General features: G+C 42.8%; 51 protein-coding genes, 1 tRNA gene and 2 riboswitches (2 of these 54 cut by a window edge). Of the genes, 45 read left to right on the top strand and 7 right to left on the bottom strand.

Going from position 1 to position 57,671, the window contains the following annotated elements; all coding sequences use genetic code 11:
* The 17 genes from BLO53_RS03990 to BLO53_RS03910 all read left to right on the top strand — a co-directional run.
* A protein-coding gene (locus BLO53_RS03990; RefSeq protein WP_092059219.1) for a phage tail protein crosses the window boundary here: on the top strand, positions 1-2,869 show its 3' portion. 125 nt of this gene lie to the left of the window's left edge; only the last 2,869 of its 2,994 coding nucleotides appear in the window; the start codon falls outside the window, past its left edge; it ends in the stop codon at positions 2,867-2,869.
* 13 nt (positions 2,870-2,882) lie between these two features.
* Entirely contained in the window at positions 2,883-3,251 is a 369-nt protein-coding gene (locus tag BLO53_RS03985; protein WP_092059218.1) for a DUF6711 family protein, read from the top strand.
* 8 nt (positions 3,252-3,259) lie between these two features.
* Positions 3,260-5,485: a hypothetical protein gene (locus BLO53_RS03980; RefSeq protein ID WP_092059217.1), complete on the top strand. Its 2,226-nt coding sequence runs from the start codon at positions 3,260-3,262 to the stop codon at positions 5,483-5,485.
* Entirely contained in the window at positions 5,482-5,901 is a 420-nt protein-coding gene (locus BLO53_RS03975) for a hypothetical protein (RefSeq protein WP_176757154.1), read from the top strand. The genes BLO53_RS03980 and BLO53_RS03975 overlap by 4 nt, the downstream gene beginning before the upstream one ends.
* Positions 5,898-6,287, top strand: a complete 390-nt coding sequence (locus tag BLO53_RS03970) for a hypothetical protein (RefSeq protein WP_092059216.1) — start codon at positions 5,898-5,900, stop codon at positions 6,285-6,287. Before BLO53_RS03975 ends, BLO53_RS03970 begins: the two co-directional genes overlap by 4 nt.
* Entirely contained in the window at positions 6,284-7,837 is a 1,554-nt protein-coding gene (locus tag BLO53_RS03965; protein ID WP_092059215.1) for a hypothetical protein, read from the top strand. Before BLO53_RS03970 ends, BLO53_RS03965 begins: the two co-directional genes overlap by 4 nt.
* Positions 7,838-8,216: 379 nt before the next feature.
* Positions 8,217-9,545 carry an RNA-directed DNA polymerase gene (locus BLO53_RS03960; RefSeq protein WP_092059214.1) on the top strand — a complete coding sequence of 443 codons (1,329 nt, stop codon included), beginning with the start codon at positions 8,217-8,219 and terminating at the stop codon, positions 9,543-9,545.
* The gene (locus BLO53_RS03955; protein WP_092059213.1) at positions 9,493-9,825 is read left to right on the top strand and encodes a hypothetical protein; all 333 of its coding nucleotides are present in this window, start codon (positions 9,493-9,495) and stop codon (positions 9,823-9,825) included. Before BLO53_RS03960 ends, BLO53_RS03955 begins: the two co-directional genes overlap by 53 nt.
* Before the next feature lie 17 nt (positions 9,826-9,842).
* Positions 9,843-10,040, top strand: a complete 198-nt coding sequence (locus BLO53_RS03950) for a hypothetical protein (RefSeq protein WP_092059212.1) — start codon at positions 9,843-9,845, stop codon at positions 10,038-10,040.
* Positions 10,041-10,226: 186 nt separating this feature from the next.
* A complete protein-coding gene (locus BLO53_RS03945; RefSeq protein ID WP_092059211.1) occupies positions 10,227-10,751 on the top strand; it encodes a hypothetical protein in 525 nt (174 codons plus the stop codon).
* Between the two features lie 43 nt (positions 10,752-10,794).
* Positions 10,795-11,085, top strand: coding sequence for a hypothetical protein (locus BLO53_RS03940; RefSeq protein WP_207648460.1), 291 nt, complete (start codon positions 10,795-10,797; stop codon positions 11,083-11,085).
* A 12-nt stretch (positions 11,086-11,097) separates the two neighbouring features.
* Positions 11,098-11,436, top strand: a complete 339-nt coding sequence (locus BLO53_RS03935) for a hypothetical protein (RefSeq protein WP_092059209.1) — start codon at positions 11,098-11,100, stop codon at positions 11,434-11,436.
* A gap of 5 nt (positions 11,437-11,441) precedes the next feature.
* Positions 11,442-12,776, top strand: coding sequence for a phage tail tip lysozyme (locus tag BLO53_RS03930; protein ID WP_092059208.1), 1,335 nt, complete (start codon positions 11,442-11,444; stop codon positions 12,774-12,776).
* A gap of 10 nt (positions 12,777-12,786) precedes the next feature.
* Positions 12,787-13,068: an SPOR domain-containing protein gene (locus BLO53_RS03925; protein ID WP_092059207.1), complete on the top strand. Its 282-nt coding sequence runs from the start codon at positions 12,787-12,789 to the stop codon at positions 13,066-13,068.
* 125 nt (positions 13,069-13,193) lie between these two features.
* Positions 13,194-13,273 (top strand) — tRNA-Leu (locus tag BLO53_RS03920).
* A gap of 147 nt (positions 13,274-13,420) precedes the next feature.
* Entirely contained in the window at positions 13,421-14,818 is a 1,398-nt protein-coding gene (locus BLO53_RS03915) for an MATE family efflux transporter (RefSeq protein WP_092059325.1), read from the top strand.
* Complete coding sequence (locus tag BLO53_RS03910) at positions 14,808-15,728, top strand: radical SAM protein (protein WP_092059206.1); 921 nt, start codon at positions 14,808-14,810, stop codon at positions 15,726-15,728. The genes BLO53_RS03915 and BLO53_RS03910 overlap by 11 nt, the downstream gene beginning before the upstream one ends.
* 109 nt (positions 15,729-15,837) lie before the next feature.
* On the opposite strand, the gene BLO53_RS03905 is transcribed toward BLO53_RS03910, so the two are convergent.
* From BLO53_RS03905 to typA, 3 genes are all read right to left on the bottom strand, one after another.
* Entirely contained in the window at positions 15,838-18,579 is a 2,742-nt protein-coding gene (locus BLO53_RS03905) for a transglycosylase domain-containing protein (protein ID WP_092059205.1), read from the bottom strand.
* A gap of 839 nt (positions 18,580-19,418) precedes the next feature.
* Entirely contained in the window at positions 19,419-20,051 is a 633-nt protein-coding gene (locus tag BLO53_RS03900) for a YigZ family protein (RefSeq protein ID WP_092059204.1), read from the bottom strand.
* Between the two features lie 131 nt (positions 20,052-20,182).
* Positions 20,183-22,012: a translational GTPase TypA gene (gene typA, locus BLO53_RS03895; RefSeq protein ID WP_092059203.1), complete on the bottom strand. Its 1,830-nt coding sequence runs from the start codon at positions 22,010-22,012 to the stop codon at positions 20,183-20,185.
* A 185-nt stretch (positions 22,013-22,197) separates the two neighbouring features.
* Positions 22,198-22,369: riboswitch (Lysine riboswitch) on the top strand.
* A 113-nt stretch (positions 22,370-22,482) separates the two neighbouring features.
* Here typA and dapA point away from each other — a divergent pair.
* The 3 genes from dapA to hisA all read left to right on the top strand — a co-directional run bounded on the left by dapA (position 22,483) and on the right by hisA (position 25,056).
* Positions 22,483-23,367 carry a 4-hydroxy-tetrahydrodipicolinate synthase gene (gene dapA, locus BLO53_RS03890; RefSeq protein ID WP_026488896.1) on the top strand — a complete coding sequence of 295 codons (885 nt, stop codon included), beginning with the start codon at positions 22,483-22,485 and terminating at the stop codon, positions 23,365-23,367.
* Between the two features lie 70 nt (positions 23,368-23,437).
* On the top strand, positions 23,438-24,193 hold the full coding sequence (gene dapB / locus BLO53_RS03885) for a 4-hydroxy-tetrahydrodipicolinate reductase (protein ID WP_092059202.1): 756 nt from the start codon (positions 23,438-23,440) through the stop codon (positions 24,191-24,193).
* 32 nt (positions 24,194-24,225) lie between these two features.
* On the top strand, positions 24,226-25,056 hold the full coding sequence (hisA, locus tag BLO53_RS03880) for a phosphoribosylformimino-5-aminoimidazole carboxamide ribotide isomerase (protein WP_092059201.1): 831 nt from the start codon (positions 24,226-24,228) through the stop codon (positions 25,054-25,056).
* Positions 25,057-25,215: 159 nt separating this feature from the next.
* Here hisA and BLO53_RS03875 read toward each other — a convergent pair whose 3' ends face one another.
* Positions 25,216-25,416, bottom strand: a complete 201-nt coding sequence (locus tag BLO53_RS03875) for a cold-shock protein (protein ID WP_013281837.1) — start codon at positions 25,414-25,416, stop codon at positions 25,216-25,218.
* A gap of 204 nt (positions 25,417-25,620) precedes the next feature.
* Here BLO53_RS03875 and BLO53_RS03870 point away from each other — a divergent pair, with 204 nt between their 5' ends.
* The gene (locus BLO53_RS03870) at positions 25,621-25,908 is read left to right on the top strand and encodes a YerC/YecD family TrpR-related protein (RefSeq protein WP_026488893.1); all 288 of its coding nucleotides are present in this window, start codon (positions 25,621-25,623) and stop codon (positions 25,906-25,908) included.
* Positions 25,909-26,001: 93 nt separating this feature from the next.
* Here BLO53_RS03870 and BLO53_RS03865 read toward each other — a convergent pair whose 3' ends face one another.
* Together BLO53_RS03865 and BLO53_RS03860 are read right to left on the bottom strand one after the other, a co-directional pair.
* Positions 26,002-26,463 carry a bactofilin family protein gene (locus tag BLO53_RS03865; RefSeq protein WP_092059200.1) on the bottom strand — a complete coding sequence of 154 codons (462 nt, stop codon included), beginning with the start codon at positions 26,461-26,463 and terminating at the stop codon, positions 26,002-26,004.
* A 15-nt stretch (positions 26,464-26,478) separates the two neighbouring features.
* Positions 26,479-27,261 carry a murein hydrolase activator EnvC family protein gene (locus BLO53_RS03860; protein ID WP_092059199.1) on the bottom strand — a complete coding sequence of 261 codons (783 nt, stop codon included), beginning with the start codon at positions 27,259-27,261 and terminating at the stop codon, positions 26,479-26,481.
* Positions 27,262-27,429: 168 nt separating this feature from the next.
* Positions 27,430-27,656: riboswitch (cobalamin riboswitch) on the top strand.
* Positions 27,657-28,300: 644 nt separating this feature from the next.
* Here BLO53_RS03860 and BLO53_RS03855 point away from each other — a divergent pair.
* Genes BLO53_RS03855 through BLO53_RS03775 form a run of 17 tightly spaced genes read left to right on the top strand, consistent with a single transcriptional unit; the run spans position 28,301 to position 46,871 of the window.
* Positions 28,301-29,467 carry a sirohydrochlorin cobaltochelatase gene (locus BLO53_RS03855; protein WP_442857211.1) on the top strand — a complete coding sequence of 389 codons (1,167 nt, stop codon included), beginning with the start codon at positions 28,301-28,303 and terminating at the stop codon, positions 29,465-29,467.
* On the top strand, positions 29,454-30,965 hold the full coding sequence (locus tag BLO53_RS03850; protein ID WP_092059198.1) for an ABC transporter substrate-binding protein: 1,512 nt from the start codon (positions 29,454-29,456) through the stop codon (positions 30,963-30,965). Before BLO53_RS03855 ends, BLO53_RS03850 begins: the two co-directional genes overlap by 14 nt.
* 12 nt (positions 30,966-30,977) lie before the next feature.
* Positions 30,978-32,447 (top strand): cobyric acid synthase, encoded by a 1,470-nt coding sequence (locus tag BLO53_RS03845; protein WP_092059197.1) that lies wholly within the window; start codon positions 30,978-30,980, stop codon positions 32,445-32,447.
* Positions 32,448-32,459: 12 nt separating this feature from the next.
* Positions 32,460-33,086, top strand: coding sequence for a precorrin-8X methylmutase (locus tag BLO53_RS03840; RefSeq protein ID WP_092059196.1), 627 nt, complete (start codon positions 32,460-32,462; stop codon positions 33,084-33,086).
* Between the two features lie 6 nt (positions 33,087-33,092).
* A complete protein-coding gene (gene cbiD / locus BLO53_RS03835; protein WP_092059195.1) occupies positions 33,093-34,241 on the top strand; it encodes a cobalt-precorrin-5B (C(1))-methyltransferase CbiD in 1,149 nt (382 codons plus the stop codon).
* A 31-nt stretch (positions 34,242-34,272) separates the two neighbouring features.
* Entirely contained in the window at positions 34,273-35,028 is a 756-nt protein-coding gene (gene cobM, locus BLO53_RS03830; protein WP_092059194.1) for a precorrin-4 C(11)-methyltransferase, read from the top strand.
* A 14-nt stretch (positions 35,029-35,042) separates the two neighbouring features.
* Positions 35,043-36,074, top strand: a complete 1,032-nt coding sequence (locus BLO53_RS03825) for a FecCD family ABC transporter permease (protein WP_092059193.1) — start codon at positions 35,043-35,045, stop codon at positions 36,072-36,074.
* The gene (locus tag BLO53_RS03820) at positions 36,064-37,056 is read left to right on the top strand and encodes an ATP-binding cassette domain-containing protein (protein WP_176757153.1); all 993 of its coding nucleotides are present in this window, start codon (positions 36,064-36,066) and stop codon (positions 37,054-37,056) included. The genes BLO53_RS03825 and BLO53_RS03820 overlap by 11 nt, the downstream gene beginning before the upstream one ends.
* 39 nt (positions 37,057-37,095) lie before the next feature.
* A complete protein-coding gene (locus BLO53_RS03815) occupies positions 37,096-38,139 on the top strand; it encodes a cobalt-precorrin 5A hydrolase (protein ID WP_092059191.1) in 1,044 nt (347 codons plus the stop codon).
* Between the two features lies 1 nt (position 38,140).
* On the top strand, positions 38,141-38,875 hold the full coding sequence (gene cobJ, locus BLO53_RS03810; protein WP_092059190.1) for a precorrin-3B C(17)-methyltransferase: 735 nt from the start codon (positions 38,141-38,143) through the stop codon (positions 38,873-38,875).
* Positions 38,865-40,892: a precorrin-6A reductase gene (gene cobK, locus BLO53_RS03805; protein WP_092059189.1), complete on the top strand. Its 2,028-nt coding sequence runs from the start codon at positions 38,865-38,867 to the stop codon at positions 40,890-40,892. The genes cobJ and cobK overlap by 11 nt, the downstream gene beginning before the upstream one ends.
* A 3-nt stretch (positions 40,893-40,895) precedes the next feature.
* On the top strand, positions 40,896-42,260 hold the full coding sequence (locus tag BLO53_RS03800; protein ID WP_242875293.1) for a cobyrinate a,c-diamide synthase: 1,365 nt from the start codon (positions 40,896-40,898) through the stop codon (positions 42,258-42,260).
* Between the two features lie 21 nt (positions 42,261-42,281).
* Entirely contained in the window at positions 42,282-43,364 is a 1,083-nt protein-coding gene (gene cobT / locus BLO53_RS03795) for a nicotinate-nucleotide--dimethylbenzimidazole phosphoribosyltransferase (RefSeq protein ID WP_092059188.1), read from the top strand.
* Positions 43,364-43,918: a bifunctional adenosylcobinamide kinase/adenosylcobinamide-phosphate guanylyltransferase gene (locus BLO53_RS03790; protein ID WP_092059187.1), complete on the top strand. Its 555-nt coding sequence runs from the start codon at positions 43,364-43,366 to the stop codon at positions 43,916-43,918. The genes cobT and BLO53_RS03790 overlap by 1 nt, the downstream gene beginning before the upstream one ends.
* A complete protein-coding gene (gene cobS, locus BLO53_RS03785) occupies positions 43,915-44,718 on the top strand; it encodes an adenosylcobinamide-GDP ribazoletransferase (protein WP_092059186.1) in 804 nt (267 codons plus the stop codon). The genes BLO53_RS03790 and cobS overlap by 4 nt, the downstream gene beginning before the upstream one ends.
* Positions 44,719-44,751: 33 nt before the next feature.
* Entirely contained in the window at positions 44,752-45,768 is a 1,017-nt protein-coding gene (gene cbiB / locus BLO53_RS03780) for an adenosylcobinamide-phosphate synthase CbiB (protein ID WP_092059185.1), read from the top strand.
* A 20-nt stretch (positions 45,769-45,788) separates the two neighbouring features.
* A complete protein-coding gene (locus BLO53_RS03775) occupies positions 45,789-46,871 on the top strand; it encodes a pyridoxal phosphate-dependent aminotransferase (protein WP_092059184.1) in 1,083 nt (360 codons plus the stop codon).
* Between the two features lie 60 nt (positions 46,872-46,931).
* Here the strand turns inward: BLO53_RS03775 and BLO53_RS03770 are convergent, their stop codons facing one another.
* Positions 46,932-49,385 carry a GH36-type glycosyl hydrolase domain-containing protein gene (locus BLO53_RS03770; protein WP_092059183.1) on the bottom strand — a complete coding sequence of 818 codons (2,454 nt, stop codon included), beginning with the start codon at positions 49,383-49,385 and terminating at the stop codon, positions 46,932-46,934.
* Between the two features lie 410 nt (positions 49,386-49,795).
* On the opposite strand from BLO53_RS03770, the gene BLO53_RS03765 reads away from it, so the two are divergent.
* The 7 genes from BLO53_RS03765 to BLO53_RS03735 all read left to right on the top strand — a co-directional run.
* Entirely contained in the window at positions 49,796-50,821 is a 1,026-nt protein-coding gene (locus BLO53_RS03765) for a LacI family DNA-binding transcriptional regulator (RefSeq protein ID WP_092059182.1), read from the top strand.
* Between the two features lie 23 nt (positions 50,822-50,844).
* Positions 50,845-51,750, top strand: coding sequence for an ABC transporter permease subunit (locus BLO53_RS03760; RefSeq protein ID WP_092059181.1), 906 nt, complete (start codon positions 50,845-50,847; stop codon positions 51,748-51,750).
* 16 nt (positions 51,751-51,766) lie between these two features.
* Complete coding sequence (locus BLO53_RS03755; protein WP_092059180.1) at positions 51,767-52,693, top strand: carbohydrate ABC transporter permease; 927 nt, start codon at positions 51,767-51,769, stop codon at positions 52,691-52,693.
* A gap of 180 nt (positions 52,694-52,873) precedes the next feature.
* Positions 52,874-54,436 carry an ABC transporter substrate-binding protein gene (locus tag BLO53_RS03750; RefSeq protein ID WP_092059179.1) on the top strand — a complete coding sequence of 521 codons (1,563 nt, stop codon included), beginning with the start codon at positions 52,874-52,876 and terminating at the stop codon, positions 54,434-54,436.
* Positions 54,437-54,962: 526 nt separating this feature from the next.
* Positions 54,963-55,418, top strand: a complete 456-nt coding sequence (locus tag BLO53_RS03745) for an ACT domain-containing protein (RefSeq protein WP_092059178.1) — start codon at positions 54,963-54,965, stop codon at positions 55,416-55,418.
* An 89-nt stretch (positions 55,419-55,507) separates the two neighbouring features.
* Positions 55,508-56,716 (top strand): homoserine dehydrogenase, encoded by a 1,209-nt coding sequence (locus BLO53_RS03740; RefSeq protein ID WP_176757151.1) that lies wholly within the window; start codon positions 55,508-55,510, stop codon positions 56,714-56,716.
* 77 nt (positions 56,717-56,793) lie between these two features.
* Positions 56,794-57,671 carry the 5' portion of an aspartate kinase gene (locus BLO53_RS03735; protein ID WP_092059176.1) on the top strand. Its footprint extends 442 nt past the window's final position, so 878 of the gene's 1,320 nt are visible here — the first part of the coding sequence; the start codon lies at positions 56,794-56,796; its stop codon lies off the right edge, out of view.

Below are 57,671 nucleotides of genomic sequence, written 5' to 3'. Positions count from 1 at the left end.
TAAGGGAGTGCTTGGAGCTATCGGAAAAGTGGTTGGTATCGCATTTTCTGTTGCTGCCCTGGTGAATTTTGGAAAAGCCTGCATCAATTTGGGATCAGACCTTGAGGAGGTTCAGAATGTTGTTGATGTAACCTTTGGAGCCGGGAATAAAACCATAGAGGATTTTGCAAAGAATGCAGCGGAGCAGTTTGGATTGTCTGAATTGGCCGCCAAGCAGTACACATCCACAATGGGTGCCATGCTTAAGAGTATGGGCATCACAGGAAACAAGCTGGAGGAGATGAGCACACAGCTGGCAGGGCTTGCCGGTGATATGGCATCATTCTACAACCTGGATTCAGATACAGCCTTTGCAAAGCTCAGATCAGGAATATCCGGAGAAACAGAACCGCTCAAGCAGTTAGGTATAAATCTCTCTGTGGCCAACCTGGAGGCATATGCATTATCCCAGGGAATCACAAAGAGCTACAATTCCATGACACAGCAGGAGCAGGCACTCCTCAGATATAACTATCTGCTCAAGGTAACAGCTGATGCCCAGGGAGACTTTGCAAGAACATCAGACAGCTGGGCAAACCAAACAAGGATCCTCCAGCTCCGCTTTGAATCCCTCAAGGCAACCATTGGCCAGGGGCTTATAAATGTATTTACACCGGTGATCAGAGTGCTGAATATGCTTATTGCAAAATTGCAGGTGGCAGCGGATGCATTCAAGAGATTCACCGAGATCATAACCGGAAAGAGCGGCAAATCTGCCAGCACATCAACCGGAAACATTCAAACATCACTGGGAGGAGCAGCTGATAATGCAAATGCACTCACAGGAGCCACAAAGGCAGCAGGCGGTGCCGCTAAGAAAGCAGAGGAGGCATTCCACGGCCTTGGCAAGTTTGATGAGATCAATTCACTGACAAAGGCAGCAGATAGCTCCGGAGGCGGTGGAGGAGAAGATCTTGGAGGTGCTGGAGATATCCCCGGATTGGTGGATGAAACCGCAACCGAAACAGATGATGAACTCAATCCGGTATTGCAGAAACTGATTGATAGGCTCAAAGAGCTCAGAGATCTGTTCATGAAAGGCTTTAAGGCCGGAATGGGAGATGTAACCCTTGAGCCTCTTAAGAATGCCATAGCAAGCATCAAAAAGAGCCTGATCGATATATGGACGGATCCCGGAGTATTAAAAGCTGCAAATGATTGCATGGATAAATGGGCATATGCGCTGGGGCAGATCACCGGAGCCATTGCAGCAATAGGTATCACGATTGCAATCAACCTGGTGGGCGGTGTGGCCAAGTATTTGGAACAGAACACCGACAGGATAAAGCAGCATCTCATCACAATGTTTGATATCTCCGGATCGATCGCAGAAATCTCCGGAAACTTTGCCCAGGCTGCTGCCAACATATTCTCAGTGTTCGGTAGTGACACCGGGCAGCAGGTAACAGCCAACCTCATTGGCATATTTGCTGATGCATACATGGGTGTGCAGGAGATCACAGGAAAGGCAACCAGGGATATCCTGGATGTGTTCACAAGGCCTTTCATTGATAACCAGGAGGAGATCAAAACAGCCCTTGAGGGCATCCTGAGTGTATTTGAAACTGTTACCGGATCCATAAAGGATGTTGTGGATCAGTTCGTGGATGGATTCAATGCAGTATATGATGAGCATTTTGCTCCGCTGTTTGATTCAATAGCCGGAGGATTATCCGACACGGCGGCCAAGTTCCTTGAATTTTGGAATGGCAGTGTGCAGCCGGTTCTTGCTGAGCTGGGAGCACAGTTCCAGGAGGTTATGCAGCAGCATGTGAGCCCTCTTGTGGATAGGATTCTTGAATTTGCAGCTGTTGTGGGTGATGCACTGAAAGCCCTTTGGGAGGGTGTACTAAAGCCTCTCATTGATTGGATCATAGCAAATGTACTGCCTAAGGTATTGCCGGTATTAGAGACCATATGGAGCACAGTGCAGGCGGTATTTGGCTTTATCTGTGACCTGATAGGCGGCCTCATTGAGGTTATAACCGGCATTATCAATTTCATTGTGGGAATATTCACAGGAGATTGGGAGAGGGCATGGAAAGGCATTGAGCAGATTGTAGAGGGCATCCTAAGTGCCATATCTGCATTTATCAGCCTGATCCTGCAAACCATCTCCGGAATAGTGGTAGCTGCATTGCAGGCAATATATGGATTTTTCTCCACAATATTCAATGCAATCAAATCCGTGGTGATAACCATATTCAATGCCATTAAAACAGCCATCACCACAGTGATGCAGGGCATTAAGAACGGACTTTCAACAGCTCTTAGCTCCATAAAGACAATATGGAGTAACACATGGACCAGCCTGAAAAATACTGTTGTAACCATATTCAATTCAATGTGGAGCTCAATAAAGAGTGTGATCAACTCCATTATCGGAGGCATTGAGAGTATGGCCAATGCAGTGGTTGGCGGTGTGAATAAGGTAATTGATGCACTGAATGGCCTGAGCTTTGATATCCCGGATTGGGTACCGGAGTTTGGTGGCAAAACATTTGGATTCTCAATACCAAAGCTCTCAACAGTATCCCTGCCAAGATTGGCAACAGGCGGTATTGTAGACGGAGCAACACCTCTCATTGCAGGAGAGGCAGGAAAAGAGGCTATTGTGCCGCTTGAGAGAAATACCGGATGGATTGATGCCATTGCATCCAAACTGGCTGAGATTCTATCAATCAATATTATTGGTGCGATAGAGAACACCCAGGGAGGAGAGACCGAGCACACCACAGTGGTTGAGCTGGACGGAAAGACACTTGTAACACAGATCGATAAGTACAAAAAGCGTACCGGTTACGATATGAAACCGGTACCTGCAACATAAGGAGGGAGAATCCATGGCCAAGATATCAAACATATTGGTGGTTGAGGGAGTATCCCTCCCTGAACCATCAAAGATGGATCAATCGGATTATGATATCTCTGATTCAGAGAGAAATGCCAAAGGAAAGATGGTGGCACAGATGATCAGAGAGGATGTGCACAAGCTGGAGTGCTCTTGGAATTTGCTCCGGCCGGACCAGTATATGATCATCAGAAATGCCATCAAAAAGAAATTTGATCTGAATGTATCCTATTTCATTGCTGACACCGGAGGCAGAGGATCTCTTTCCATGTATGCCGGTGACAGAAACACACCGGTGTACTGCTATGAGAATGGGCAGCCGGTATATAAGAATTTCAAGGTAAATTTCATTGAGATGTAGGAGGGCATATGCAGTATGTAAGTACAGAATACAGAGAACAGATGCAAAAGCCTGCCCGGAATAAGTCTTATATGAGATTAAGCATGGGCCTGATCAACCAGGCTGCACAAAGAGGAGCTGAGGTTCAGGAGGGTGATTTTGCACCATACTCTGATATCAAAGCTCCTCTGAGTGATGATAAAGTATCCAAAATCTATGCAACTTATGAGGAAAATTGGAACTCTCTTGATGGCAGCGTGTATTTCCTGCCTAAAAATGGAACGTATTTCCAGCAGGGAGCTGTTACCAATGCCCTTGTGAGTGAGCATCCATCCATCACAGTGAGATTCAACACAGAGGATACAGTAAGCCTTAAGGGCATAACCCTGAAATTTGGCAAATCATGGCCCACAAGGCTCATGATCACAACCGAACAAGGGCAGGCAGAATATGAGAATAACAGCAAAGAATTTGCAACAGAGGATACCTTTGATGAGATCACATATATGACCATCACAGCCCTGGAAATGAGCAGAGGAGAAACAAGGTTCCGCTTGGAGCAGTTCACCTGTGGTATAGGCCTTGAATTTGATGATAACAAGATCATCAGTGCAAAGCTATCAAGCACCATTTCACCGATTGCAGAGAATCTGCCAACCATAGATTTCACAGTAACCATTGAAAACATGGATAAATACTACAATGTTGACAATGAGGATAGTGCAATCAACTATGTGGAGACCGGGCAGGAGCTGAAAGTATATTGGGGATATGGCCTGGATGATGGAACTATTGAATGGTTCAAGGGAGCCACACTGTATATGCAGGAGTGGAGCGCAGATGATACCACAGCCAAGTTCTCAGCTGTTGATAAGTTTGAATACATGGATGATGAGTACAAGAGAGGGGAATACCGGCCTGAGGGCATATCCCTCTATGATTTGGCCGTGGATGTGTTTGAGGATGCCAATATCTCAGCAGATGAGTATTGGATAGATCCATACCTCAAGAACATCACAGTGCAGAATCCTCTCCCGGCAGTATCTCACAAGCAGTGCCTCCAGCTGATAGCAAATGCAGGCAGGAGCGTACTGATGCAGAGTGCAGATGGAATCCTGATGATAAAATCATCATTCTTGCCGGATATTGAGGCCAGTGCCAATGCAGAAACCGAATACTCAGATGCAACAAAGCTCCTGGAGAATGAGAGCAGGCATGAATATGCTGCATATGAAACGAATTTTGCCAGGACAAACGGAGCACAGTATTTCCTGCCACGGCAGCAGGCGCAATATGTGCAGTGTGGATTTATCAGCCAGGCCATATCCGGAGAGGATGGAACATTCCCGGAGAATCCGGTTGTTACACTCTCCATGGAATCTGCATACACTTTTCACAATATTACATTGTATTTTGGCCATGCCATACCTAAAAAGTTTGTACTCCGTACATACCGGGATGGAGAAAGGGTGGCCACATATAAGAGCAAGAGCATCTCAGCTGTTACCATAGTCAAATATGATTTTGTGGATGTGGACCGGATAGAGATAGAGTTCACAGAGGCAAAGCCGCTCAACAGGATCCATCTTATGAGGGTGGAATTTGGAGAGGCAACGGATTACACGATCACATATGATGATCTGTTTTCACCACCAACCGGAAAGAGGCTGGAAAAGGTGAAAGAGATGAGGGTAACAAGGACCATATACACACCGGGAACAGAGCTCAAGGATCTCACCCAGGAGGAGATAGATACTCCGCTGGTACCAACAGATTATGAGTTTTCATTCTCAAATGCAGTGCATGGGCTCACAGTGGCCTGTGTAGTGGATGGTGAGGAGGTTGATGTAGGAGCTGAGGTGATCGAGCAGAGAACATACTGGTGCAAGGTAAGGATATCCAATCCTCCGGCGGTACCAATCAAGGTAACACTCACAGTGAGAGGCTATGAATTTGGCATATCAACGGCAATCAAGGCAGTAACCCTGAACAATAAGGGCAAGATACAATCCTGGGATAATCCGCTGATAAGCTCTGAGACAGATGCACAGAACCTGGTTGAGTGGGTTGGAGAGTATTATGCAGCAGGCAATGAGTATGAGCTTAAGTTCAGAGGAGATCCTGCACTGGAGGTGAATGATCTCACATACCTTGAGAGCCAATATGTCGAAAGCCTCATGATCAGGCTTGAGGATGTGGAAACCAGCTACAACGGATCTATATCCGGAAAGATAACGGCAAGGAGGAAAATGTGATGTGGCAGACACCAAAAACAGATTGGGCTTGGCGCAGCGAAACAGAGGGTGATTTCTTTGAATACACGGATTACAACCGGATCAAAGGAAACATTGAGTATCTGAAAGAGCTGGCCAAAGAGGTATATCTGCCATTCTCCATTATCGATATGGGGAATGATAAAACAAGGAGTGATTACCCATATGCAGATGAGATCAACACCCTTGCAGATAACCTGGAGATCATTGTGGAAAACACATACCCTGTGAGCATTGGTACCAAAACAGTGTATGAGGACAATGGTAAGTTTATAGGCTATGCAGATCTCAACAGAATTGAGAGCGCAACCTTAAATATTTACAACAATTTGAACAGGATAAAGGCCGGAAAGTTCCGGCTTTCATTCCGGTTCGGAGCAAGGAGGATGAGGATATGATGGTATTACCCATGAACGCTGTGGATGATGATTTTGATGGGCAGAGAAAATTCTCCGTATCCATCAATGGAGATGGCACTCAATCATTCCAGGATGAAACCGAATACCGGCAGCAGGGCACAGATTTTGGAGCACTTGAGTACAACCAGCTGTGTGCAGCTATCCAGGGATTCACGGCATCCACAACAGTATTCTCAGCTGATCACAGCACAGTGGCAGAAACAGATGCCAATAACAGGCAGAAAGTAACTGTATTCAGCAGAGATGCAAACGGAAACAGAGTGGTAACAGAAACACTTAAGAATGCTGATAATTCGGTAATCGGCACCAAAACAACAACATTCAACAATGCAAACAGAACAATTACAGAGGAGGTACAGTTATGAGTTGGCCTGAGGCGCAATATGTAATCGATAATATCCAGGCAGGCATTGCACCGGATAACATGGCAGCATTTTCCTGCCAGGTAGGAGATGGGCAGGTAAAGATCACATTCACGGAGCCCAATGATACCAAGGTATTGAATCCGGAAACGAACACAGCCCAAACAATCAGCTCTGTTAAGGGTGTAAAGCTGGTGATGAAAGCAGGAGAGGATCCTATTGAGGATGAGAATGATGGCACACTCCTTTTGGATTGCACCACACCGGGGCAGTATTCATCCACTCCTTTTGTGGTTGATAACCTCACCAATGATCAGCCTTATACATTCGCATGTTTCCCTTATTCAGATCAGGGAGCTGTGAACCGCAACAGGGCAAATCAGAGAACGGCCACACCAAAGGCATATGTTCTCCTTGGATTCAAGATCGATAAGAACGATTCAAACCCGGCCACAAGGGTAACATACACGGAGCAGGCAGTGGGGCTCACTCCTGCAAAGGTAAACCTTTCAACCGGCGCATTTGATTATGGCTCATTTGCCAATTTTTGGTTTGTGACAGAAAACAAGCCATATATGGTGAAATCTGATGGTACAGCTGATTATGAGCTTGATCCTAACGATTACACCAAGAAACTGGATGGCACAGCATCAGATGTATCAAATCTCTCATATGATGGCAATGCAATGGCCAAGATCCCTCTTGTATACCTCAAGCAGTGGGAGGATTCCAATTATGAATACTGCAATATCTGCAATATTCAGCTGGATGAGGATTACAAGGCATATGCTCACATGAGATCTGATGGCACTGTAATGGATTATATTTGGCTCTCATGCTTTGAGAGTGCATTGAACAGCAGCAAAGCAAGATCCATTAAGGGATTAACCCCTATGGTGAGCCAAACCGGAACAAATGAGATCACATACTCAAGAGCAAATGGCTCTCTGTGGTATACAAGATCCTGGAGCCAGCGCAATCTGATCAATATGCTCCTGATCCTCATGAGCAGATCAGACAATTTCCAGGAATCCTTTGGATATGGATATCATACAGGCGGCTCATCAAGTTCACCCAATTACCTTGCAACCGGATATGGTTCCGCAAAAGGCCAGTTCTATGGAACCAATGCAAACAGGGATGTGGTAAAGGTATTCCACATTGAGAACTGGTGGGGCAATATTTGGGAGAGAATCGCAGGCCTGATGTATGTATCCGGCACGATCAGAACAAAGATGTATCCCACATATAACACAGATGGCAGCGGATACACCAATACCGGTGTGAGCATGAGCGGCACAAATGGTGGATATGTCAATCAAACCAAAATGACGGAAAACGGCAGATTGCCTGTTGTATGCTCCGGATCAGATTCCACTTATACCTGTGATGGTGGTTGGTATAATGCCAGCCAGGTGGATTATGCGTTTGTCGGCGGCAGCTGCGACGCTGGTTTGCGTGTCGGTGGTTCTGCTGTGGCTTTGAACGCTCTTGTGTCGGATACCAACTGGGCCGTCGGGGCTGCCCTTTCTTGTGAACAGCCTGCCGCATAGCGGCCGGGGGATCCGGGGCACTCCCCGGTAATACTTGAAAGGTAACAGGAAAGTAAATCATTTGAAATAATTTTATAGGGGAGATGGTGGGTGCCTTAGGCCTTGGCCGGTGTTCCCGGTGCGATTGTCGGCGGCAACTGCAACAATGGTTTGCATGTCGGTGGTTCTGCTGTGAATTTGAACAATCTTGTGTCGAATACCAACTGGAACATCGGGGCTGCCCCATTCTTATCAATAATGGAAGATTTAACCAAACCCACCATTTTCCTACACCTCAGGATGTTGAAACACATCTAACCAGTGGAAATCATGCCGATAAAGGCAGGGCTCAGTAAGTGAAAACCCACCAGCCCTGAGGCGATAAGAAAGAAGAACCTGAATGAAAAGTTTTAGAATAGCGGATGATGAGGCAATCTCTCATGACAGAGTACAAGCGGCCATTCTGAAACCATCCAAAGGAAAGAGGAATAGAGCAGATGTGGCCAGGGTGCTCTCCGATATGGAGAAAAGCATTGAGCAGATCACCAAGTATGAGCAGGATATGGTGCACGGCAAAATCAAGCCGAGAAAGCACAGCTCATGCATCATAAATGAGAGAGGGCCACACAAACAGAGAGAAATACTGAAACCTGATTACATGCCGGAGCAGATCATACATCACATTGCAGTGGATGCAATAAAGGATGCAGTTCTGCACGGCATGTATATTTATGTGCTTGGATCTGTACCTGGCAGAGGAGCACATATGGGAAAGAAAGTGATTGAGAAATGGATCCGGACAGATGAAAAGAACACCCGGATCATAGGAAAGATGGATATCCGGCATTTCTTTCAATCCGTTGATCATGAGATCTTAAGGAGCTGGATCCGGAAAAAGATCCGGCCGGGAGAGATCAGAGATCTTTTGGAAATACTGATTGATGCATGTGAGATGGGCTTGCCGCTGGGATTCTACACATCACAGTGGTTTGCAAACTTTCTCCTGCAACCTCTTGATCATTACATCAAAGAGGAGCTGCACATCAAATATATGACCAGGTACATGGATGATATCGTGATTTTCGGCGCAAGCAAGAAAGAGATCCATAAAGCGGTGAGGGCAATACAAGATTACCTGATAGGTAATTTCAATCTGCACATGAAAGGAAATTGGCAGGTATTCAGGCTTGAATATGAAAGCAGGGAGGCGGCCATAATGTGCAGCACATTGAGAGAACTGCAACAGCTGGATGGGGATCTGAGTGCTATGAAAATCAAGCATAAATGCAAGATGCACAAGAAAAAGAGAAAGATTTTCATTGCAGAGCAGGTTCTGATCCGGAAAGAGCATCAGATAAATGCCCTCCTGGAGAAATACCATGGAACCATAGAAATGGAAACCATGCTGCACGGCAGGCCGCTTGATTATATGGGCTTTGAATTTCACCGAAACAGAACGATCATCCGGGAGAGCATAATGCTCAGAGCAACCAGAAAAGCTGCTCAGATATCAAAACAGGAGAAAGTGTGCTGGAAAGATGCCAGCTCACTGCTCTCATATATGGGCTGGTTTAAGCACACCGATACATACAACACATTTCAGGAGCGGATCAAGCCCAAAGCATCAATCAAGAAAATGAGAAAAATAGTGAGCAAACACCAAAGGAGGTTGAACAATGCAGATCATATGGAAGAATGTAACAGGATGCCAGCCAAACAAGCCGGATGAGGTTGATACCACATCAAGCCCCACCACAGTGTATCTCAGGAGAAACATCACTCAGAAAGAGATCACACAGAATGAGGAAACAATCACAGTGTGGGCCTATGAGGAGGCGCAGCTGACCAAAGAAGAATATGAGGAATATTTGGAACTGGCACAGATCTTTTCCACACCTGAGATGGAAAAGATGAAAGAGAGGCTTGAGGCTCAGGATACCGTCATTGCAGCATTAGCATCAGATGCTGAATATACAACCTGCATGTTAGAGATGGCAGGCATCATTTAAGAGAGGAGGTGGCACATATGGCATATTCATCCATGAAAAAGATCATCAATGCAAAGAATGCAGAATATGATCGTGGAGCGGTAACAGCTCAGAGATATCTCATTTGGCAGGAACAGCAGATGAAAAAGCTGGATGTATTCCTTGCCTGTGACAGAATCACAGATGATGAGTACACAGAGCTTGTAGGGATGTTCAGAAATGTTGAGGCAGAATAATTTTATCTGCCAGCATGAGGCATTAAAACACTGCAAGCGAACATTAGAGGAATGCAGCACTGCATGCAAGCACTATGGAGAATGTGGGGAATGTAAAGATTATTACATCCCATATTCCCAGGAGCCATGCAGCAGCTGCATTTATCTAAATGTGGGGATACCTACAACACAGGAAAGGAGTAAAAGATGAGCATAGGACAGATTACCGGCTGGGCAATCGGTATCATTGGATTCCTCTCTCTGTTTATCGAGGTATCCAAAATCAAGATCAATCCAATCAGTGCACTGCTCAAATGGATAGGATCCAAGGCAAGTGCACAGCTGATTGAAAAGATCGACAGCAACCAAAAGGAAACAAATAAGCGGCTTGATGGGATCGAAAGAAAACAGGAGGAGCTTGAGAAAAAAATAGAGGAGCTCTCCCTCCAGGAGGCTATTGATGTGGCCGATTCAATCAAAACACAGATTTTCTCATTCTATCACGAACTGCAAAAGCCGGGCATCCGGCATTCAGAGGCTGAGTTCAATCAGATCATAGCCCTGAATGAAAAATATGAGAGATTGGTGGAGCGAACAAAGCAGCCAAATGGAGTATATGAGGCAGAGTTCAAGTACATCATGCAGGTTTTTCATCAGTGCCAGGAAACAAATGATTTTGATTTAAGAGGGAAAAACAATGGCAGTAATGGAAAGGGAAAGGATCCGGCATAAATACCGGATGAAAGAAATTCAAAGGCAGGGAGAGCTTAAGCAGATGAAACAGGAGGAAAGAGAGCTCAAGAGATCTTTCCGGAAAAAGAAAAAGCTCAGCACCTCAAAAGCCGGATTGTGGTACATGATGATCATGTGCACAATCATTCAGATATATTCAATGCTTGCTATGTGGCACTTTATGGACCTCTCACCACTCACTGCTCTTATTGGGGCAACAGTAGGAGAGGTTTTTGCATACTGGGCATACAGCCTGAAAGCAGGCAGAGAAAACTGTGAGGGTGGCATCACATATGAGATGGCCATCAAAAACAATGATAATGCAGCAGGATAGGAGGATAAGTATATGGATGCAATGCAGATCATGGCAATAGGAGCAGCAACAGTGGTTCTGCTGGTAGCACTCACCAATGTGATTTCACAGGTGATCAAGAAGATAGTAAACAGAGAGAACTGCCCGGCACAGGTAGTGGTGCTCATCATTGCAGAGGTTCTCACAATCCTCACAATGGTGATCATATGCAGCATCATGCACTGGCACATCTTTTGGTATTATTGGCCGGTTGCAATCCTTGTGGGCATCCTGGTGTGCTATGGAGCTATATTTGGGTACGATAATTTATATAAACAGCTCTCCACAGCCATCAAGGCTCTCATTGAGGCGATATTTAAGAAAGAGGGGTGATCCTCATGATGAATGTAAAAGAGTTTATATCAAAGCTGAAAGATGCCCAGGCACATGAAACATATTATGTGATGGGATGCTTTGGAGCTCTTATCAGTGAAAAGAACATCAAAAGGTACACCACCAACAACAATTACAACATACAGCATGCAGCTCAGATCAGATCCGGAGCCATGGGAAAGTTTGGATTTGATTGTGTATGCCTTATAAAAGGCATCCTGTGGGGCTGGAATGGAAACAAGAATGCCACATACGGAGGAGCCACATACACATCCAATGGTGTTCCGGATATCGGAGCAGATCAGATGATACAGAAATGTAAGGATGTGAGCACGGATTTCTCCAATATCATTCCGGGAGAGGCTGTATGGCTCCCTGGGCATATCGGTGTATATATCGGTGATGGCCTTGTGATCGAATGCACACCCAAGTGGGAGAATAAGGTGCAGATCACAGCTCTTGGCAATATAGGAGCAAAAGCCGGATACAATGCACGAACATGGCAAAAGCACGGCAAGCTCCCATATGTGCAGTATGCTGAAAACGCAGCTCCGGCCACAACCGGAGAGAAAGCCATTTGGGATTATCTTGTATCCCTCATTGGAAACAAGTATGGGGCAGCAGGCCTCATGGGAAATCTGTATGCAGAAAGCGGATTGAGATCTAACAATTTGCAGAACACATATGAGAGATCCTTGGGCATGAGTGATGAGCAGTACACCCAGGCGGTAGATTCCGGAGCATATACCAATTTTGTAAAGGATGCAGCAGGATATGGCCTGGCACAATGGACCTACTGGAGCAGAAAGCAGAACCTTTTGAACCATGCAAAGGCAGCAGGCGCATCAATCGGAGATCTGAACATGCAGCTCAATTTCCTTGGGCTGGAGCTGAAAGGATATCCCGGAGTGATGAGAGCTCTGCAAAGTGCAAGCTCAGTGAGGGAGGCATCAGATGCAGTTCTCACCGGATATGAGCGGCCAAAGGATCAGAGTGAGGCTGTGAAAGCCAAGAGAGCATCATTTGGGCAGGTTTATTTTGATAAGTATGTCGGAGGAGCACCTATCGCTCCGGCCACACCGGCAAAAGTAAAGGCATCAGAGGCTGCACAGCTGATGGATAAGGATATGGCCGGAACATACACAGCAACAGCTGATCTCCACCTAAGGGATGGAGCCGGTACCGACAAAAAGAGCCTTGTGGTAATGCCAAAGGGTACCAGGGTACAAAATTATGGATATTACACCAGGGTGGGCTCTACCAGGTGGCTATATATTCAATTCACCCTGAATGGAGTACAGTACACCGGATTCAGTTCCGGAGAATACCTGAGAAGATAAGGAGGAAACCATGAAAAAGGATGCAAAGTATATGATCATGCTGGGGATGTTTGCAAAGAACACTCCGGAATATGCTGCAAAGAGAAAGGATGAGGCAGCAGAGCATTGCGCTAAGGTTAATATCACTGAGGGTGATTACCTGGTTGTGAATGCAGGACCTTTTAGCAAGGTGGATGCTGAGGATAATTTGGCCAAATTAAAAGAAAACGGCCTTGAGGGGTATATTTATACCTCTGAAAAAGAAAAGGCCGCAGAGGAGCCCACAGAGGATCCTATGCAGCCGGAGAATTGACAATCAGCACAAATATGTTATACTCATTTAGGATTGAGAGGTTCGGATATAGAACTCCGTCCCTCATTGTTAATCCCTAGACTTCGTTTGAAGAGTAGGGATTTTTATTTTATAATTTTCACTATGCGGATATGGCGGAATTGGCAGACGCGCTGGATTTAGGTTCCAGTGGGCGACCGTGCAGGTTCAAGTCCTGTTATCCGCAGGATTAGAGGGTGTTTCATGTTTATACATGGAACACCTTTTACTTTTTGTTTTGTATTTTAAAGAAAATGTTTTTTGCAAATCATGTATCATGTATATAAGGGATAAATTTTCTTTGAATCATAAGTTTAGAAACAGGTGCAGACAAATGTTTGGAATAAAAAAGACTACTTCAGATAATTTAATTACAGAAGGCTCTATTTGGAAGGGCATGATCTCATATTTTTGGGCTCTTCTTTTGGGAGCGTTTTTTCAGCAGTTTTATAATACTGTAGACGCAGTTATTGTGGGTAAAGCGGTTGGAAGTGAAGGACTTGCTGCTGTTGGCGGATCTGCCGCAATGGTGGTTAATCTTTTTGTGGGCTTTTTTATGGGGCTTTCTTCTGGAGCAACCGTAGTAATTGCGCAGTTTTACGGCGCTGGCAGGAAGAAAGAGGTTAAAAAGGCCGTGCACACAGCAATTGCCATGGCTATCTCTGGTGGCGTTCTGATAACCATTATAGGCTTTTTAATCTCTTCCTGGGTCATTGATATTATGAAGACACCTCCCGAGGTAATAGAGGCCTCTACGGCTTATTTGAGGATATACTTTATCGGGATGGTCGCAAACCTCGTTTATAATATGGGAGCTGGTATCTTGAGAGCAGTAGGAGATTCCAGAAGACCGTTGATAGTTCTTGTCATCAGCTGTTTTGCTAATATTTTTCTGGATATATTCTTTGTTCTGGGATTAGGCCTTGGCAAGATGGGAATAACAGAGGGCGTTATTGGTGTTGCTGTAGCTACTGTTATATGCCAGATAATAAGCGCTGCTATTGTGGTCTATATGCTTGCTAAGAGTAATGATTCATTCAAACTTTATCTTTCTCAGATTGGTATTGATAAAGAAATGCTCTTAAGGATCATCAGGATTGGTTTTCCTGCCGGAATCCAGACTACAATGTATACTCTTTCAAATATGCTGATCCAGGCTTCTATAAATAGCTTTGGAAAAGATGCAACAGCGGCCTGGGCTGCTTATGGAAAGATAGATGTCCTATTTTGGATGACTATAAGTTCGCTTGGAACTGCTGTTACTACTTTTGCTGGACAGAACTATGGTGCTGGCAAGTATGACAGGGTGAGAAACAGCACTAAACAGGCATTTATAATTGCGGCTATGATTACAATCCCTCTTAGCATTGTGTTGTATTTCTTCGGCAAGGGCTTTTTATACATCTTTGTAGATGATATGTCAGTTATAAATATAGGAATACAGATGATAAAATTTTTGGCTCCATTTTATGTGACCTATGTGGGAGTTGAGATATTTTCAGGAGTTTTGCGAGGAATGGGTTCTGCACTGGTTCCGATGCTGATTACTTTAAGCGGCATTTGCCTTCTAAGGGTTGTGTGGATTCTGGTAGCCTTTCCTTATAACAAGACAATTGAAATGGTTGAGGTAAGTTACCCTATTACCTGGATAACAACCTCAGTGCTATTTTTCTTTTACTATGTCTATTATGTGAAAAAGAATAGAATTAGTGGTGCGGCCGGTGAGAGATGATCATGCAGAATATCATAATTGCATATTGTGCCCCAGAAAATGTGGCGTCGACAGATGCCTGACTACTGGATTCTGCAGGGTAAAAAGTGATCTTTGTGTTTCCAGGGCTGCTCTTCACATGTGGGAGGAACCTTGTATTTCAGGTACATCAGGCTCTGGAACGGTTTTCTTTTCCGGCTGTAATATGGGCTGTGTCTTTTGCCAGAACAAGGCTATCAGTCGCGGACAGACCTATAAGGTCATAAGTACTGACAGACTTGTGGATATTTTCTTTGAGCTTGAGGATAAGGGCGCCAATAATATCAATCTCGTTACAGGTGATATGTTTATCCCAACTATCAGAACTGCTGTAGAAAGGGCCAAAAACAGGGGAATCAAGATTCCATTTCTTTTTAATACTTCATCCTATCTGGAACTTGAAACTGTAAAGAGTCTGGATGGCCTTGTTGATATATATCTTCCGGATTTTAAGTATATAAGGGAAGCGGACTCTGTTAGATATAGCAGAGCTCCGGGCTATGTAGACGCTGCCAAGGCGGCAATAGAAGAGATGGTAAGGCAAAGGCCTGTACCTGTCTTTGTGGAAAAAGAGATATCTGGTGAAAGGATCATGACTAATGGCGTTGTGGTAAGACATCTCTTGATGCCTGGAATGCTGATACAAGGCAAACTTATTGTGAAATATCTTTATGATAAATATGGAGATAATATATATATTAGTCTCATGAATCAATACACCCCTAACGGAGAACTTTCCAGATACCCTGAAATTGACCGAAAGGTAACAAAAGGGGAATATGATAGCCTTGTGGATTATGCGGCCCAAATTGGCGTTGTAAATGGCTTTATGCAGGTAGGTGAAACTGCAACAGAGAGCTTCATTCCACAATTTGATCTTGAGGGCGTATGACCCTCATCACTGACAAATGCAGATTTACTACAATAAAAAAGCTACATCAATCTCTCAAGTATACTTGAAGATGTTGATGTAGCTTTTCTTAATGTGCGCAAGAGTGGGCTTAGTTGCCGGCAGATACATCTGCTGGAACTTCATTGACTACTGAGTCGGTTGCTGGTTGTTCAGGAGCAGGAGCTTCTGGATTGGCTGCCTGAGCTGCGGCTTGAGCTGCCTGAGCCGCTGCAATTGCTTGAGCCTGTTCTGCAGCAATTATAGCGTCAATTCCTTCCTGAGTCATGAACTCTCCAGTGTGATGGCAGGTATTAAGAACACGGACCTCATTGCCATTCTCATCAGTCACTGTGGTATAAGCCGAATTGGTCGGTGTGTAATTTACGAAGCCGGACTGCAGAGCTGCTGGGACTTCGGGGGTGAGCTCAAATACGCCTGCCGTCTTGAATGGACAGAACTCTGTAGCTGGACGACCGTCGATAGCACACATGGTTCCCGCATAGTGGACATCACAGCTTTCTGTTGGAACTGTTCCCTCTTCAAAGTATTCACTCATAAGAGTTCCATTACACAAGCCTTCTATAGGAGCCTTGCCGGATCTTGAACATACAGTAGCTGTTACAATTCCGGATGGAACAGAAAAGCCAGAGTATGGAAGATCTTCGTGAATCTTGGACATGACCTTTCTCCACATTGTCTTGGAGAGATTTTTCTCAGCAGGATCACTCATGTGAGCGTTGTTGTCATAGCCAGTCCAGGTAGTTGCTGTGTAGTAGTTGGTATAACCTGCAAACCATACGTCAACATAGTTTGTAGTTGTACCAGTCTTACCTGCAATAGCAGTTGTGCCAAAGTTTACTGATCCACCGGTGCCGCTTGTAACAACGTCTGACATAGCGCTTGTTAAAAGAAACGCAGTTGTCTCTTTTAAAACTCTCTTAGACTTGGGTTCAGTATTATCAATGATCACATTGCCATCGTGGTCAACAATTTTAGTATATAGCTTAGGCTCAATGTATACACCACCATTAGCAATTGCTGCGTACGCGGCATTGAGCTCAATATTTTTTACACCAAAGGTAAGTCCACCAAGAGCAGTTGACTGCTGGATATCGGAGTAAACTTTACCGTTTATGACCACTCCATCAGTTATGGTAGTAAAGCCGAAATTCTTGAGGTAGTCGTATCCGAGCTGAGGAGTGATAAGTGTAAATGCCTCAACTGCAATGACGTTCATAGAATCTCTGATGGCTGTTCTTACAGTATTAAGACCTCTATATTCAGATCCCCACCAGTTTTTTACAAGAGTACCATTATCATAGGCAAATGGGGCATCGTTAAATACAGTAGCAAGCGTGAGGCCGGCACTGTCAATACCAGGAGCGTAGGTTGAAAGAACCTTGAAGGTTGAACCTGGCTGACGATATGCATCTGTTGCTCTGTTAAGTGTTCTGCTGGCAGTTTTCTGACCACGGCCACCTACCATGGCAACCACATATCCTGTGCTGTGATCCTCTACAGTAATAGAAACCTGAGGCTGTGGAGTAAGTGTTATCTTCTCACCAAGAACTGTGTCGCCCTCGCCCATAACATCGGCCTTGTAAGCGTCAATTGCTTCCTGGGCTGCTTCCTCAGAGGAGTAGAGCAGGTTAAAGCCTTTTATACGTTCTTTGTAATAGGACTGGTACATTTCTGTGCTATGGTTAGTCACGGTACCATCTGGGGACTGAACAGACAATTCATAGCTCAGAAGCCACTTAGTCCCTGCTGGATAATTTTCCTCGTTTTGATAAACTTCATCACATATAGCCTGGATCTTGGAATCCTGCGTTGAATAGATCTTAAGACCACCGCTGTATAAAAGTGTATAGGCCTGAGTCTCGTTGTATCCAGCTGCTATGAGGTCATCAAGTACATCGTTAGTCAGAGCGTCTACAAAGTAAGAATTGACAGTAGAATCTCCGCCTGTCTCCTGATTGACATTCTGAATCCTGGAATATACGTCATCCTCAAGTGCTGAATCACGCTCAACTTCTGTAATGAAGCCGTACTTACACATGTCATTCAGAACCTTTTTACGTCTCTCGGCATTCTTCTCAGGATGAGTAATAGGATTGTATCTACTAGGATTCTGAGTAATAGCAGCTATACATGCGCTCTCTGAAAGAGTAAGTTCGCTACAGGATTTATTAAAGTAACGAAGAGAAGCTGCCTGAACGCCAAGTGTATTTGATCCAAGGTTGATAGTGTTCAGATAGTTGAGGAGTATTTCCTGTTTGGACATAGTCTTCTCAAGCTGAACAGCCAAGTACTGCTCCTGAATCTTACGTTTAATCTTCTGCATGGTAGCTTCATTGGTCCATCCAGAAAAGACGTTATTCTTGATGAGCTGCTGGGTTATAGTACTGGCACCCTGCGAAAAATCACCACCAGATTTAATGCCTTCAACTCCAGCTCTTATGATACCCTGGATATCGATTCCGTTATGCTCATAGAATCTGTTATCCTCAATGGCAACAAATGCATTGGCCAGATTTTCAGGAATCATATCCCAGGTTACAGGAATACGGTTGGAATCTGTAGAAACGAGCTTGGCAATCTGATTGCCATCTGTATCATATACAAATGTTGAAAAGCCTTTTGGAGTAACGCTGATATTTGTGATATCAGGCGATGTGTCTCTAATGCCATTAAACACACCAAGTCCTGCACTGGAACCAATGATAACTGTTCCAATCATCAGGGAAAGAGCTGCATAAAGGCCAAAAAGAGAAATCTTTTTACCCCATTTATCTGTACCGGAGTTAAGGGCTCTCGCCTGCGCTACGATACCTCTTTTTCCATAATTCATAAATTATCCTCGCTAAGCTTGATGCAGTTCATAGGAAGAAAGCTGCATCTGATTATAATGTCGCACACTACAACACCTTATTATAACCCCTGCGCCTGTGAAAGACAAATTTTAGGTCCACCTCCCATTTACAGTTGCGGGGAGAATCCTCTGCTCCTCCGATTAAGTGTGATCACTCATTCAGAAAGTTTTTTTCGTCGGCTTCAGTTCGGATATTCATGGACTTCTGGAAGAGACATAAGAATTCTACGGTTCAAAACTCGCGCCAGGGCAGCGCTTGCGAATCGACCAGTTTCCTATGCGAGTCTTAGATGGCAAATGCAATTTTCTAATGTTTCCACAGCAGTTTTTCCCGCGCATGCGAAGCGTTGTCTGAAGCAGGACGGGGATATTTATCTTTATAAGAAAATGCCATTTGGCGCTTTGCGCCTAAAAGAAATACGACATCAATCTTCCAAGCTCGCTTGAAGAAGTTGATGTCGTATTTCTTTTATAGGCCCGTATCACGGGCGATGGCATTTTCTATTGTAATATTACTTCCCGTCCTGCAAGTTTTAGCTGCAGCATGCGCATTAAAAGAAAAACTGCGGAAACATCTAAGAAAATCAGCATTTGTCAGTGACGAGCACTACGGAAACTGGCGTGAGTAAAAAGCTGCCCATTGGCGCTCGGACATGTTGAACCGAAGCAGAATTCTTATGACCTTCCAGAAGTCTCATGAATACACCCTCCTTACACAGACGAAAAAAAACTCTCATGAATATCGTTCCACACTTAATCGGAGGAGCAGGGGGGACCAACTGACCAGCTGTAAATGGGAGGAGCGGCAGTGAGGTGGGTTAGAGGATGTAGTAGCCCTTATTGCCTTCTGTGATCTGAATCTGGCCTTCACATTTCTGGGTGAGACCTTCTGTGATGTGGGAAACATCAGACTCTTTTACGCATATATCGAACTGAACATCAGCTTCGTAGCGGGAGTCTGCAATAGGAATCTCGTTCTGAGACAGATAATATTGAACATTGTTGATCATGTTGTAACCAACTGTAAGAGTTAGCTTCTGAGCGTAGGTCATGACACCAATCTCAGAGGCTGCTAGCCCTGCCTGGGCAGACTGAGTGTAGGCGCGAACAAGGCCGCCAGTTCCTAAAAGAACGCCGCCAAAGTATCTTGTGACTATGATCAGGGTATTGGTAAGCCCTGCACCATTTATTACTTCCAAAATAGGTTTGCCTGCAGTACCCGAGGGTTCGCCGTTATCACTGCACTTAGTGTTCTCGCCGTTTGGGCCAATGACATAGGCATAGCAGTTGTGCTTGGCATCCCAGTATTTCTTGGAAATTTCAGCAATTTTGGACTCTGCGTCCTGCTGACTGTCTACTGAAAAGACATTGGCAATAAAGCGGGATTTCTTTTCCACAATCTCGCCTGTTCCTTCTGAAGTTATTATCTTGTAGGATTCTCTTTCACTCATGGGCTTAATTATACAGACTTAAAAGCAAAATTCAAGGATTATGAGAACAGGGAAAAGTAATAACGAAAAAGGCTGCCGCACTAAAAAGTACGACAGCCTGAGATATATCTTATTGAGCCATATTCTGGCAATTACTTCTTGAAGCTTGCTCTCTTACGAAGTGTAGGATCAAGAATTCTCTTACGGATACGAAGGCTTGTAGGTGTTACCTCAAGGAGCTCGTCGTTGTCGATGAACTCGATACACTGTTCAAGAGACATAACGCGAGGTGGAACAAGTCTAAGAGCTTCATCAGATGAAGAAGTTCTTGTGTTTGTGAGGTGCTTGGTCTTACATACGTTAACCTCAACGTCCTCACTCTTTCCACTGGTTCCTATAACCATACCTGAGTATACCTTGTCACCAGTCTTGATAAAGAGAGTACCACGGTCCTGGGCATTGAAAAGACCATAAGCTGTAGCCTCACCAGTCTCAAAGGCGATAACAGAACCAGTCTTACGATAGTTCATATCTCCCTTGTATGGAGCATATCCGTCAAAAATAGTATTGATGATACCATTACCCTTTGTGTCTGTCATGAACTCGCCTCTGTAACCGATAAGTCCACGTGAAGGAATGTTGAACTCAAGACGAGTGTAGCCACCGTTTCCGGCACCCATGTTCACGAGTTCGCCCTTTCTCTCACCAAGCTTCTGGATAACGCTTCCTGAGAATTCATCAGGAACATCAATGTAGCATTTCTCCATAGGCTCAAGCTTGTGACCAGCTTCATCTGTGTGGTAGATAACCTCAGCCTTGCTGATTGCAAACTCAAAGCCCTCACGACGCATAGTCTCGATAAGAACAGAGAGATGAAGCTCACCACGGCCGGAAACCTTGAAGGTCTCAGTTGTATCGGTATCTTCTACACGAAGAGATACGTCTGTATTAAGCTCTCTGTATAATCTGTCACGAAGGTGACGGCTTGTTACGAACTTACCTTCCTGACCAGCAAGAGGAGAGTCATTAACAATGAAGTTCATTGAAATTGTAGGCTCAGAAATCTTCTGGAATGAGATAGCAACCTGATTGTCAACTGAGCAGATCGTGTCACCAATCTTAAGATCCTCGATACCAGAAATAGCAACGATAGAACCAATCTTGGCCTCCTGAACTTCTACTCTTCCAAGTCCGTCATATTCATAGAGCTTGCTGATCTTGGTCTTGATACGTCTCTCAGGCTCATGGTGGTTAACAACAACAACTTCCTGGTTAACCTTAACAACACCGTTATCAACCTTACCTACACCGATTCGACCAACATACTCGTTGTAATCGATTGTGCTGATAAGTACCTGTGTGCTGGCATCTGGATCACCAACAGGAGCTGGGATGTAGTTGATTATAGTATCAAGAAGAGGCTTCATATCTGTGCCATGCTCATCCATTGAGAGGGAAGATGTTCCTGCCTTGGCTGATGCAAATACAAATGGGCAATCAAGCTGATTGTCATCTGCGCCAAGATCCATGAGAAGCTCAAGGACTTCGTCAATAACTTCCTTAGGTCTTGCCTCTGGTCTGTCAATCTTGTTGATACAAACGATAACTGGAAGACCAAGATCCATAGCCTTACCAAGAACGAACTTAGTCTGTGGCATAGGGCCTTCAAAAGCGTCAACAACAAGGATAACGCCATTTACCATCTTGAGTACTCGCTCAACCTCACCACCGAAATCAGCATGGCCTGGAGTGTCAATAACGTTGATCTTGATGTCTTTGTATGTGATAGCAGTATTCTTGGACATGATGGTGATTCCACGCTCTTTCTCGATATCGCCGGAATCCATTACACGTTCAACAACTTCCTGACCAGCGCGGAAAACACCGCTCTGACGAAGGAGCCCATCTACAAGAGTTGTCTTACCATGGTCAACGTGGGCAATGATAGCTACGTTTCTTACATCATTTCTAGTCTGCTTCATAAATCTTTTTATCTCCTTAATATAGAAAAAACCCATTACATTTCAAACTAGTGAATTGTAGCACGCGTCTATATATTGGTCAACCAAAAAAATTATAAACTCATAATGACATCTTTATAGGAAAAAATGCCACTGTATTGACAAAAACTTGACAGCGGTTGTACTATTTAAAAAACAAACATAAGACTTTAGATAGAGGTTGCGTATTTAATGAGTAACTACGTGGATGTGTCAGGCACAGTAGAAGCGTAGCAAAAGGTAAATATGCCGAAAGGTCTGATTCCTGCAGATCAGATGCTTGGGCATGCAGTAAATAGCTGCATGACTGTCATCGCAAGATGGGGCGCTATCAAATTCATTCTTATATTAGTTATTGGGAATAGGATTTTGTAATGGCTCATCAGATATATCTGCTGAGCCATTTTTACGGTTTTAAACTATGCTAAAGTCTGTATTCTAAGGAGGATAACATGGCAATTTTTAAGGGAGCTGGAGTAGCTATCGCAACTCCATTTAAGGAAAACGGAGAAGTTAATTATGATGAGTTTGCAAGACTCATTGAATTTCAGATTGAGAATGGAACAGACGCTATTATCGTGTGCGGAACTACTGGCGAAGCTGCAACAATGTCAGAGAAAGAGCATATGGATGTAGTTAAATTCTGTATAGATAAGGTTAATAAGAGAATTCCTGTTATTGCAGGAACTGGCTCTAATTGCACACAGACAGCTATAGAGCTCTCGCAGCTTGCACAGGAGTACGGAGCAGATGGAGTTCTCTGCGTAACTCCTTATTACAATAAGGCTACTCAGAAGGGCCTTATCCAGCATTTCACAGCCATTGCCAATGCTATCAGTATTCCAATGATCCTGTACAATGTACCTAGCAGAACAGGCTGCAACATTCTTCCTGAGACAGTAGTAGAACTGTGCAGAACTTGCAAGAACATTGTTGGTATCAAGGACGCTACAGGTAATATCGCTCAGACATCACTTATGATGCAGCTTGCAGAAGGCAGCGTGGATCTTTACTCAGGCAATGATGATGAAATCGTACCTATTATGTCTGTTGGAGGACTTGGTGTTATCTCTGTCCTTTCAAATGTAGCTCCCAGACAAACACATGAAATATGTCAGAAGTGCCTTGAGGGTGATTTTGCATCAGCAAGACAGCTTCAGTTCAAGGCTCTTCCTCTTGTGAAGGCTCTTTTCTCTGAGGTTAACCCAATTCCAGTAAAGAGCGCACTTAAGATGATTGGCTTTGAGGCTGGCCCACTTCGCCTTCCTCTTACAGAGATGGAGGAGACACATAGATCAGCACTTGAGGCTGAGATGAAGAAATTCGGGCTTATCTGATAATGACAAGAACAAAGTGGACAACGCTTAGCAGAAAAAAGCTAATACGATAGAAGAGAGGGAATAAGCGATGACTAAAATGATCATGCACGGCTGCAATGGCCGTATGGGACATGTTATTGTTGATCTGGTAAAAGAGGATGAGGATATTCAGATAGTTGCCGGAGTAGATGCTTTTGGCGAGAATAATTATGAATTTCCTGTTTTTAAAAGCCTTTCTGAGTGCAATGTTGAGGCTGATGTAATTGTTGATTTTTCAAATGCTTCTGCTGTTGACGGACTTCTTGACCATGCAGTATCTAAAAATATTCCTGTAGTATTATGCTCTACAGGCTTGTCAAAAGAGCAGCTGGATAAGGTCAGTGAGGCATCATCCAAGGTAGCAATCCTTAGATCTGCAAATATGTCAGTTGGAGTCAATGCCCTTTTAAAGGTACTTAAAGAAGTTTCACCTCTTTTTGCAGAGGCTGGCTTTGATATCGAAATTGTTGAAAAGCATCATAATCAGAAGCTTGATGCGCCTTCAGGAACAGCTATTGCCCTTGCAGATGCTATCAATGATTCTTTTGATGACAAATACGAATATACCTATGACAGGAGCCAGAGAAGAGAAAAACGCCGTCCCAAGGAAATTGGTATTTCCGCGGTTAGAGGTGGTACAATCGTAGGTGACCACGATGTTATCTTCGCTGGACACGATGAAGTTGTGACATTTTCACACAGAGCCTATTCCAGAGCAATCTTTGGAAAAGGAGCCATCACAGCAGCCAAGTTCCTTGCTGGAAAGCCAGCTGGAATGTATGATATGGCTGATGCACTTGCATAATAAGTTAAATAACAGCGGGGGAGGAGTCAAAAGTGAGATTTAGACCTTGCATTGACATACATAATGGTAGAGTTAAGCAGATTGTTGGCAGTAGCCTTCAGGATGCAGGAGATAAGGCAACTGAAAACTTCTCTTCCTTGAAGGGAGCTGACTTTTATGCCCGAATGTATCGCGAGTTGGGACTTTCCGGTGGACATATCATAATGCTAAATCCGGTGGAGAGCCCCTACTATGAGAGTACAAAGAGGCAGGCACTGGCAGCACTTTCGGCTACACCTGGCCTTCTGCAGATTGGTGGAGGGATAAATAGCGACAATGCTCAGGATTTTTTGGATGCGGGTGCTTCTCACGTCATTGTTACTTCCTATGCTTTTAAAAATGGAAAGATAAACAAGACCAATCTTAAAAGACTTGTAAAAGCAGTAGGCAAGGAGCATATTGTTCTGGACCTTTCCTGTAAAGCTGCTTTTGTGGATAAAGATGGAAATCCTGTAGAAAGAGAAAGTATAGATAAAGCTGATAATAGCAGAAAATATTTTGTTGTTACAGACCGCTGGCAGAAGCTTACAAGTGTTGAGCTAAATAAGGAAACTCTTGATGATCTTTCTCAGTACTGCGACGAATTTCTGATCCATGCTGCAGACGTTGAGGGCAGACAAAATGGAGTAGAAGAGAATGTTGTGAGAATACTTGGAGACTGGGGTAAAATTCCTGTGACTTATGCAGGCGGAGTACATACAATAGAGGATATCGGAATAGTCAGGAAACTTGGGAAAAACAGGGTGGATATTACTGTTGGAAGTGCACTTGATATTTTCGGTGGAAGTTTAAAACTTGATGAAGTGATAAAGAATTGTATTTAAAGAAAAAAGTTTCCAAATTCATTCGGTCAAAAAAGCCATCCGGTTTACACCAGATGGCTTTTGTTGATTAATCATTGTTACAATCTTGCGAATTCAATATATATATATTAGAATAAGGCACTTTGTAGTCTGATTAAATTAGCTCTGAATTACTTTGGATCAAAGCTTGTTAACGTTTACGGCCTGAGGTCCCTTTTCGCCCTGGATTACATCATACTCTACAGAAGCACCCTCTTCGAGAGACTTGAAACCTTCCATGTTGAGTCCTGAATAGTGTACGAATACATCATTTCCAGCCTCGTCAGAGATGAAACCGTAACCCTTCTGGTTGTTGAACCACTTAACAGTACCTTTGTTCATTGTAATACCTCCACTAAAAATAAAAAAATAATCGTTCTGTTGTACTATGACAACAAAACTAGATTATCACATATAAGTGCAAAAGTAAAGGCGAAAAAACACTTTACTTTACTGGTTCAGAGTGATAAAATGTTTAAGCACGAAAGTATTTTATACGGAATACAGAGAAAATTATGGCGAAAATAAAATCAAGGAGACTTACGTATGAATAAGAAAATCAGAACAGATGCAGTTGATCACCTGTTTAGCGCAATACTATGCCTTCAGAATAAAGAAGAGTGTTATAGTTTTTTTGAAGATCTTTGTACAGTAAATGAGCTTTTATCTTTGTCACAGAGATTTGAGGTTGCATCAATGCTTAGGGATCACAAGACTTATCTTGAGATTGCTGAGAAGACCGGTGCGTCAACAGCTACTATTAGTAGAGTTAACCGTTCTCTTAATTACGGAGATGACGGTTATGAGCTTGTGTTCGAGAGAATGCAGGATTGATTATTGTTATGTTTGAAGTTAATATCATGTAGAATAAAAAAGTCGACTGCCAAACAGGCACTCGACTTTTTTCTATCTAATTATTTTATTTCTTTATTTCTTTTCTTCGTTTTTATTGTCGTCTTTTTGGGTTTCTTCGCTTTTGTCAGAAGCGGCTCTTTCCTTGGCAATTGCTGCAGAGTTCTTGTCAAGATTTGTCATCTCGCATTTACCCTGGAATACAGCATTTTCATCAATGATGATGCCTTTGCAGGTAACATCTCCGAAAACCTTGCCTGTGTCACTGATCTCAACCTTGCCCTGAGGAGAAGATATATTACCGTTTATCACTCCTGCAACATAGACGTTCATGGCTGAAACTGTTCCATCAATTCTGGCTTCCTGACCAACAATAAGTGCACCACTGATTGTGACGTTGCCCTTTACAGTACCATCAATTCGTGTGGAATCCTTGGTGGTAAGAGGACCGTCAATAACCGCACCTGGACCGATTATGGTTCCAACCTGCTCCAGAGCTGATTCGATAGTCGCAGCTTCTTTCTTGTTTCCAAACATTTTTTTTCCTCCGTTTTATCCGTTAATCTCAATTAACTCTTCTGGATCAATATATTTGCCGTCCTGCTGGAGCTGATAGCCGAGGGAAGTATTATGTTCACCCACAACAAAAATGATGTCGCCCTTGTCTATGGAGCTTCCCTCTGTTACCAGAGGATCGCCGGCATTTCTATAAATGGAAATGTAACCATTGCCGTGGTCGATTGAAACCATATTGCCAAACTTGGCATCAGTAGTAACACTAAGAACTGTGCCTGTTCCGGAAGCTATAACGTTGCTGCCTTCCCCGGCTGTGAACATGACAATCGGGTTGCCAGTAGCAGAATCCTTGTTGTCATCTGTAAGCTCAGTAATAGTAGTGGAGTTGGTGTCGTCAACTGCGCTTGTCATAGAAGCTGTTCCTGAAAGAGGAAAACCTGTAGGCATAGCAAGAGCCTGTGCCTCCTCCGCAGAAATCAGCTCATCTTCAAGTCTCTTATTGATAGCAGCAGAGAGCTGTTCTACCTCTGTCTCTAACTTATCATTATCCGCAGACAAAGAACTGTTCTCCTCTGTAAGCGCCTGAATCTCCGAGTTCTGCCTTGATTGTATATCCCTAAGTGTATTTATTGTTATAGCGGAATAGATAATGTAGCATACGATTACCAGGGCTATAACAAAACAAGAGTATGCAAGCAGCTGAGTCTTGAAATGGTTGAGGTGTAAACGCTTGGTACTGCCGTCAGAATCTCCGGATATGATCATAAAGGTATAATGACGTTTGTGCCTATGTTTTTTAGGCTTGATATCTTTGCTCATATAAACCTCCGACTAACATCTCATTTTACCATAACAACCGTCATTCATGCAACAATTTACGCTTAGACGTACAACCCATGCCCGCAAAAGCCCACTGGCGTTTGCTTGCAAAGACATAATGATCTAGCGGTCTATTTTTATTTGAGGTTATGTGTTATTATGACTTTATAATTTAATAAGGCGGAAGGTGTCTGCAGTCAGAATTTATCTGATGTGCAGGTGAAAAGGGAAGCGGGTGTAAATCCTGCACGATCTCGTCACCGTGATTCGTTGGCTTTTGCCGGCAGCTCTTTATAACCACTGGGAATATGTGATCATTGTCCTGGGAAGGGAAGATGCTGCGTCTTAATTGACAAACGATCAGCCGGGAGACCTGCCTGTCGCTGTACAAAGGGTGCTGTCTTAGGAGAGCAGCCAAGGTCACGAGGAATTGACTGTACGAAGCCATTTAGCAAAAGATGTATGTCTTTTGCTGTTAATGTTGTGCATTAAAAATGTGCATTTCATATGGACGCTTTGTAGGAGAATCTCGTGATGAGGTTCTCTTTTTTTCTGAAAATAAAGGCACCCCAAAAGGAGGCAAAATTTTATGAAAAAAAATCTAGTAGCAGTAATATTGACAGCCACGCTTGCATTTGGCTTGTGTGCATGTAATGGCTCACAGCCAGCAGAAAGTGTGGATAGCTGCACAGTTGCAGAAAGTAGTGTAGAAGAGGCAAGCGTTTCAGAGACTAAACCAGCAGAAGATGCAGAGCAGGCAGCTCTTGAAGATGGAGTATACGATGCAAGCTTTACAACAGATGGATCGATGTTCCATATAAATGAAGCATATGGAGATCAGGGGCTTCTTACTGTTGCAAACGGAGAGATGACTATTCACATCACACTTCCTTCCAAGAACATCGTTAATCTTTTCCCTGGAACAGCGGAAGATGCACAGAAGGAGGGCGCTGTTCTTCTTGAGCCTACTACTGATACAGTAAAATATGCAGATGGAACAACAGAGGAAGTATATGGCTTTGATGTTCCGGTTCCAGCAATTGACCAGGAATTCGATCTTGCACTGATCGGCACAAAAGAAAAATGGTATGACCATAAGGTAAAGGTTTCTAATGTTAAACCACATGAGGGAGATGACAATCAGGCTATGGCAGACCATGTAGCAGAACTTATTGATGCAATCTACGTACAGGAATGGACTGAAGATACAGAAAAGCAGTGCAAAGAGGCAAAAGAGGCATGGGATGCACTTACAGATGAGCAAAAAGAGCTTGTCGAGGGAGAAAGTGCTGATCCTGACTACTTTGGAAGAGATACAGGAGATGCATCCAAGGATGATCCTCTTAATGCTGATGATATTGGAGAAAAAGAGATACTTGTAGTAAGCTTTGGTACTTCTTTTAACGACAGCAGAGCTAATGATATTGGCGGCATTGAGAAGGCAATAGCCAAGGCATATCCTGACTGGTCAGTGAGAAGAGCATTTACAGCGCAGATCATTATCAATCACGTACTTGCAAGAGACGGCGAGAAGATCGATAACGTAGATCAGGCTCTTCAGAGAGCAGTGGACAACGGTGTAAAGACACTTGTTATCCAGCCAACTCACCTTATGCACGGAGCAGAGTATGATGAGCTTTGTGAAACACTTAAGAATTATGAAGACAAGATTGAGACAGTTGTTATTGCGCAGCCACTTCTTGGCGAGGTTGGAAAAGATGCGACTGTGATCAATGAGGATAAAGAGACAGTTGCTAAGGCTATTACTGATGCAGCAGTAAAGGATGCTGGTTTTGCAAGCCTTAAGGACGCTGCTGATGCTGGAACAGCCTTTGTATTTATGGGACATGGAACATCACACACAGCTAAGATTACTTATTCACAGATGCAGACTCAGATGGACAAACTTGGCTATGAGAATGTATTTATCGGAACAGTTGAGGGAGAACCGGAAGAGACAGAACTTTCAAAGGTTATAGATAAGGTTAAGGAAGCAGGCTACAAGAAGGTAGTTCTTCGTCCTCTTATGGTAGTTGCAGGTGATCATGCTAATAATGATATGGCAGGAGATGAGGAAGATTCATGGAAGAGCGGCTTTGAAGCAGATGGATCTTTTGAAAGTGTAGATTGTCAGATTTCAGGACTTGGAAGAATTGACGAAGTTCAGAAATTATATGTGGAGCATACAGGAAGTGTACTTAAATAAAAAAAGCTATAAGTTCATCTTATTGTTTTTGACCATGTTTGTTTGCTTGTGGGGATGCGGCAGAATTCCAGATGGGGAATATGCCGCATCTGTTACTCTTACGGGAGGAAGCGGAAAGGCTTATGTTGAAAGCCCCTGCAAGCTAGTGGCCAGAAACGGACAAATGACTGCGGACATTGTTTTTAGCAGTTCAAATTATGATTATATGATCGTAAGCGGCCAGACCTACTATCCCGTCAATGAGGAGGGAAACTCGGAATTCATTATTCCAGTGATCCTTGATAAAGAGATGCAGGTTCAGGCAGATACTACTGCTATGAGCACACCGCACCTTATTGATTACACACTTACTTTTTCTCTGCTGGAAGAGAACAAAACCAGTGAAGATAGTGAAAGCGCCAGCTCATTTCAGATAAATGTGTCAGAAAAAGAGAAACTTGAAAGCCTGAATGCTCCTGAACTTGAAGGGTATTCACTTTTATCGAGTGATGAAAATGACTACGCTCAGGGCTTTAGGATCCACAGGTATGAAAAAGATATAGCCCTGATAGCTGTGGATGATGGCAGAAAATATCTGATACTTCCAGAGGACGTAAAGTGCCCGGACAAGCTGCCGGCTGGCACTACAGTGATAAAAAGGCCACTTTCTGAAATATATCTGGCTGCCACTGGGGCAATGTGTCATTTCGACAGCCTTGGTGCAGTGGACCTTATAAGCCTTTCAAGTCTAGAGGAAAAGGATTGGTACATTGCTTCTGCAAAAGAGGCAATGAAGAAGGGAAGCCTTATTTATGGAGGCAAGTATAATGCTCCTGACTATGAAATGATCCTGGAAAAGAAAATACAGCTGGCTATAGAAAATACAATGCTTCTTCATGCCCCTAAGGTTTTAGAGAGACTTGAAAATCTGGACATACCAGTATTTATAGACAGGTCAAGTTACGAAAATGAACCTTTAGGAAGGCTTGAGTGGATCAGGATATATGGATTACTTGCGGATAAAGAAAAAGAGGCTGAGGAGTTTTTTGACCAGCAAAAAAGCCTGGTGGAGAGCCTTGATAAAAGCGGCGTTTCAGGGAAAAAGGTCGCGGTCTTTTCCGTTAATTCAAATCATCAGATAGTTACAAGAAAAGGAAATGACTACTTATCAAAAATGATAGAGCAGGCAGGCGGCGTGTATTTGTCACCTGTGGAAAGTCAGGAAGACATGTCATCTACGCAGATGACAATAAGTGTGGAAGCCTTTTTAGCCTATGCCAAAGAAGCAGATATTCTCATATACAATGGAACTATACAAAATGCACCCAAGACAATTGACGAGCTTATTGAAATCGATCAGCTTTTTTGGCAGTTTGAGGCTGTAAGAGATGGAAACGTGTGGTACACGGATAAAGCTTTGTATCAATTTGCAGGTAAGACAGGAACTATTATCGAGAATTTGAATGAAGTTATCATGAGTCAGGAAAAAGAGACAGAGTTTTTCCATGGACTTGATTAAGGAGATACTTAATTGGCGAGAAATCTAATGATACAAGGAACCATGTCAGGAGCTGGAAAGAGCATTCTGACGGCGGGGATACTAAGGGTATTATATCAGGATGGCTATAAGGTTGCCCCCTTTAAATCCCAGAACATGGCCCTTAATTCATATGTGACTATAGATGGAAAAGAGATAGGAAGAGCTCAGGCGCTTCAGGCTTTTGCTTCCCATAAAAAGCCAAGTGCCGACATGAATCCAATCCTGCTAAAGCCAATGGGAGATACAAGGTCCCAGGTTATTGTAGCAGGAAAGCCTGTCAGCAACATGAGAGCGGCAGATTATTTTAAGATAAAAAAGGATTTTATACCGGATATTTTAAAGGCTTATGACAGGCTTGCTGATGAAAATGACATAATTGTGATAGAAGGCGCAGGGAGCCCTGTTGAGATAAATTTGCGGGCAAATGATATTGTGAACATGGGCCTTGCAGAACTTGTTGATGCTCCGGTCCTTCTTGCGGGCAATATAGATCCTGGAGGAGTTTTTGCCCAGCTCCTTGGAACAGTAAGCCTTATGCCCCAGAAGGAGCGAGATAGAATAAAGGGACTTATCATAAATAAATTCAGAGGAGATGTAAAGCTTCTTGAACCTGGACTTGAAATGTTTAAGGCTTACTGCGATATTCCTTTTGCAGGTGTAGTCCCCTTTGTAAAGCTTATGCTTGATGAAGAGGATAGCGTATCAGAAAGACTTAAATCTTCACCAGGCTTTATGGGAGATGGAAAGGTCAGGATAGCGGTAGTCAGACTCCCCTATATCAGTAATTACACTGATTTTTCAATATTTGACAGTGATCCTGAAATTGAAGTTATCTATACGGATTCAGAAGAGGCTCTTTGTCAGGCAGACCTGATAATTCTTCCAGGAACCAAAAATACAATGGGAGACCTTAGATGGCTTAAGGAGACAGGTCTATTTAGCAGAATAAGGAATCTGGCTCATGAGGGCAGAATTGTGGTAGGAATCTGCGGAGGCTATCAGATGCTTGGAATGAGCATTTATGATGAGCTTGGCGCAGAGAAAAAGGGCCTGGAGGAAGGCTTATCCCTCCTTCCTGTGAGCACAGTATTTAAAAGTGAGAAGACCTTGAAGCAGGTTGAGGGAGTAGTAAAAGGCGCAGATGGAATATTTGATAGTTTGAACGGCTGTCAGATAGAAGGCTATGAGATTCACATGGGAAGCAGCATGGCTTGTAGTGATAACAAGAACCTTGTAGTTACCAAGGGAAATGTCCTTGGCTCCTATGTTCATGGAATTTTTGACAGCAAGGATTTTGCAAAGAGACTTGTGGATATTGTCTGTGAACACAGAAAGCTTCCTAAGAGAGATTTTAAGCTTGAGAGCAAGAATGATATTCAGGAAAAAGAACTTGATAAGCTGGCGGATACATTAAGGCAGAGCCTTGACTGGAAGCTTATCTATGATGCGATTGGTTTATAAGGATAAAGATATATGGAAATTAAAAAAGTTTTGCCATCAGAAATAGAAAGCGAGAGCTTTAGGATAATAAGAAGCGAGCTTTCCCAGATGGGAAAAGAAATACCTAAGGACATAGAACCTACTGTGGTCAGGGCTATACACACGACAGCGGACTTTGAATATGCTGATACCCTGACGTTTTCTGAGAATGTAATAAAAAAAGCCAAGGATGCCATTAGAAACGGTGCAAGTATTGTGACTGACACCAATATGGCTCTTTCTGGGATAAATAAAAAGGCGCTTTCAAAGTTTGGAGGAGAAGCTTTTTGTTTTATGGCAGATGAAGAAGTGGCGCAAATAGCCTGGGATAGGCAGGTTACAAGGGCTTATGTCAGCATGGATAAGGCATCAGAGGTAAAAAAGCCACTTATCTTTGCGATAGGAAATGCGCCAACAGCCCTTATAAGGCTAAGGGAATTATATGATGAAAAAGGCTTTAGACCTGAACTAATAATAGGAGTACCTGTTGGCTTTGTAAATGTGGTTGAAGCCAAAAAGCTTATCCTTGAAATGGATGTTCCTTATATAGTTAATGTGGGACGAAAGGGCGGAAGCGGAGTAGCTGCGGCTATCTGCAATTCTCTTTTGTACAATATGTGAAAAGATATGGATAATAGTCTATACATTGAAAAAGACGGACAGAGATTAAGATGTGGCTACACCACGGGGAGCTGTGCAGCAGCGGCTGCAAAGGCGGCTCTTATGATGCTGGTAAGCCAAAAAGAAATCAGGACAGTATCTATTGTAACTCCCAAGGGACCAACTTTCCTTGCGGAGATACTTGATATAGACAGGACAAAAGAGTATGTATCCTGCGCTGTGATCAAGGATGGAGGAGATGATCCTGACGTTACAAGCGGAATGAAGATATATGCCAAGGTGTCTTTTTTAGACTCAAGAGAGCAGGAAGTAATAATATCTGGAGGAGAGGGAATTGGCAAGGTTACAAAGCCTGGGCTTGACCAGGCAATTGGGGAAGCTGCCATCAATTCTGTTCCGCGACAGATGATAAAGAAAAACATAGAAGAGGTTCTGCAAGAAAATGGCCTGTCAAGTAAAGGCGTTTCAGTTGAAATAAGTGCCCCCGGCGGAGAAGAGGTTGCTAAAAAGACCTTTAACCCAAAACTTGGAATAGTGGGCGGAATTTCAATCCTGGGAACAACTGGTATAGTAAAGCCTATGAGCGATGAAGCCATAGTCGCCACCATAAAGACTCAGATAAGCCAGATGAAAGCTCAAAATGAGCAGGTTCTTTTGATAGCACCTGGAAACTATGGCCTTAAATTCCTGAGAGATGAATATGAAATAGAAGAGAACAAGGCTGTCATGTGTTCTAATTTTGTCTATGATACAGTGAAAATGGCAGCAGACGCAGGCTTTTCAAAAATTCTTTTCTGTGGTCATCTGGGCAAGCTTGTAAAGGTATCAGGAGGAATAAAAAATACTCATTCAGCCTATGGAGATCACAGGATGGAAATACTTGTGGACCTGATCAAAAAGGTTTCAGGGGATGAGATGAATATAGATGATCTCTGCGAAAAGGTCATGGACTGCGTTATGACAGATGAGGCTGTAAGGCTGATTACCGAGGCCGGAATAAGGGATAAGGTCTTTGATCTAATGGCAGATAATATAAAAAGAAACATGGAACTTTGGTGCGATGGAAAGCTTGCGGCAGAAGTTATAGTTTTTTCAAACGAATACACAAAGCTGACTCAGACTGACAGGGCTTTAGAGTTTGTGAAGATGGTTTAAAAAAAGTAGAAGAGTAAGTGAGGAACGGTAAATGGTTCATTTCGTGGGCGCGGGCCCTGGAGCAACTGATCTTATAACAATAAGGGGACAGAGACTCTTACAGGAAGCAGACGTTATAATCTACGCGGGATCTTTGGTTAATCCAGAGCTTTTAGAGTTTGCTCAAAATAAGTGCGAAATATATAACAGCGCTCTTTTATCCCTGGAAGAAGTTATAGATATCATGAAAAAAGCCGACCAAAAGAAGCAGGATGTAGTCAGGCTGCATACGGGAGATCCCAGTATTTACGGGGCTATCAGAGAGCAGATGGACGAACTTGATAAACTGGGGATTGTTTATGATGATACTCCTGGAGTCAGCTCTTTTTGCGGCGCGGCAGCGGCTCTAAATCTTGAATATACTCTGCCTGGAGTAAGCCAGAGCGTCATAATCACAAGAATGGAGGGAAGGACCAAGGTCCCGGAAAAAGAGTCAGTGGAGGCCTTATCAAGCCATGAGGCGACAATGGTATTTTTTCTATCTGCAGGTGATGTTGAAGGACTTTGTACAAGACTCATAGCATCTGGAAGACAGCCGGATACCCCATGTGCACTGGTTTATAAGGCAAGCTGGCAGGATGAAAAGAAGTTTGTCTCTACCCTGGAAAAGCTTCCTGAAATTGCAAAAGAGCAGGGTATAAATAAAACTGCTCTTATAATAGTTGGAGATGTTGTAAGCACAGGAAACTATGAGAAGTCAAAGCTGTATGACAAGGATTTTGAAACGCTCTTTAGAGGTAAAAAATAAGAAGGATTTGCAGGATGACAATTAAGGAAGAAAGCAGAAAGGTTAGAAGGACTGCAGTTTATCTTATGCTGACAGTGCTGGTGAGCATTGCCTTTTTTATGAACTTGGGTATAGGAAATGTAAACATTACATTCGGAGAAATCTGGAATATCTTTATTGGAAAAGGCATGGAAGATGTAAATAGCACCATTATTATGGACATAAGGCTCCCCAGGGTGCTTATGGCTTTTGTTCTAGGTGGAGGCCTTGCGGTGTCTGGATTTCTTTTGCAGACTTATTTTTCAAATCCTATTGCAGGCCCATATATTCTGGGAATATCCTCAGGAGCCAAGATGATGGTAGCTATAGTACTTATCTTCGTAGTGGGAAGTACTGGCAGGAGCTCAAACCTTCTTTTGGTGTCAGCTGCGTTTGTAGGGGCTATTGTAACTACAGGTTTTATGATCCTCATATCAAGAGTTGTTTCAAACATGGCTGTTCTACTGGCAGCAGGCATTATGGTGGGGTATATCTGCAGTGCTATCACCGATTTTCTCATAGCCTTTGCTGATGATTCAGACATTGTGAACCTTCACAGCTGGTCCCAGGGAAGCTTTTCTGGAATAGATATGGGAAGCGTGTACTATGCCTTTGTTTTGGTGGGGATAATGGTAGTTCTTGTAATGCTGCTTACTAAGCCACTTGATGCACTTAGGCTGACTGAAAACTACGCTAGAAGCCTTGGTGTAAACGTAAGATTTGTAAGACTTATGGTCATACTTATTTCAAGTGTTCTCTCAGCCTGTGTGACAGCCTTTGTGGGGCCTGTGTCTTTTATTGGGATTGCAGTACCCTTCCTTATGAGAGAACTTCTTGCTACTTCAAGGCCAATAGTGCTGATCCCAGCAACTTTCCTTGCAGGATCTGTTTTTTGTATGTTTAGTGACCTTCTTGCAAGACAGCTTTTTGCCCCTACAGAGCTTAATATTTCTGCAGTTACGTCATTATTTGGAGCACCAATAGTTATTTATATGATAGTTAGGAGACATGGAAGAAATGAGGCTTGAAAAAGTTTCTGCCGGCTACAGCAATAAGGTCGTAGTTGGAAATGTAAATATAGATATCAGGCAGGGAGAGATCATATGCCTGATTGGGCCAAATGGCGGTGGCAAATCTACTCTGCTAAAGAGCATGAACGGGAGTCTGTCCCTTATAGAGGGAGAGGTTTATCTTGATCTTAGGAAGCTGTCCACCCTCTCAGCCAAGGAAATATCCAAAGAGCTCTCTATTGTAACTACTGAGAGGATACGGCCTCAGCTTATGACCTGCAAAGATGTGGTCTTATCAGGGAGACTTCCTTTTACAGATGGTTTCGGGAGATATGGAAAAGAAGATTTTGCCATAGTTGATGAGTCTCTGGAAATCATGAAGATAAAAAAGCTATCGGATACTCCTTATGATGCGCTCAGTGATGGACAGAAGCAGAGATGCCTTATAGCAAGAGCTATATGCCAGAAGCCCAAATATCTTGTGATGGATGAACCAACCTCATACATGGATATCAGGCACAGAATGGAACTTATGGATGTTGTAAGGACTCTTTCAAAAGAAAATGTGACAGTAATAATGTCACTACACGAGATAGAACTGGCACTTGATGTGGCAGACAGACTCCTTCTTGTCTATGAGGATGGACACGTGGCTGTAGAGAAGCCTGAAGATGTCCTTGAGAAATCTCTTATTAAGGACCTGTATGGACTTGATGATGACAAGTATAAAAAGATCCTTCAGGGCTTTGACAGGGATGACATAAAGCGCCATAGCGCGTGTTTTGTTAACGATAAGTGTGAGTATTTTCCATGTCATGACCTCCCAAGGGAGAGGTTTAACTGCCTGTTCTGCTATTGCCCTTTATACACTATAAAGGACTGCGGCGGAACCTACAGTTACACAGAAAAAGGCATCAAAAACTGCATGGACTGCACCTTCCCACATGAGAGAGATAACTATGGCAAGGTGCTCAAAAAGCTTAAGGAAGAAATGTTTTAAAGTATGCCCAGGCATGAAACTTAAAACGGAGCGGTTAAGTTGAAACAGATAAGATCAGATAAATACAAAATAATATGCTTTACAGATAAGGGGCAGGAGCTGATGGAAAGGCTTGCAAAGGCTCTTTTTAATGAGCTTTCTGATGCTGATGATGTGCCAGTTTTAGAGAGTGTTTCGTCAGTAGCTGACTGGGCCAGAGATAATTTTGAATCCGGAAATGTCCTGATCTTCATAGGGGCCTGCGGGATTGCTGTACGATCAATTGCTCCTTATATTCAGGATAAAAAAATGGACCCGGCTGTTCTTGTCATGGATGAAAAGGGAGAGTTTGTGATCCCAATTCTGTCAGGACATTTAGGCGGAGCTGTAGAGGCTGCAAGAAAGATAGCTCTTTTGACAGGTGCAAGGGCTGTAATTACTACAGCTACTGATACCCGGGGAGAGTTCGCCGTTGACCTTTTTGCCAAAGATAACGGTCTTGTTATTACTGATATGAAAAAGGCAAAAGAATTTACGGCAAGACTATTAAAAAGCGGAAATAGCAGTGTTTATATAGAACCAGAATTTGAAAAGTATCTTGAAATCAATGAGATCCAGCTTCCGTCAAATATTAGGAGGACGAATATTGATGAGGCAGAGCTTGTTATAACAGGCAGAGTATATGATAAGGACGCTTTATGGCTTATCCCTAGAAATGTCGTAGTGGGAATGGGCTGCAAAAAGGGAAAAACTAAAGATGAACTTGAAAAAGCTCTTTTGACAGGACTTTCTGATAAGCAAATAGACAAAAGGGCTGTAAGAGCGATAGTTTCAGCTGATATTAAAAAAGAAGAGCCGGGGCTACTTGAGCTCTCTAAGGAGCTTGGAGCAGAGTTTATAACCTATGACAGCGACATGCTTCTTGCGCAGGAGGGGGATTTTTGTTCCTCAGATTTTGTAAAAAAGATAACTGGAGTTGATAATATCTGCGAGAGGGCAGTCTGTGCCTATGGGGCAAGGCTGATCTGCGAAAAAAAAGCTATGGAGGGAGTTACATTTGCAGCTGGCATAGTTACTACAGATAGAGAATTAGAAGGGCTATGATATGGGAAAATTATATGTTGTCGGCATCGGACCTGGATGCTATGAAGATATGACAATCAGGGCGGATAAGGCCCTTAAGGAATGTGATGTGATTGCAGGCTATACAGTATACTGCGACCTTTTAAAACCACATTTTCCGAAAAAAGAATATCTTTCAACCCCTATGATGGGTGAGGAGAAAAGGGTTGAAATGGCTCTTGAAAGAGCAAGGAAAGGCCAGATAGTAGCCCTTGTGTGCAGTGGAGATGCTGGAGTCTATGGGATGGCAGGACTTGCCTTTGAAATGGCGCAAGGATCTGCTGATGTAGAAATAGAGGTGATTCCAGGCGTAACTGCAGCTATAAGCGGAGCTGCACTTTTGGGAGCACCGCTTATACATGACTTTTGCCTGATCAGCTTAAGTGACAGACTTACACCTGTAAATACAATAGAGAAAAGACTAAGGGCAGCAGCGGAGTCTGACATGGTTATAGTTCTTTATAACCCTGAGAGTAAGTCAAGGAGCGGGTATCTTAAAAAGGCAGCAGAGATTCTAATGGAGACTTTGGAAGAGACCAGAATATGCGGCGTTGCCAGAAATATCAAAAGGCAGGACGAAAAAATGGAGATAATGACGCTAAAAGAGCTTACAGAGTATCCTGCAGACATGTTCTGCACAGTATTTATCGGTAATTCCAGTTCTGAACTTATTGATGGGCATATGATCACTAAAAGAGGATACAGAAGTGAAAGATAAAGTTTTGATATTTGGCGGAACCACAGAAGGAAGAGTTCTTTCTGATATTTTAAGGAAAGAGAATGTTCCCCACAAAGTCAGCGTTGCAACTGAATATGGCCGGGATATTGAGATTGAGAGTGGAGAAACCGAGGTTTTAACAGGGAGACTTTCAAGAGAAAAAATAAAAGAGCTCTTAAGTAGCGAGAAATTTGGGATAGTTGTAGATGCAACGCACCCTTTTGCGGTCAGAGCCTCAGACGAAATAAGGGCTGCGGCTATAGAGTCCCATGCAACCTACCTAAGGCTATCAAGAAATACTAAGGATACTGACTATCAGCAGGACTTTGTATCTTACGTAGATTCCATGAAGGAGGCGGGAGAAGTCCTGAAGGAAACAGAAGGGAATATACTCCTTCTTACAGGCAGCAGGGATTTACAGGAGATTCTGGGCCAAATAGGAGATATAAAAAGAGTATATGCAAGAGTGCTTCCAAGCATTGAGAGTATAACTCTTTGCCAGGAAGCGGGACTATCCGGCAAGCAGATAATTGCTATGCAGGGCCCGTTTTCTAGCCAGATAAATGCAAGCCTTATAAAAGAGGTAGACGCCAAGGTTATACTTACCAAGGAAAGCGGGATAACTGGCGGGTATTACGAAAAGCTAGAGGCAGCCAGACAGTGTGGAATAAAGGCAGTAGTAGTAAGAAATCCTGAGAATATTGGAAATTCCATGGGGAGAGGTGAGAACCTTTCAATGGAGGAAGTTTTAAAAAGGCTTTCCGAGCAATTGGGGATAACTTTTGCAGGAAGCACAGAAAAGCGGGAGATTATTCTGGCGGGGATAGGTCCTGGGGATGAAAAGCTTATCACAGTGGAGGCCTTCAGGGCTCTTGAAGAGTGTGAAATAATCTTTGGAGCTCCTTCTGTAGTGGACCGCCTTGAGAGCTTTTCCGGAAAGATAAAGAACTTTTTTGAAACTACTAAGATAATAGAGTATCTCCAGCAGCATCTTGAATGTAAAAGAGCTGTTGTAGCCTATTCTGGTGATATTTCAGTTTCTAGCGGAGCCAAAAAGTCTGCAGGATTATTTGAAAAAGCTGGTTACAAGGTCTGTAAGCTATCAGGAATTTCTTCTGTTTCACTTTTTGCAAACAGACTGGGAGTAAGTCTTGAAGATGTCAGAATATTAAGTGCCCATGGCAGAAAATGTAATGTTGCTGGCTACGCTATGAATAATCCCAAACTTATAGTGCTTCCTTCGGATATTTCCGATGCAAAGAGAATCATAGGGGAAGTTATTAAGACAGGAAACCATTTCAGGATAATTTGCGGGTGCGATCTTGGAAGTGAAAAAGAAAAACTGGCAGAAGTAGTTGTTAGAGATGGAAGGCCAGATATCGACCAAATAGCTGGAAGCAAGGTCCTTTTGTATATAGAAAATATGAATGCAGACAGGATTCTTGCAGAGCCCTTTGTTAGGGATCAGGACATGGTCAGGGGGGATGTTCCCATGACCAAGGAGGAGATTAGGGCTCTTTCTATCAGAAGGCTTGAACTAACGGCTGGAAGCATTTTTTATGATATAGGTGCTGGAACTGGCTCAATTTCTATAGAGGCGGCCCTGCTTCACCCGGATATAGAGGTTTATTCCTTTGAAAAAAACAAAGAGGCAGCAGGCCTCCTTTTAAAGAATAAGGAAAAATATGGACTAACAAATATACATATCGTAGAAGGTACTGCTCCGGAGGGGCTTGCAGACTTACCAAAGCCAAGTCATGTATTTATCGGAGGAAGCGGGGGTAAGCTTGAAGAAATCCTTGAGGCAGTTCTAAAAGAAAACTCTGGGGTAAGGATTGTCTTAAATTGCGTGACACTTGAAACTTTAGCAAGAGTCACTACTCTTGCAGACAAGATGAATCTTGAAATGCCCTACGTATCCCTTATTTCAGTTACAAGATACCACAAAAAGGGGCATTACCACATGGCGGATGCTCTAAATCCAGTGTATATAGTTGTTTTAGACCAGAATAGGTGAGTTATGGCTTTTGATTGTAAAGTGCAGATTCCAAGAGTTTTGATCTGTGCGCCAAAAAGTGGCAGCGGTAAGACTCTGATTTCCTGCGCGCTTATGAGAATTTTAAAAAGAAGAGGCTACAATGTGGCTGCCTTTAAATGTGGTCCGGATTACATAGATCCAATGTTTCACAAAAAGGTGCTGGAGGTCCCTTCCAGAAATCTGGACCTTTTTATGGCAGGAGAAGAGGGCGTAAAAAAGACTTTGAGGGCAGGAACACTTGGAGAAGATATAGCTATCATAGAGGGAGTCATGGGCTTTTTTGATGGCCTAAGCGCCCTGTCTGTGGAAGGTTCTTCCCATGATCTTTGCAAAAAGACAAAGACACCTGCACTTCTAGTGGTGGACGCAAAGGGTATGAGCAGGTCCGTAATCCCGCTTATAAAGGGATTTATGGACTATGGTCAGGATAAAGGCAAGGCAGTAATAAGGGGCGTTATCCTAAATAATATTTCTCCTATGATAGTCAGGGATATTTCTGGAGAGATAGAAAAAGAACTGGATATTCCGGTTCTTGGTTTTCTTCCAAAGCTTGAGGGAGAACTATTTACCAGTAGGCATTTAGGGCTGGTGCTTCCAAAAGAAATACCTGATATCCTTGAAAAAGTAGACCTTGTTGCAGATAAACTTGAGGAAAGCCTTGACCTTGAAAAGCTTCTTGAAATAGCTAAAGAGGCAGGGGTGCTTTCTATAGATAGTAATGATAAAACAGAAGACAGGGTACATACCAGGGTTGGAATTGCTTTAGATGAGGCTTTTTGCTTTTACTATGAGGATAATTTGGACCTTTTAAAGAAAATGGGGGCAGAGATTAAGTTCTTTTCCCCAATACATGATAAGGAAATTCCAGAGGTGGACAGGTTGATCCTCGGAGGAGGATACCCGGAACTCTATGGGAAAAAGCTCATGGACAACATATCTATGAGAGAGAGTATAAAGAAGGCGGCCATGGAAGGAATGCCGATACTTGCTGAATGCGGTGGATTTTTATATTTGCAGAAGAGTATGACTGATATTGACGGTAATTCCGCTATGATGGCCGGAGTGCTTGAGGGAGAATCCCACATGACTTCGAAGCTGTCACACTTTGGCTATGTTAATGTCACAGCTCTTTTGGATAATCCCTATTTAAAAATGGGCGAGACCATGAAAGGGCATGAATTTCACTATTATGACACAACGGATAATGGCTGTTTTTTAAAAATGACAAAGCCTTTGGGAAAACGCTCCTGGGAAGGATATCAGTGCTGGAAGAACGTCTTTGGCGGATTTACCCATTTGTATTATCCCTCCAACAAGGAATATGTTAAAAGATTTCTGTCCCTGTGAGGACCATAGATAAGGAATTGTATGATATATCAAAAGAAAGATCTGTATGAAATAAAAATAGAAAGACCGGATGAGGAAGTTTATAAAAAGGCTAAAGATACCTGGGATCAGATATCTAAGCCAATTGACGGCCTTGGGGATTTTGAAAGCCTCATATGCCGTATAGCAGCCATGAAAAGAGATGTGTCACCAAGACTTGATAAAAGAAGCCTTGTTATAATGTGTGCTGATAATGGAATAGTAGAAGAAGGCATATCCCAAAGCGGCAAGGAGATAACACTGGCAGTTGCAAAGGCTCTTGGAAAGGGCATCAGCTCTGCCTGTAGTATTGGAAGAACGGCAAAAGTAGAAGTATATCCTGTTGATATAGGAATAGACAGTGACGAAAAACTAGAGGGAGTTTTTGATAAAAAGGTTTCCAAAGGAAGCAGAAATTTCCTTAAAGAACCTGCTATGAGTATGGAACAAACCCTTGAGGCAGTGTTTGTGGGAATAGAGACTGCTCAGCAGCTTTCTAAAGATGGAAAGGATATTCTGGCTGTCGGCGAAATGGGGATAGGAAACACCACAACATCGGCGGCAGTTTTGTCAGCACTTCTCGGGGGTGATTCCGATGAATTTGTGGGTAGGGGGGCAGGCCTTGATGATGCAGGTCTTTTACGGAAAAAGGAAGTTGTAAAAAGAGCTCTTTCAAAATATGACTTTGGAAAATATAAGGATAATAAAGACAAGTGCTTTGAAATACTAAGGACTCTTGGGGGATATGATATAGCTGGCATGGTGGGAGTATTTATTGGAGCTGCCAAGTGCCATCTTCCTGTAGTAATAGACGGAGTTATCAGTTCCACCGCAGCCCTCCTTGCTGAGGGAATGGTTCCTGGCTGCAGGGAATATATGATACCTTCCCACAAAGGGCGAGAAGCTGGGAATCTGGCTGCTTTAAAAGCTCTAGGCTTTGAACCCTACATAAACGGAAATATGGCTCTTGGAGAGGGCACGGGTGCTCTAATGCTTTTTCCAATATTGGACCTTGTTCTTGATTATTACCTTCAGGGAGCTAAGTTTTCTGATTATAAAATTGAAGAATACAAGAGGTTTGACTGATGGTTGTACTGATCGTAGGAATACCTGATAGCGGCAAGTCCAGGATGGCTGAAGATATGGCAGTAAGGCTTGCAGGAAATGACAGTAGATACTATATTGCCACAATGATTCCCTTTGGGGAAGAGGGGCAAAAGAGAATAGAAAAGCACAGAAAACTCAGGAAGGGCAAGGGCTTTGAGACTATAGAGTGCCCGTATGACCTTGGCAGAAAGCTTTTAGCTATGGATAGGATTACAGAATCCACCTGCCTTTTGGAATGTATGTCCAATCTTGTTGGGAATGAAATGCACAGGGAAGGGGCTTTAAGCGGTGATGAGCTGGTCGACTGTATAATAAGAGACATAAAGAGCCTGTGTGATAGGGCGAAAAATGTAGTTATCGTCTCTAATTATTTTCCTATGGAGGATGTTGGGTACGATGACGATACCAGAAATTACGTAAGGGTACTCTTTCAGGTGAATGATGAACTTAAAAAGATTTCTGATGAGATCTATGTCTTTGAAGATGGAACCTGGATAAAAGAAAATGCAAATTTAGGGAGTGACAGAGTATGAGATTGTTAAAACAGATAGCAATAGCTTTTTCCTTATATTCAAGAATCCCTATGCCAATTTTTGAGTGGGAGGATAAAGATTACAAGAAGGCTATAGCTTTTTTGCCACTTGTTGGAGTTGTCATTGGAGGTATTTGCACGGCTGTTTACTGGCTTGGTCAAGGGCATCTGCCTGGAGTGGTTCTAGGGCTTATCCTTGCCTTGATTCCTATCGCAATAACGGGCGGCTTTCATCTTGACGGCTTTATGGATGTTAGCGATGCTCTTTCTTCCTATCAGAATAGGGAAAAGAGCCTTGAGATAATGAAAGATCCTCACATCGGAGCTTTTGCGGTGATAGGGCTTTTAAAATATGGACTTTGCTTTCTGGCGGCACTTTTATCCCTGACTATGAAGGGTAGTTCTGAAAACGTATTGCCCGGTATAATGGCATATGCTATAGGATTCGTTATAGTAAGGGCATTTTGCGGCCTTACCAGTATTTACCTGTCCAAGGCAAAAAAAGACGGAATGCTCAGCAATGAAACCAAAGAAGCGGACCTTTTTGTAAAGATAATTCTGTGTTTCTTTTTGATTTTAGGTGCAGGTTCCAGCTTAATTATGTGGCCAATTGGCACTGTTTTGGCTCTTGTTGCAGTTTTGTGCTATACGTGGCACTACGGAAGGCTATGCAAAAAGAGATTTGGAGGAGTCACAGGTGATACCGCTGGCTACTATATTTGTATGGCAGAATGCGTATATTTGGTGGCTATTGCTGTGTCGAGTTATATTGCAGATGCTTATTCTTTTTGCATATTTTGATAATATATTTAAATGTTCTAGTAGAGGTGTTTTATGTTTTTTCACAGTATAGCCTTTTGTCTGGGCTTTGTGCTGGATCAGATAATTGGAGACCCCTATAATATCCCCCATCCCATAAGGCTTATTGGAAACCTGATTAATTTCCTCGATAAAAAGCTCTTGGAACCCAAGGATTATGGTAATCAGGAGGAGAATTGCCGGGAAAAAAGTGTGCGGAACCCTCAAAGAGAAGTCCTTATGGGACTTATGATGTGGTTTATAGTGGTTTTGTGCACAATTGGTGCTTCTTATATTTTATTATTTGTGTCTTATAAGGTACATGTTGTACTTGGAATTATAGTTGAGGCTGTAATGACCTGCTATATTCTTGCGGCAAAAAGTCTTAGGGTTGAGAGTATGAAGGTTTATAAGGCTCTTAGGGAAGGCGCTTTGCAGGATGCAAGGCAAGCGGTTTCTATGATAGTTGGAAGAGATACTAAAATCTTAGATGAAACAGGTGTTGCCAAGGCAGCAGTTGAAACAGTGGCAGAAAATACTTCTGACGGAGTTATAGCACCGCTTCTCTATACCTTTATCGGAGGGCCTGTTCTTGGCTTTTTTTATAAGGCTGTAAACACCATGGACTCTATGGTTGGCTATCACAATGACAGGTATGAGTATTTCGGAAGAGCAGCAGCTAAGATGGATGATTTCTTTAACTATGTACCTGCAAGGCTCAGCGCCTTTTTCATGATAGCAGCAGCTTTTTTGTGCGGAAGAGATTTCTCTGGCAAAAGAGCTTTTGCAATCTTTAAAAGAGACAGATACAACCACAAAAGTCCCAATTCAGCACAGACAGAGAGCGTTTGCGCGGGAGCTCTTGGAGTAAGGCTTGCAGGAGATGCCAGCTATTTTGGCAAAATAGTGCATAAGCCCTTTATAGGAGATGACTTTAGGCCTGTGGAAGCTGAAGATATTAAAAGAGCCAACAGGCTAATGTACGGCACAACATATTTGTGCATGACAGTTTTGTTGATACTTATGATCCTTTTAAATATGATACGGGTGTAAGAGTAAAGTGCTAATTGCACATGCTTGCTTTGGAATATATTTTTAGGTGGTATGAGATGCTTCATGGCGGCGAAATCTATGATAAAAAAATAAAATATGATTTTTCAGTAAATACAAATCCCTTTCCCTGCCCTGAAGATATAAAGGATATGATGATAGAGACGGTATTTGCTGTTGATAAGTATCCTGATATTGCGCAGAGCCAGTTTAGAAGAGCTGTTGCAAAGGCTCTAAATAGTAGCTCATATAGATGTGTGTTTTCGCCCGATATGATAATAGGAGGAAACGGGGCATCTGAGCTTATTGCAGCAGTTACGCTTATGCTGCAGCCACGCAAGGTTCTCTTGCCAGTTCCAAGCTTCTGGGGATATGAACATGCTCTTGGAATGCTTGAAAGCTGTGAGATTAACTATTATCCCCTTTCTAAAGAAAACGACTTTGAATTGACCAAAGGGATAGTTGATGCAATAGAAAAAGATACAGATGCAGTTTTTCTTGCAAATCCCAATAATCCAACCGGACGGTGTATTAGCAGAGATGTGCTCGAAAAAATATTAGAAAGATGCCAGGATACTGGAACAAAACTCATAATTGATGAATGCTTTTTTAGCCTGTCGGAGGGAAATACATCAGCTAGGGATTATATCAGGGATTATTCCGAATTATACGTGATCGATGCCTACACTAAGCTCTTTTCTATTCCAGGGGTCAGGGTGGGATTTCTTTTGTCCCAGAGTCAGAATATCCAGAATATTAAAAGGTATCTGCCTGAATGGAATATGTCATCATTTGCTCTTGTGGCTGGAGTTGGTTGTGCGAAGCATTGTTTGAAGGGCTATACAGATGAATCTATGGAGTATATTAGAAGAGAGAGGACCTTCCTTGAGGAAAACTTAAAGAAATGCGGAATTAAGGTATTTAAGTCAGATACTAATTTTCTTTTGCTTTATAGCGATGAGAATCTTTATAGTTATCTTCTGGAAAAAGAGATACTAATAAGGGATTGTTCCAATTTTAGAGGCCTTAAAAAGGGCTACTTTCGTGTAGCTGTAAAAACTCATGAGGAAAATAAAATACTTATAAAATGTTTAAGGGAGCAGTGACAATCTGTCACAACTCCCTTAGCGTTTTCTTCCCCTCAAAAGATTACGCAGGCTACATATTTAGCCCATTATAGCTTCAACGGTATATTCCTTAACACCTTCTTCGTAAGGAATAATGTTACCGGAAACCTCCTTGCCATTTACGACAAGCTTCTTGATGCCCTTCTGAGCGCCGTTCTGCTTGACGCTTATGTTGTACTTGGCACCTCTGTACTTTCTTGTAATCTCAAAATCACCAAAGCCTTCAGGAACACATGGGTTGATTGAGAGACCAGTGTGTGTAGGATATACACCAAGGATGTACTGAGAGATGTTAACAAATGTCCAGGCAGCTGTACCTGTGAGCCAGCTGTTCTTGCCCTGTCCAAAGAACTTGGCATCTCTACCTGCAACCATCTGTGAATAAACATATGGCTCTGTGCAGTGAATATCACTTATATCCTCAATATATGCCGGGCATGTCTTCTTGTAGATCTCAAAGGCTCTGTCACCGTGACCAAGAACTGTCTCTGCGATTGAAACCCAAGGATTGTTATGGCAGAAGATACCAGCGTTCTCCTTGTATCCTGGTGGATAAGATGAAACCTCACCAAGTTCAAGGTGATATTTTGTATATGCAGGCTGAAGGATCATAACACCATACTTGGTATCAAGTCTCTCTTCAACGCTCTTAAGTGCCTTCTCAGCAAGACCTTCCTTTACACCGATTCCGGCAAGAACACAGAAGCCCTGTGGCTCGATGTAGATCTGACCTTCTTCACACTCTTTTGAACCAACCTTGTGGGAATAAGCATCGTAAGCACGAACGAACCATTCGCCATCCCATCCGGCTGTGATAGCTGCCTGATAAACCTTGGCGATTTCTTCACGGGCTCTCTTAGCCTCAGCGTCATCACCGAGAAGCTCAGCGAGCTGAGCATACTCTTCGCCGTACTTTACAAACATACCTGCGATGAATACTGACTCTGCAACAGGACCTTCAGAAGGACCAAAGGTCTGGAAGGACTCACCTGGATGCTCTGAGAAACAGTTCAGGTTCAGACAGTCATTCCAGTCAGCACGTCCGATAAGTGGAAGACCATGAGGACCCTTGTGAGTAGCAGTAAAGTCAAAGGAACACTTGAGGTGACCCATGAGTGTCTTGGCAACACTCATATCATTATCGAAAGGAACCATCTCTTTTAATATTGAAAGGTCCCCTGTCTCTCTTACATAAGCACTTGTTCCTGCGATGAGCCAAAGTGGATCATCATTGAAACCTGAGCCAATATCAGAATTACCTTTCTTGGTAAGTGGCTGATACTGGTGATAAGCGCTACCATCCTGGAACTGAGTAGAAGCAATATCGATGATACGCTGTCTTGCTCTGTCTGGGATAAGGTGTACGAATCCAAGAAGATCCTGGCAGGAATCTCTAAAGCCCATACCACGGCCAATTCCAGACTCATAATAGGAAGCAGAACGTGACATGTTGAAAGTAACCATACACTGATACTGGTTCCAGATATTGACCATACGGTCAACCTTCTCATTGGAAGAAGAAATATGGTAGTTGGAAAGGAGCTCTTTCCAGTAATTCTTAAGCTCTACAAGAGCAGCATCAACAGCGCTCTCTGTCTTATAAGACTCAATCATCTTAAGAGCAGGCTTCTTGTTAACAACGCCTGGAGCTTCCCACTTGTCATCCTCAGGGTTCTCGATATAGCCCAAAATGAAGATAAATGTCTTGGACTCACCAGCTGCAAGTTCAATATTGATCTGCTGAGAAGCGATAGGTGACCAGCCGCTTGCTACAGAATTTGTGCATTTGCCCTCTGCAACAACATCTGGATGATCAGGACCATTGTATGCGCCAAGGAATGCGTCTCTGCTGGTATCAAAACCGTTAACAGCAGAATTGACGCTGTAGATAGCGTAGTGATTACGTCTCTCTCTATACTCAGTCTTGTGGTAGATTGTTGATCCGCCATCTGTAACTTCTACTTCTCCAGTTGAAAGATTTCTCTGGAAGTTTTTCATATCATCATCTGCGTTCCAGAGACACCACTCTACATATGAGAAAAGAGAAAGCTTAGCAGCACAACTCTTGTTATTAGTAATTGTCACCTTGGAAATCTCACAGTTATCGTTCATAGGAACAAATGTAAGAACCTTGGCTTCTACGTTGTTCTTGCTGGATGTAAATGTGCTATAACCAAGTCCGTGACGGCACTCATATGAGTCAAGGACGGTCTTTACTGGTTGCCAGCCTGGATTCCACACAACTTCATCTGCCTTGTCTGTCGTGTCCTTGATGTAGAAGTATTTGCCATTGTTATCATATGGCACGTTGTTATAACGATATCTTGTCAGACGCAGGAGCTTGGCATCCTTGTAAAAGGTGTAGCCACCGCATGTGTTTGATATCAGTGAAAAGAACTCTTTGTTACCAAGGTAGTTGATCCAAGGTAATGGAGTCTTGGGTGTGGTGATGACGTACTCAAGAGAAGCGTCATCAAAAAATCCGTACTTCATAAAAACCTCCTGTGAATTTTAGAAAAAAGTTGCTATATGTACTTAAACGTTTTCGGAATTTCTAGTGACATTATATATGCTAAATTGATATATTGCAACAGAAAATAAAAAAACTTTTTTACCGCATAAACACTGGGGCGTGACACAAAGTTTCCTTTGAAACCGGTATCAAAAATTCCTTCTATAATAAGTTTCGAAAAAGTATCGAAAACGTTTGCTAGAAAATTAACATTATACAATTGTATTAGGGGAAAATAGATGAAATAACGATAAAGATTTTGTAAAAATGCACCAAAAATATAAATGTTGCACAAAAAAATATAAAAAACTATTGAACTGGGGGTAAAAATGATGTAACCTTAAATTACGAAAACGATTTAGTAATGCATATGGAGTTAACGAGATAGAGAATGATATCACTTAAGGACATTTCAAAGGCTTGTGGAGTATCAGTTGCAACTGTATCCAAGGCACTCAATGATCATAGCGATATCAGCCAGGAAACCAAGAAACATGTAAGAGAGGTGGCTGAGAAGCTTGGATACAGACCTAATGCAGCGGCTCAGGCCCTTAAGACAAACAAGACTAATAATATAGGAGTCCTTTTTGTCGATGAAGCTAACAGCGGACTTACACATGACTATTTCAATCATGTGCTGGATAGCTTCAAGAGAACAGCAGAGGAGAATGGCTACGATATAACCTTTATAAACAGTGGTAATAAGAGACTTAACAATATGTCTTATTTATCACACGCAATCTATAGAGGCTTTGATGGAATCGTGATCGCCTGTGTGGACTTCTCAGATCCCCAGGTTGATGAACTTATTAAGAGTGATATTCCTGTTGTTACTATTGACCATCTTTTCTATAACAGAACAGCGATCATGTCAGACAACGTCAATGGTATCAATGAACTTGCTACTTATGTATATGAGCAGGGACACAGGAAGATAGCATATATACATGGTAAAGAGTCTGGAATGGAATCTTCAGTTACCAAGAGCCGACTTTCAAGCTTTTATAAAACCCTTCAGGATTTCGGCGTTGAGATTCCAGATGAATATGTTCCGGCAGTTCCTTATAGAGATACAGATGCTGCTTTTGAGGCAACAACAAAACTTCTTGAACTTAAGGATCCGCCAACATGTATCTTTTACCCTGATGATTTCGCTGCATTTGGCGGGATCAATGCAGTCAGGAAAAAAGGCCTTCGAATTCCGGAAGATGTTTCCGTTGTGGGATATGACGGAATCGAACTTGCCAGAAAGATCAGTCCGATATTGACAACCATGGTTCAGGATACTGAGAAGATCGGTGCTATAGCAGCTTCCAAGCTGATCGATCTTATCAACAATCCTAAGGGGACGATCGTTGAACAGGTTGTCGTTAAAGGAAATATAGAGAGGGGAGAGTCCGTAGCAAGACTCATATAGATCAAAAAAGGGAGAGTAATGGTATGAAAGATTTTTTAAGAAACACATGGAAACACAGAGCACATGTTGTAATGGCATTGCCAGTTTTCCTGATCTTGTTCTTCATTATGTACGTGCCTATGGCCGGTCTTGTAATGGCGTTCAAGAACTTCAACTATGTTGATGGTATTTGGAAGAGCCCATGGAATGGACTTAATAACTTCAAGTTCCTGATCGCTTCTAAGGCAACATTCATTCAGATCACAAGAAATACAATTTTATATTATCTTTTGTTTACAGCTGTTGGAACATTCCTCAATGTAACACTTGCTATCATGATCGATAAGCTGGTGTTCAAGAGAATGGCCAAGACAATGCAGACACTTATGATCATCCCTGTATTCATTTCTTATGCAGCAGTACAGTTCATTGTATATGCATTCATCAGTTCAGATACAGGTATCATCAATCACACATTAAATACCAGCACAAGATTTTATTCTGCTGCAAACCTCTGGCCTTGGATCCTCCTCGTAGTTAAGATCTGGAAGGATACAGGTTATGGCTCAGTTCTTTATATGTCAGTTCTTGCCGGAATTGACTCAGAACTTTATGAGGCAGCTGATATCGACGGTGCTAACTCATGGCAGAAGATCTTCCACATTACAATTCCTTCATTAATACCTATGGTTACTGTAATGCTTCTTCTTTCAGTTGGTTCAGTAATGCACTCTGATACAGGTCTTTTCTATCAGGTAACACGTAATAGTGGAGTACTGTACGAGACAACACAGGTTATCGACTCCTTCGTACTTAATGCTATTTTCAAGAATTCAAACTTTGGATTCGTAGCTGCAACTTCATTCTTCCAGTCAATTGTTGGACTGTTACTGATGCTTTTTGCTAATACAACAGTTCGCCGAATTGCACCAGAAAACGCATTGTTCTAAAGGGGAGAGTAAAGAGATGGCTAAGATGAAAAATAGAGATTTAGAAATGTCTAAAAAAGAAAAGGTAACCGTTGGACAGGTTATCCTTGCAATAATTCTTGTTTTATGTACATTATTTGCTTTCATGCCTGTAGAGCTTACATTCGTAGCTGCTTTTACAGATGAGAAGAGTATTGTAGAAAATGGTTTCAGGTTCTGGCCTAAGGACTGGTCACTTACAGGTATGAGCACAGTTCTTAAATATGGTTCACAGCTTGCAAGATCATATTTTGTAACAATTTTAGTTACTGTTGCCGGAACATTCATGGGACTTTTATTCATGAGTATGTTCGCATATTCAATCAGCCGTAGAGACTTCAGATTATCCAAGTTTTTATCAATTTACCTGTTGATCCCTATGCTGTTCAATGGTGGAACACTTTCAGGATATATCATTTTCACCAGCTACTATCACTTAAAAGATAGTCTCTGGCTCCTGATCCTTCCACTGTGCGTTTCAACTATGAACGTTATTATTCTTAGAACATATATTGCCAATAGTATTCCTGGAGAGCTTATGGAAGCTGCCAAGATCGATGGAGCTGGCGAGTACAGAACCTTCTTCCAGATCACTCTTCCTCTTCTTAAGCCTTCACTTGCAGCCGTTGGTTTCATGATGGCTACAGCTTACTGGAATGACTGGCAGAATGCACTTTTGTACATTGACTCAGATGCCAAGAAGCCTCTGCAGCTCCTTCTTATCAACATCCAGAAGAGTATAGAGTTCCTTCTTAATAACTCAAACGTTCCTGCATCTGCAAGAGCTGCTATGGGTGGAACTATTCCACAGTACTCAGCAACAATGGCAACAGTTTTAGTAGTTATTGGACCTATCATGGTAGTGTACCCATTCTTCCAGAAGTACTTCATCAAGGGTCTTACCGTTGGTTCAGTTAAGGGCTGAGAGAACTTACTGAGGTATTTTACGAAGTTAGTTCGAACGTCTTCCGGCGAGCGAATGCGAGAGCGGAAGTTCCTTATAAAAATACTGTCGGGATATATATGAACGGGTAATTGGTGTAGATATCTACCCCTCAAGGGATGATATAAAAAAACAAAGAAACCTAAAAAAGGGAGGTTATGTATGAAGAAAAAAGTATTATCAGTAATTATGGCTTCAGCAATGTCACTTTCATTGCTCGCTGGCTGTGGCAGCACACCTGCAGCTACAGAGACACCAGCAGACAACACAGCAGCTACAGAGACACCTGCAGCTGAGACAAAGACAGAAGAGGCAGCTCCTGCAGCTGAGACAGCTTCTGGCGAAGTTACAAACATCAATGTTTACAGATGTACATTCAACCTTGCTACACCTGATACAGCTCAGGTTCAGAAGGTTCAGGATGCTATCAATGCTTACATCGCAGACAAGATTCCTGTACAGATTACTCTTACAGATATCGGTTCTGGTGAGTATACAGAGAAAGCTAACCTTGCACTTGCAAACAATGAGATCAACCTTCTTTGGACAGCTTCATGGGAAGGCACAATCGGAACAAACGATCTTTATCCAGCAGGCGCTGTATATGATCTGACAGATCTTATCGCTGGAACACCTCTTTATGGATCAATGGCAGAGGGCCAGTGGGAAGCTGCTAAGTACGATGGTAAGATCTACTTCGTTCCTGTATACAAGGACAACGTAGAAGGTTATGACTTCATGTTCCGTCAGGATCTTGTTGACCAGCACAACTGGGATATCAACTCTGTAAAAGAGCTTAAGGATCTTGAGCCAATGCTCGCTGATGCTAAGGCAGATGGACTTAAATATCCATTCCTTACACAGAAGACAGCTATGTTCTACAGATGGTACATTGACAAATTTGATTTCTTCACAGCTGATTCTTCAACAAACTTCTTTGCTGTAGATCGTGCAAAAGATGAAGTTGTTGATACAATCCAGACTCCTGAGTACCTTGAGTTCTGTAAGCTTATGGCTGACTGGGCTGACAAGGGATACATCTCAGAGGATGATTTCACAAAGGTTACAACAGATACAACAACACAGACACAGGATTGGGCTATTTCTTGGTGGACAGATATCCCAGTTAATGACGAAGCAGATGCTCGTTATGGCCAGGATGTAACAATGGTTCCAGCTACAGACAGATGGGCTCATTCAACATCAGCTCTTGGTTCTTGCTACTGCGTAACAGCAAACTCAACAGAAGCTCAGGCTAAGGCTTGCGTAGACTTCCTTGGACTTCTTTACACAGATTCAACACTTGCTGATATGTACACATTCGGTATCGAGGGTGAGGACTTCACATACGATGCTAACCACCAGGTAACACAGACATCTGACAAGTACAACCACTCAATGTGGGAGTCAGCTAACGCTACAATCGTTACTCCTCTTGATAACGAGCCAGCTAACAAGGCTGATCTCTATGATGCATTCAACGGTGGTGCTAACACATCTTCAGCAGCAGGCTTCAGATTTGACAAGTCTCCTGTAGAAGCTCAGTACACAGCTTGCGCTGGTGTATTCGAGAGCTATGGATTCCCTCTTGAGAATGGTGGAATTCCTGCAGCAGACGTTGAGTCTACAATTGAGAAGTACCAGGCAGCTCTTGATGAGGCTGGATATCAGGATGTTCTTGCTGAGTTCCAGAATCAGTACAACGCTTGGAAGGCAAGCAAGTAATATAACGATGTAGAATCGCGAAAGTACAAAGTACGGAGCGATTCGTATATCAAGGAGTTTATTTACTTCATAAGTTTTATATAAGGAATAAAAAGGCAGGGCGTATGCAAATGCGCCCTGTATACATAAACGAGTATCTTCAGGATACACGGGAATTTGATATCCTCCTTTCTTTATCCTTGGCCATACCTCCAGGATAAAGGTTACTCTTTCCTTTTATAAGCGTAAGAAAGCCATGACGTTCCCCGACGTCATGGCTTTCGCTATTAATGCGTACTTGTGCGAGTGACATGATCATAAAAAAATCCACAAATAAATCTGCATAAAACATGGATATTTATGCAGATTTTATGCTTGCCTTTATAACTTTACTGTGGTAAACTCTTTTTATCGCAAACACATGTCCGCGAGAGAAAAACATATTTTGCCAATGACACACAAGTGTATTTGATAGACGGACATACTCGTTTATGATTTTCGATTTAGTTTTCCAGAGTATAAATAGTGTACAGGAGAGTAATCTCAAATGCAACAGGATACAGGTTACTATGTTTTAAAAAGGCAGGCTGTACCGGATGTTCTTTTAAAGGTTGTTGAGGCTAAAAAGCTTCTTGAATCCGGCAAGGTCAAGACAGCAGCAGAAGCTGCCGCAACACTTGGAATCAGCCGTAGCTCTTTTTATAAATATAAAGAAGATATATACGAATTTCATGATAGTCTTCAGGGAACAACTCTTACCCTGACATTCCAGATGAATGATGAAGTGGGACTTTTATCCTATGTACTAAATCTAATAGCAGAGTTTGGTGCAAACATCCTGACTATTCATCAGTCTATTCCTCTTAACGGGGTGGCATCATTATCTATCACCATCCAGGTTTTACCTACAACAAGAGATATTATGGAAATGATAAACAAGATGGAAAAATCAGAAGGTGTGCATAAAGTGCATATCACTGGTAGAAGCGCGACGTTGACATAATGATCAAGGCAGCGCTTGGTAGAAATAGAAATCTGTAAATACGAGAACATAGATCATTCGTAATAGAATGTGACGATATGGAGGACAACATGGCAAAGGTAGCAGTTTTGGGATATGGAACAGTAGGAAGTGGAGTAGTTGACGTTCTTGATATAAACGCAGCTCTCGTTGAGAAAAGTGCTGGTGAAGCTGTAGAGCTTAAATACATCCTTGATCTTAGGGATTTTCCGGGGGACAAGCACGAGGCTCAGGTAGTGCATGATATAGATATTATCTTAAATGATCCTGAGGTTGATGTGATCTGCGAGACTATGGGGGGATTAGAGCCAGCATTTACCTTTGAAAAAAGAGCTTTAGAGGCCGGAAAGAGCGTTTGTACATCCAATAAGGAACTTGTGGCTGCTCACGGACCAGAGCTTGTAGAACTGGCTAAAAAGAACAATGTGAGCTATCTGTTTGAGGCCAGCGTTGGCGGAGGAATTCCAGTTCTTAGATCAATAAATGATTCTCTTAAACATGAGAAGATTGATTCTATAACAGGTATCCTGAATGGTACTACAAACTATATCCTGACCAAGATGGATAAAGAGGGCGTGGCATTTGAACTTGTTCTTAAGAAGGCTCAGGAAAAGGGCTATGCAGAGAGAAATCCTGAAGCTGATGTGGAAGGCTATGATGCCTGCAGAAAGATTGCTATTTTGGCCAGCCTTATGAGTGGTAAGCACGTACACTATGAGGATATATACACTGAGGGTATTTCCAAGATCAGTATCCTTGACTTTGAATATGCAAGAGCCCTCAACATGTCAATCAAGCTCCTTGCTATGTGCAAGAAAAATGAGAACGGCTTCTTTACAATGGTTGCACCTTTCCTTGTTCCGCCAGAGAACCCACTTGCAAGTGTTAATGGCGTATTCAATGCAATCGATGTTCACGGCAACATGCTTGGAGATGTAATGTTCTATGGCAAGGGAGCTGGTAAAAATGCTACTGCCAGCGCAGTTGTAGCTGATGTGATCGATATTTTAAAGCACAAGGGACACCATATCGAGGTTAATATGAAGGCTGAGAAGGCAGAGCTTTCTCCCAAGGATAATGCAGTAAGGCGCTTCTTTGTAAGAGTTCCTGCAGACCTTCAGGATCAGGCCAAGGAAGTCTTTGGCAACGAGGTGGAAGTTGTAAAGAGAAACAGCATTCCAGAAGAGTTTGCATTTATCACAGATCTTATTTCAGAGAAGGACTTTGAAGAGAGATTGTGGAAGATGGACAGTGTTAAGGGATATTTGAGATTGTATTGATAAAGGTGTATTGTGGACAGAGATTTTCTTTGTGACAATGAAATACATTAAGTTCTAGGAAGAGAGAGTGGCATATTATGAAAAAAGTAGTTAAATTCGGTGGCAGTTCACTTGCAAGTGCAGAGCAGTTTAAGAAAGTGGGCGAGATCATAAAGGCAGATCCCGACAGAGTCTATGTTGTTCCTTCTGCCCCCGGAAAAAGAAATTCCAAGGACACCAAGGTAACTGACATGCTCTATAAGACGTATGCTTTGGCTGAGGCAGAAAAAGACTTTGCTAAACAGCTCTCAGATATTAAGGCCCGCTATGACGAGATCATAAAGGGACTTAACTTAAAGCTCAGCCTTGCAGATGAGTTTAAGACTATTGAAAAGAACTTTAAGGCTAAGGCTGGAAAAGATTATGCAGCCAGCAGAGGTGAATACTTAAATGGAATCATCATGGCAGCATTCCTTGGCTATGAGTTTATAGATGCAGCTACAGTTGTTGCTTTTGACAAGAACGGCGAATTTGACGGTGAGAAAACTAATAAGCTCATGGGCAAAAAGCTTGAGAAAACGCCTAAGGCTGTTGTCCCTGGATTTTACGGAGCATATCCTGATGGAACTATCAAGACCTTCTCAAGAGGCGGCTCAGATATAACAGGATCAATTGTATCAAGAGCAATCAAGGCTGATGTATACGAGAACTGGACTGATGTATCAGGATTCCTTGTAGCAGACCCTAGGATTATCGAGAAGCCACCACACATTGAGACTATCACATATACAGAGCTTCGAGAGCTTGCCTATATGGGTGCCGGAGTACTTCATGAGGATGCTATCTTCCCTGTTAGAAAGGAAGGCATTCCGATCAATATTCGTAACACCAATAAGCCAGAAGATCCTGGCACATGGATTGTAGAATCCACAGCCAAGAAGTCCAAGTTTGTTATAACTGGTATCGCTGGTAAAAA

Origin of the sequence: Butyrivibrio sp. INlla14 (assembly GCF_900102515.1) — a bacterium.
Taxonomy (GTDB): Bacteria; Bacillota; Clostridia; order Lachnospirales; family Lachnospiraceae; genus Butyrivibrio.
This window is presented reverse-complemented; position numbering and strand designations above follow the sequence as displayed.

What these genes read in the sequence shown, in the direction of transcription:
- BLO53_RS03935 (WP_092059209.1), top strand. Translation starts at nt 11,098, where the DNA reads ATGGATGCAATGCAGATCATGGCAATAGGAGCAGCAACAGTGGTTCTG.
- dapB (WP_092059202.1), top strand. Translation starts at nt 23,438, where the DNA reads ATGACTAAAATGATCATGCACGGCTGCAATGGCCGTATGGGACATGTT.
- BLO53_RS03740 (WP_176757151.1), top strand. Translation starts at nt 55,508, where the DNA reads ATGGCAAAGGTAGCAGTTTTGGGATATGGAACAGTAGGAAGTGGAGTA.
- cbiD (WP_092059195.1), top strand. Translation starts at nt 33,093, where the DNA reads ATGGATAATAGTCTATACATTGAAAAAGACGGACAGAGATTAAGATGT.
- BLO53_RS03930 (WP_092059208.1), top strand. Translation starts at nt 11,442, where the DNA reads ATGATGAATGTAAAAGAGTTTATATCAAAGCTGAAAGATGCCCAGGCA.
- dapA (WP_026488896.1), top strand. Translation starts at nt 22,483, where the DNA reads ATGGCAATTTTTAAGGGAGCTGGAGTAGCTATCGCAACTCCATTTAAG.
- BLO53_RS03865 (WP_092059200.1), bottom strand. Translation starts at nt 26,463, where the DNA reads ATGTTTGGAAACAAGAAAGAAGCTGCGACTATCGAATCAGCTCTGGAG.
- BLO53_RS03755 (WP_092059180.1), top strand. Translation starts at nt 51,767, where the DNA reads ATGGCTAAGATGAAAAATAGAGATTTAGAAATGTCTAAAAAAGAAAAG.
- BLO53_RS03900 (WP_092059204.1), bottom strand. Translation starts at nt 20,051, where the DNA reads ATGAGTGAAAGAGAATCCTACAAGATAATAACTTCAGAAGGAACAGGC.
- BLO53_RS03925 (WP_092059207.1), top strand. Translation starts at nt 12,787, where the DNA reads ATGAAAAAGGATGCAAAGTATATGATCATGCTGGGGATGTTTGCAAAG.
- BLO53_RS03980 (WP_092059217.1), top strand. Translation starts at nt 3,260, where the DNA reads ATGCAGTATGTAAGTACAGAATACAGAGAACAGATGCAAAAGCCTGCC.
- BLO53_RS03985 (WP_092059218.1), top strand. Translation starts at nt 2,883, where the DNA reads ATGGCCAAGATATCAAACATATTGGTGGTTGAGGGAGTATCCCTCCCT.
- BLO53_RS03860 (WP_092059199.1), bottom strand. Translation starts at nt 27,261, where the DNA reads ATGAGCAAAGATATCAAGCCTAAAAAACATAGGCACAAACGTCATTAT.
- cbiB (WP_092059185.1), top strand. Translation starts at nt 44,752, where the DNA reads ATGTTTTTTCACAGTATAGCCTTTTGTCTGGGCTTTGTGCTGGATCAG.
- BLO53_RS03915 (WP_092059325.1), top strand. Translation starts at nt 13,421, where the DNA reads ATGTTTGGAATAAAAAAGACTACTTCAGATAATTTAATTACAGAAGGC.
- cobS (WP_092059186.1), top strand. Translation starts at nt 43,915, where the DNA reads ATGAGATTGTTAAAACAGATAGCAATAGCTTTTTCCTTATATTCAAGA.
- BLO53_RS03765 (WP_092059182.1), top strand. Translation starts at nt 49,796, where the DNA reads ATGATATCACTTAAGGACATTTCAAAGGCTTGTGGAGTATCAGTTGCA.
- typA (WP_092059203.1), bottom strand. Translation starts at nt 22,012, where the DNA reads ATGAAGCAGACTAGAAATGATGTAAGAAACGTAGCTATCATTGCCCAC.
- BLO53_RS03960 (WP_092059214.1), top strand. Translation starts at nt 8,217, where the DNA reads ATGAAAAGTTTTAGAATAGCGGATGATGAGGCAATCTCTCATGACAGA.
- BLO53_RS03770 (WP_092059183.1), bottom strand. Translation starts at nt 49,385, where the DNA reads ATGAAGTACGGATTTTTTGATGACGCTTCTCTTGAGTACGTCATCACC.
- BLO53_RS03800 (WP_242875293.1), top strand. Translation starts at nt 40,896, where the DNA reads ATGGCTTTTGATTGTAAAGTGCAGATTCCAAGAGTTTTGATCTGTGCG.
- BLO53_RS03950 (WP_092059212.1), top strand. Translation starts at nt 9,843, where the DNA reads ATGGCATATTCATCCATGAAAAAGATCATCAATGCAAAGAATGCAGAA.
- BLO53_RS03955 (WP_092059213.1), top strand. Translation starts at nt 9,493, where the DNA reads ATGCAGATCATATGGAAGAATGTAACAGGATGCCAGCCAAACAAGCCG.
- BLO53_RS03745 (WP_092059178.1), top strand. Translation starts at nt 54,963, where the DNA reads ATGCAACAGGATACAGGTTACTATGTTTTAAAAAGGCAGGCTGTACCG.
- BLO53_RS03820 (WP_176757153.1), top strand. Translation starts at nt 36,064, where the DNA reads ATGAGGCTTGAAAAAGTTTCTGCCGGCTACAGCAATAAGGTCGTAGTT.
- BLO53_RS03940 (WP_207648460.1), top strand. Translation starts at nt 10,795, where the DNA reads ATGAAACAGGAGGAAAGAGAGCTCAAGAGATCTTTCCGGAAAAAGAAA.
- BLO53_RS03750 (WP_092059179.1), top strand. Translation starts at nt 52,874, where the DNA reads ATGAAGAAAAAAGTATTATCAGTAATTATGGCTTCAGCAATGTCACTT.
- BLO53_RS03905 (WP_092059205.1), bottom strand. Translation starts at nt 18,579, where the DNA reads ATGAATTATGGAAAAAGAGGTATCGTAGCGCAGGCGAGAGCCCTTAAC.
- BLO53_RS03970 (WP_092059216.1), top strand. Translation starts at nt 5,898, where the DNA reads ATGATGGTATTACCCATGAACGCTGTGGATGATGATTTTGATGGGCAG.
- cobM (WP_092059194.1), top strand. Translation starts at nt 34,273, where the DNA reads ATGGTTCATTTCGTGGGCGCGGGCCCTGGAGCAACTGATCTTATAACA.
- cobT (WP_092059188.1), top strand. Translation starts at nt 42,282, where the DNA reads ATGATATATCAAAAGAAAGATCTGTATGAAATAAAAATAGAAAGACCG.
- BLO53_RS03760 (WP_092059181.1), top strand. Translation starts at nt 50,845, where the DNA reads ATGAAAGATTTTTTAAGAAACACATGGAAACACAGAGCACATGTTGTA.
- BLO53_RS03775 (WP_092059184.1), top strand. Translation starts at nt 45,789, where the DNA reads ATGCTTGCTTTGGAATATATTTTTAGGTGGTATGAGATGCTTCATGGC.
- BLO53_RS03945 (WP_092059211.1), top strand. Translation starts at nt 10,227, where the DNA reads ATGAGCATAGGACAGATTACCGGCTGGGCAATCGGTATCATTGGATTC.
- cobJ (WP_092059190.1), top strand. Translation starts at nt 38,141, where the DNA reads ATGGGAAAATTATATGTTGTCGGCATCGGACCTGGATGCTATGAAGAT.
- BLO53_RS03870 (WP_026488893.1), top strand. Translation starts at nt 25,621, where the DNA reads ATGAATAAGAAAATCAGAACAGATGCAGTTGATCACCTGTTTAGCGCA.
- BLO53_RS03790 (WP_092059187.1), top strand. Translation starts at nt 43,364, where the DNA reads ATGGTTGTACTGATCGTAGGAATACCTGATAGCGGCAAGTCCAGGATG.
- BLO53_RS03840 (WP_092059196.1), top strand. Translation starts at nt 32,460, where the DNA reads ATGGAAATTAAAAAAGTTTTGCCATCAGAAATAGAAAGCGAGAGCTTT.
- BLO53_RS03825 (WP_092059193.1), top strand. Translation starts at nt 35,043, where the DNA reads ATGACAATTAAGGAAGAAAGCAGAAAGGTTAGAAGGACTGCAGTTTAT.
- BLO53_RS03875 (WP_013281837.1), bottom strand. Translation starts at nt 25,416, where the DNA reads ATGAACAAAGGTACTGTTAAGTGGTTCAACAACCAGAAGGGTTACGGT.
- BLO53_RS03965 (WP_092059215.1), top strand. Translation starts at nt 6,284, where the DNA reads ATGAGTTGGCCTGAGGCGCAATATGTAATCGATAATATCCAGGCAGGC.